Annotated in this window: 62 protein-coding genes and 1 pseudogene (2 of these 63 cut by a window edge); 19 read left to right on the top strand and 44 right to left on the bottom strand. The window is 61.4% G+C overall.

Features of this window, described 5'->3' with window-relative positions; genetic code table 11:
* A protein-coding gene (locus J2J98_RS05525; RefSeq protein WP_207602560.1) for a LysR family transcriptional regulator crosses the window boundary here: on the bottom strand, positions 1 to 391 show its start. 530 nt of this gene lie to the left of the window's left edge; only the first 391 of its 921 coding nucleotides appear in the window; the start codon lies at positions 389 to 391; the stop codon falls past the left edge of the window.
* 96 nt (positions 392 to 487) lie between these two features.
* On the bottom strand, positions 488 to 1,483 hold the full coding sequence (locus J2J98_RS05520; RefSeq protein WP_064706502.1) for a LacI family DNA-binding transcriptional regulator: 996 nt from the start codon (positions 1,481 to 1,483) through the stop codon (positions 488 to 490).
* Between the two features lie 553 nt (positions 1,484 to 2,036).
* Between J2J98_RS05520 and J2J98_RS05515 the strand changes: the two genes are divergently transcribed.
* The 4 genes from J2J98_RS05515 (at position 2,037) to J2J98_RS05500 (ending at position 6,108) form a co-directional block, all read left to right on the top strand.
* Positions 2,037 to 3,539 (top strand): DegQ family serine endoprotease, encoded by a 1,503-nt coding sequence (locus J2J98_RS05515; protein WP_207602559.1) that lies wholly within the window; start codon positions 2,037 to 2,039, stop codon positions 3,537 to 3,539.
* Positions 3,540 to 3,713: 174 nt separating this feature from the next.
* The gene (locus J2J98_RS05510; RefSeq protein ID WP_207602558.1) at positions 3,714 to 4,457 is read left to right on the top strand and encodes an SDR family NAD(P)-dependent oxidoreductase; all 744 of its coding nucleotides are present in this window, start codon (positions 3,714 to 3,716) and stop codon (positions 4,455 to 4,457) included.
* On the top strand, positions 4,454 to 5,362 hold the full coding sequence (locus J2J98_RS05505) for an RNA polymerase sigma factor (protein WP_207602557.1): 909 nt from the start codon (positions 4,454 to 4,456) through the stop codon (positions 5,360 to 5,362). The genes J2J98_RS05510 and J2J98_RS05505 overlap by 4 nt, the downstream gene beginning before the upstream one ends.
* A gap of 545 nt (positions 5,363 to 5,907) precedes the next feature.
* Positions 5,908 to 6,108 carry a hypothetical protein gene (locus J2J98_RS05500; protein ID WP_064706498.1) on the top strand — a complete coding sequence of 67 codons (201 nt, stop codon included), beginning with the start codon at positions 5,908 to 5,910 and terminating at the stop codon, positions 6,106 to 6,108.
* Positions 6,109 to 6,265: 157 nt separating this feature from the next.
* Here J2J98_RS05500 and J2J98_RS05495 read toward each other — a convergent pair whose 3' ends face one another.
* From J2J98_RS05495 to J2J98_RS05445, 11 genes are all read right to left on the bottom strand, one after another.
* Positions 6,266 to 6,451, bottom strand: a complete 186-nt coding sequence (locus tag J2J98_RS05495) for a hypothetical protein (protein WP_020920687.1) — start codon at positions 6,449 to 6,451, stop codon at positions 6,266 to 6,268.
* A gap of 185 nt (positions 6,452 to 6,636) precedes the next feature.
* Complete coding sequence (locus tag J2J98_RS05490; RefSeq protein WP_064706497.1) at positions 6,637 to 7,065, bottom strand: hypothetical protein; 429 nt, start codon at positions 7,063 to 7,065, stop codon at positions 6,637 to 6,639.
* Positions 7,066 to 7,069: 4 nt separating this feature from the next.
* Entirely contained in the window at positions 7,070 to 8,752 is a 1,683-nt protein-coding gene (locus tag J2J98_RS05485) for a right-handed parallel beta-helix repeat-containing protein (RefSeq protein ID WP_207602556.1), read from the bottom strand.
* Positions 8,749 to 8,976 carry a hypothetical protein gene (locus tag J2J98_RS05480; RefSeq protein ID WP_207603089.1) on the bottom strand — a complete coding sequence of 76 codons (228 nt, stop codon included), beginning with the start codon at positions 8,974 to 8,976 and terminating at the stop codon, positions 8,749 to 8,751. The genes J2J98_RS05485 and J2J98_RS05480 overlap by 4 nt, the downstream gene beginning before the upstream one ends.
* Positions 8,977 to 8,980: 4 nt before the next feature.
* Positions 8,981 to 9,343, bottom strand: a complete 363-nt coding sequence (locus J2J98_RS05475; protein WP_207603088.1) for a hypothetical protein — start codon at positions 9,341 to 9,343, stop codon at positions 8,981 to 8,983.
* Entirely contained in the window at positions 9,343 to 9,807 is a 465-nt protein-coding gene (locus J2J98_RS05470) for a lysozyme (RefSeq protein ID WP_064706493.1), read from the bottom strand. Before J2J98_RS05470 ends, J2J98_RS05475 begins: the two co-directional genes overlap by 1 nt.
* Positions 9,782 to 10,036, bottom strand: a complete 255-nt coding sequence (locus J2J98_RS05465) for a DUF7940 domain-containing protein (RefSeq protein WP_207602555.1) — start codon at positions 10,034 to 10,036, stop codon at positions 9,782 to 9,784. The genes J2J98_RS05470 and J2J98_RS05465 overlap by 26 nt, the downstream gene beginning before the upstream one ends.
* Positions 10,037 to 10,133: 97 nt before the next feature.
* A complete protein-coding gene (locus J2J98_RS05460; protein WP_207602554.1) occupies positions 10,134 to 11,270 on the bottom strand; it encodes an acyltransferase family protein in 1,137 nt (378 codons plus the stop codon).
* A gap of 677 nt (positions 11,271 to 11,947) precedes the next feature.
* Entirely contained in the window at positions 11,948 to 12,505 is a 558-nt protein-coding gene (locus tag J2J98_RS05455; RefSeq protein WP_207602553.1) for an acyltransferase, read from the bottom strand.
* A gap of 97 nt (positions 12,506 to 12,602) precedes the next feature.
* Positions 12,603 to 13,958, bottom strand: coding sequence for a hypothetical protein (locus J2J98_RS05450; RefSeq protein WP_207602552.1), 1,356 nt, complete (start codon positions 13,956 to 13,958; stop codon positions 12,603 to 12,605).
* Between the two features lie 271 nt (positions 13,959 to 14,229).
* Positions 14,230 to 15,309 (bottom strand): class I SAM-dependent methyltransferase, encoded by a 1,080-nt coding sequence (locus J2J98_RS05445; RefSeq protein WP_246569396.1) that lies wholly within the window; start codon positions 15,307 to 15,309, stop codon positions 14,230 to 14,232.
* A 186-nt stretch (positions 15,310 to 15,495) separates the two neighbouring features.
* On the opposite strand from J2J98_RS05445, the gene J2J98_RS05440 reads away from it, so the two are divergent.
* Positions 15,496 to 15,657 (top strand): hypothetical protein, encoded by a 162-nt coding sequence (locus tag J2J98_RS05440; protein WP_207603173.1) that lies wholly within the window; start codon positions 15,496 to 15,498, stop codon positions 15,655 to 15,657.
* Between the two features lies 1 nt (position 15,658).
* Here the strand turns inward: J2J98_RS05440 and J2J98_RS05435 are convergent, their stop codons facing one another.
* The 6 genes from J2J98_RS05435 to J2J98_RS05410 form a co-directional block, all read right to left on the bottom strand.
* Complete coding sequence (locus J2J98_RS05435) at positions 15,659 to 16,291, bottom strand: hypothetical protein (RefSeq protein WP_207602551.1); 633 nt, start codon at positions 16,289 to 16,291, stop codon at positions 15,659 to 15,661.
* Between the two features lie 194 nt (positions 16,292 to 16,485).
* Complete coding sequence (locus tag J2J98_RS05430) at positions 16,486 to 16,791, bottom strand: hypothetical protein (RefSeq protein ID WP_207602550.1); 306 nt, start codon at positions 16,789 to 16,791, stop codon at positions 16,486 to 16,488.
* Complete coding sequence (locus tag J2J98_RS05425) at positions 16,791 to 17,795, bottom strand: tail fiber domain-containing protein (RefSeq protein ID WP_207602549.1); 1,005 nt, start codon at positions 17,793 to 17,795, stop codon at positions 16,791 to 16,793. The genes J2J98_RS05430 and J2J98_RS05425 overlap by 1 nt, the downstream gene beginning before the upstream one ends.
* A complete protein-coding gene (locus tag J2J98_RS05420) occupies positions 17,761 to 18,177 on the bottom strand; it encodes a GNAT family N-acetyltransferase (RefSeq protein WP_207602548.1) in 417 nt (138 codons plus the stop codon). The genes J2J98_RS05425 and J2J98_RS05420 overlap by 35 nt, the downstream gene beginning before the upstream one ends.
* Positions 18,174 to 19,997 carry a hypothetical protein gene (locus J2J98_RS05415; protein ID WP_207602547.1) on the bottom strand — a complete coding sequence of 608 codons (1,824 nt, stop codon included), beginning with the start codon at positions 19,995 to 19,997 and terminating at the stop codon, positions 18,174 to 18,176. The genes J2J98_RS05420 and J2J98_RS05415 overlap by 4 nt, the downstream gene beginning before the upstream one ends.
* Entirely contained in the window at positions 19,994 to 20,698 is a 705-nt protein-coding gene (locus J2J98_RS05410) for a phage adaptor protein (RefSeq protein WP_207602546.1), read from the bottom strand. The genes J2J98_RS05415 and J2J98_RS05410 overlap by 4 nt, the downstream gene beginning before the upstream one ends.
* Before the next feature lie 266 nt (positions 20,699 to 20,964).
* Between J2J98_RS05410 and J2J98_RS05405 the strand changes: the two genes are divergently transcribed.
* The gene (locus J2J98_RS05405; protein ID WP_207602545.1) at positions 20,965 to 21,777 is read left to right on the top strand and encodes a nucleotidyltransferase domain-containing protein; all 813 of its coding nucleotides are present in this window, start codon (positions 20,965 to 20,967) and stop codon (positions 21,775 to 21,777) included.
* Positions 21,774 to 22,214: a VOC family protein gene (locus J2J98_RS05400; RefSeq protein ID WP_207602544.1), complete on the top strand. Its 441-nt coding sequence runs from the start codon at positions 21,774 to 21,776 to the stop codon at positions 22,212 to 22,214. The genes J2J98_RS05405 and J2J98_RS05400 overlap by 4 nt, the downstream gene beginning before the upstream one ends.
* Before the next feature lie 197 nt (positions 22,215 to 22,411).
* On the opposite strand, the gene J2J98_RS05395 is transcribed toward J2J98_RS05400, so the two are convergent.
* The 10 genes from J2J98_RS05395 to J2J98_RS05350 all read right to left on the bottom strand — a co-directional run bounded on the left by J2J98_RS05395 (position 22,412) and on the right by J2J98_RS05350 (position 32,053).
* Positions 22,412 to 22,975, bottom strand: a complete 564-nt coding sequence (locus J2J98_RS05395; protein WP_207602543.1) for a hypothetical protein — start codon at positions 22,973 to 22,975, stop codon at positions 22,412 to 22,414.
* 272 nt (positions 22,976 to 23,247) lie between these two features.
* A complete protein-coding gene (locus tag J2J98_RS05390; RefSeq protein WP_207602542.1) occupies positions 23,248 to 24,033 on the bottom strand; it encodes a hypothetical protein in 786 nt (261 codons plus the stop codon).
* A 21-nt stretch (positions 24,034 to 24,054) separates the two neighbouring features.
* Positions 24,055 to 25,029: a phage major capsid protein gene (locus J2J98_RS05385; RefSeq protein ID WP_011424439.1), complete on the bottom strand. Its 975-nt coding sequence runs from the start codon at positions 25,027 to 25,029 to the stop codon at positions 24,055 to 24,057.
* A gap of 15 nt (positions 25,030 to 25,044) precedes the next feature.
* Entirely contained in the window at positions 25,045 to 26,094 is a 1,050-nt protein-coding gene (locus J2J98_RS05380; protein ID WP_207602541.1) for a hypothetical protein, read from the bottom strand.
* Positions 26,095 to 26,130: 36 nt separating this feature from the next.
* A complete protein-coding gene (locus J2J98_RS05375) occupies positions 26,131 to 26,442 on the bottom strand; it encodes a hypothetical protein (protein WP_207602540.1) in 312 nt (103 codons plus the stop codon).
* 15 nt (positions 26,443 to 26,457) lie between these two features.
* Complete coding sequence (locus J2J98_RS05370; RefSeq protein ID WP_207602539.1) at positions 26,458 to 28,539, bottom strand: hypothetical protein; 2,082 nt, start codon at positions 28,537 to 28,539, stop codon at positions 26,458 to 26,460.
* A complete protein-coding gene (locus tag J2J98_RS05365; RefSeq protein WP_207602538.1) occupies positions 28,539 to 30,110 on the bottom strand; it encodes a terminase large subunit in 1,572 nt (523 codons plus the stop codon). The genes J2J98_RS05370 and J2J98_RS05365 overlap by 1 nt, the downstream gene beginning before the upstream one ends.
* Positions 30,076 to 30,546, bottom strand: coding sequence for a terminase small subunit-like protein (locus J2J98_RS05360; RefSeq protein WP_207602537.1), 471 nt, complete (start codon positions 30,544 to 30,546; stop codon positions 30,076 to 30,078). Before J2J98_RS05360 ends, J2J98_RS05365 begins: the two co-directional genes overlap by 35 nt.
* Positions 30,547 to 30,563: 17 nt before the next feature.
* Positions 30,564 to 30,800, bottom strand: coding sequence for a spike base protein, RCAP_Rcc01079 family (locus J2J98_RS05355; RefSeq protein WP_138393684.1), 237 nt, complete (start codon positions 30,798 to 30,800; stop codon positions 30,564 to 30,566).
* A gap of 977 nt (positions 30,801 to 31,777) precedes the next feature.
* A complete protein-coding gene (locus tag J2J98_RS05350) occupies positions 31,778 to 32,053 on the bottom strand; it encodes a hypothetical protein (RefSeq protein ID WP_207602536.1) in 276 nt (91 codons plus the stop codon).
* 191 nt (positions 32,054 to 32,244) lie between these two features.
* Between J2J98_RS05350 and J2J98_RS05345 the strand changes: the two genes are divergently transcribed.
* Positions 32,245 to 33,099: a dienelactone hydrolase family protein gene (locus tag J2J98_RS05345; protein ID WP_207602535.1), complete on the top strand. Its 855-nt coding sequence runs from the start codon at positions 32,245 to 32,247 to the stop codon at positions 33,097 to 33,099.
* Between the two features lie 220 nt (positions 33,100 to 33,319).
* Here J2J98_RS05345 and J2J98_RS05340 read toward each other — a convergent pair whose 3' ends face one another.
* The 4 genes from J2J98_RS05340 to J2J98_RS05325 all read right to left on the bottom strand — a co-directional run bounded on the left by J2J98_RS05340 (position 33,320) and on the right by J2J98_RS05325 (position 36,318).
* Positions 33,320 to 33,865 carry a YidB family protein gene (locus J2J98_RS05340; protein WP_064706471.1) on the bottom strand — a complete coding sequence of 182 codons (546 nt, stop codon included), beginning with the start codon at positions 33,863 to 33,865 and terminating at the stop codon, positions 33,320 to 33,322.
* 174 nt (positions 33,866 to 34,039) lie between these two features.
* Complete coding sequence (locus tag J2J98_RS05335; RefSeq protein ID WP_207602534.1) at positions 34,040 to 34,381, bottom strand: hypothetical protein; 342 nt, start codon at positions 34,379 to 34,381, stop codon at positions 34,040 to 34,042.
* A gap of 107 nt (positions 34,382 to 34,488) precedes the next feature.
* Positions 34,489 to 35,304, bottom strand: a complete 816-nt coding sequence (aac(3), locus tag J2J98_RS05330) for an aminoglycoside 3-N-acetyltransferase (protein WP_207602533.1) — start codon at positions 35,302 to 35,304, stop codon at positions 34,489 to 34,491.
* A gap of 117 nt (positions 35,305 to 35,421) precedes the next feature.
* Positions 35,422 to 36,318, bottom strand: a complete 897-nt coding sequence (locus J2J98_RS05325; RefSeq protein ID WP_138393688.1) for an alpha/beta fold hydrolase — start codon at positions 36,316 to 36,318, stop codon at positions 35,422 to 35,424.
* Positions 36,319 to 36,739: 421 nt separating this feature from the next.
* Here J2J98_RS05325 and J2J98_RS05320 point away from each other — a divergent pair, with 421 nt between their 5' ends.
* Complete coding sequence (locus J2J98_RS05320) at positions 36,740 to 36,928, top strand: hypothetical protein (RefSeq protein WP_064706467.1); 189 nt, start codon at positions 36,740 to 36,742, stop codon at positions 36,926 to 36,928.
* 79 nt (positions 36,929 to 37,007) lie between these two features.
* Here J2J98_RS05320 and J2J98_RS05315 read toward each other — a convergent pair whose 3' ends face one another.
* The 5 genes from J2J98_RS05315 to J2J98_RS05295 form a co-directional block, all read right to left on the bottom strand.
* Complete coding sequence (locus J2J98_RS05315) at positions 37,008 to 38,018, bottom strand: DUF3618 domain-containing protein (protein ID WP_207602532.1); 1,011 nt, start codon at positions 38,016 to 38,018, stop codon at positions 37,008 to 37,010.
* Positions 38,018 to 38,434 (bottom strand): phage holin family protein, encoded by a 417-nt coding sequence (locus J2J98_RS05310; RefSeq protein WP_064706465.1) that lies wholly within the window; start codon positions 38,432 to 38,434, stop codon positions 38,018 to 38,020. Before J2J98_RS05310 ends, J2J98_RS05315 begins: the two co-directional genes overlap by 1 nt.
* A complete protein-coding gene (locus J2J98_RS05305; protein ID WP_064706464.1) occupies positions 38,427 to 38,993 on the bottom strand; it encodes a hypothetical protein in 567 nt (188 codons plus the stop codon). Before J2J98_RS05305 ends, J2J98_RS05310 begins: the two co-directional genes overlap by 8 nt.
* A gap of 101 nt (positions 38,994 to 39,094) precedes the next feature.
* Positions 39,095 to 40,234: a sialidase family protein gene (locus tag J2J98_RS05300; RefSeq protein WP_207602531.1), complete on the bottom strand. Its 1,140-nt coding sequence runs from the start codon at positions 40,232 to 40,234 to the stop codon at positions 39,095 to 39,097.
* A gap of 16 nt (positions 40,235 to 40,250) precedes the next feature.
* Complete coding sequence (locus tag J2J98_RS05295) at positions 40,251 to 40,553, bottom strand: hypothetical protein (protein WP_207602530.1); 303 nt, start codon at positions 40,551 to 40,553, stop codon at positions 40,251 to 40,253.
* A gap of 197 nt (positions 40,554 to 40,750) precedes the next feature.
* On the opposite strand from J2J98_RS05295, the gene J2J98_RS05290 reads away from it, so the two are divergent.
* From J2J98_RS05290 to J2J98_RS05260, 7 genes are all read left to right on the top strand, one after another.
* Entirely contained in the window at positions 40,751 to 41,080 is a 330-nt protein-coding gene (locus J2J98_RS05290; RefSeq protein ID WP_207602529.1) for an ArsR/SmtB family transcription factor, read from the top strand.
* Entirely contained in the window at positions 41,077 to 41,541 is a 465-nt protein-coding gene (locus J2J98_RS05285; RefSeq protein ID WP_207602528.1) for an SRPBCC family protein, read from the top strand. The genes J2J98_RS05290 and J2J98_RS05285 overlap by 4 nt, the downstream gene beginning before the upstream one ends.
* Positions 41,542 to 41,584: 43 nt before the next feature.
* Positions 41,585 to 42,001, top strand: a complete 417-nt coding sequence (locus tag J2J98_RS05280) for a GFA family protein (RefSeq protein ID WP_138393694.1) — start codon at positions 41,585 to 41,587, stop codon at positions 41,999 to 42,001.
* Between the two features lie 207 nt (positions 42,002 to 42,208).
* Complete coding sequence (locus J2J98_RS05275) at positions 42,209 to 42,541, top strand: ArsR/SmtB family transcription factor (RefSeq protein WP_064706458.1); 333 nt, start codon at positions 42,209 to 42,211, stop codon at positions 42,539 to 42,541.
* Positions 42,534 to 43,019, top strand: a complete 486-nt coding sequence (locus J2J98_RS05270) for an SRPBCC family protein (protein WP_138393695.1) — start codon at positions 42,534 to 42,536, stop codon at positions 43,017 to 43,019. The genes J2J98_RS05275 and J2J98_RS05270 overlap by 8 nt, the downstream gene beginning before the upstream one ends.
* Positions 43,012 to 43,632, top strand: coding sequence for a glutathione S-transferase family protein (locus tag J2J98_RS05265; protein WP_207602527.1), 621 nt, complete (start codon positions 43,012 to 43,014; stop codon positions 43,630 to 43,632). Before J2J98_RS05270 ends, J2J98_RS05265 begins: the two co-directional genes overlap by 8 nt.
* Positions 43,633 to 43,768: 136 nt before the next feature.
* A complete protein-coding gene (locus J2J98_RS05260) occupies positions 43,769 to 44,581 on the top strand; it encodes an alpha/beta hydrolase (RefSeq protein ID WP_207602526.1) in 813 nt (270 codons plus the stop codon).
* A gap of 196 nt (positions 44,582 to 44,777) precedes the next feature.
* Here the strand turns inward: J2J98_RS05260 and J2J98_RS05255 are convergent, their stop codons facing one another.
* Entirely contained in the window at positions 44,778 to 45,128 is a 351-nt protein-coding gene (locus tag J2J98_RS05255) for an AraC family ligand binding domain-containing protein (RefSeq protein ID WP_064706455.1), read from the bottom strand.
* 376 nt (positions 45,129 to 45,504) lie between these two features.
* Positions 45,505 to 45,765, bottom strand: a pseudogene (locus J2J98_RS30255) (transposase domain-containing protein); the annotation flags it as partial.
* A 155-nt stretch (positions 45,766 to 45,920) separates the two neighbouring features.
* On the opposite strand from J2J98_RS30255, the gene J2J98_RS05245 reads away from it, so the two are divergent.
* Positions 45,921 to 46,112 (top strand): DUF6494 family protein, encoded by a 192-nt coding sequence (locus tag J2J98_RS05245; RefSeq protein WP_207602525.1) that lies wholly within the window; start codon positions 45,921 to 45,923, stop codon positions 46,110 to 46,112.
* Positions 46,113 to 46,287: 175 nt separating this feature from the next.
* Here J2J98_RS05245 and J2J98_RS05240 read toward each other — a convergent pair whose 3' ends face one another.
* The 3 genes from J2J98_RS05240 to J2J98_RS05230 form a co-directional block, all read right to left on the bottom strand.
* Positions 46,288 to 47,112 (bottom strand): DUF2182 domain-containing protein, encoded by an 825-nt coding sequence (locus tag J2J98_RS05240; protein ID WP_092752245.1) that lies wholly within the window; start codon positions 47,110 to 47,112, stop codon positions 46,288 to 46,290.
* Between the two features lie 7 nt (positions 47,113 to 47,119).
* The gene (locus J2J98_RS05235; protein ID WP_207602524.1) at positions 47,120 to 47,761 is read right to left on the bottom strand and encodes a DUF1326 domain-containing protein; all 642 of its coding nucleotides are present in this window, start codon (positions 47,759 to 47,761) and stop codon (positions 47,120 to 47,122) included.
* 264 nt (positions 47,762 to 48,025) lie between these two features.
* Positions 48,026 to 49,807, bottom strand: coding sequence for an adenylate/guanylate cyclase domain-containing protein (locus tag J2J98_RS05230; protein WP_207602523.1), 1,782 nt, complete (start codon positions 49,805 to 49,807; stop codon positions 48,026 to 48,028).
* Positions 49,808 to 50,253: 446 nt separating this feature from the next.
* On the opposite strand from J2J98_RS05230, the gene J2J98_RS05225 reads away from it, so the two are divergent.
* Positions 50,254 to 51,591, top strand: a complete 1,338-nt coding sequence (locus tag J2J98_RS05225; protein ID WP_281403614.1) for a TrkH family potassium uptake protein — start codon at positions 50,254 to 50,256, stop codon at positions 51,589 to 51,591.
* A complete protein-coding gene (locus J2J98_RS05220; RefSeq protein ID WP_205910740.1) occupies positions 51,584 to 52,255 on the top strand; it encodes a potassium channel family protein in 672 nt (223 codons plus the stop codon). The genes J2J98_RS05225 and J2J98_RS05220 overlap by 8 nt, the downstream gene beginning before the upstream one ends.
* 422 nt (positions 52,256 to 52,677) lie before the next feature.
* Here the strand turns inward: J2J98_RS05220 and J2J98_RS05210 are convergent, their stop codons facing one another.
* Positions 52,678 to 54,144, bottom strand: partial view of an elongation factor G gene (locus J2J98_RS05210; RefSeq protein ID WP_207602522.1) — the 3' portion only. 495 nt of this gene lie beyond the right edge of the window; the window shows 1,467 of its 1,962 coding nt (coding positions 496-1,962); its start codon lies off the right edge, out of view — the gene reads right to left on this strand; its stop codon occupies positions 52,678 to 52,680.

The raw sequence follows: 54,144 nt of genomic DNA, 5'->3' as shown, positions 1-54,144 counted from the left end.
GGTTGAGGTCGACGCGGATGTCAGGATGCTTGTCCTGGAAGTCGAAGATCATCCGCGTGATATGCATCACGCCAAGCGCTGCCGTGCAGGAGAGCCGAACAGCGCCGGCTGGGGCGTCACGGGCGTCTCTGGCTTCTTCAGCAGCCTGTTCGACCAGGCGCAATATCTGAAGGCAGTTGGTATAATAGCGACTACCTTCGTCCGTGAGGGTGACGCGACGCGTCGTGCGGCTGAGAAGCGGCACGCCGACAGCCTCCTCAAGTTCGTTGAGGTGCCGCGTCACGCTGGATTGGCCGACGCCCAGCTCCTTTGCGACCATCGACAGGTTGCCGCGCTCGGCGACGCGGACAAAGGTGCGCATCCTGTCAAGAGATAGTCCCGCCTTATCCATTTTTCAGCACAGTGGTTGCCATCCGGTTCCAATACGGAACAATCCTACCGTGCCCGGTCGGGGCTCAGCAAGACTCAGCTCCACTTCGATGCCCGACTACCGCGTCGAGCCGCGCGGGACGATCGAGAAGCCGCAGTCGACCCTGTCTTCCTCGAGCGGCTCGTCGTGGATGGCGTGCAGCAGCATGTCGGCGACGCGGTGGCCGATGTCCTGGCGCGCTATGTGCACCGTCGTTAGCGACGGCTCGAGGAAGGGCGAAAATTCCAGGTCGTTGAAGCCGCAGATGCCGACATCCTCCGGCACGCGGATGCCGCGCGCCTTGCATTCGATGAGGACGCCGAAGGCCAGTTCGTCGCTCTGGGCAAAGACGGCATCGACATCGGGCACGCGCTCGAGCAGGCGGGAGAACAACTCCCTGCCGAGGCCGATGCGGCTCGGCGCATCCCCGCCGATGATGAGATCCTCCAGGAAAAGGCCGGCTTCCCGCATCACAGCCTCATAACCCTCGATGCGCCGGCGCGAGCGGACGTCGGCGCCGCGGCCGATGAAGGCGATCCTGTTATAGCCCCTCGACAACAGGAAGCGGGTGGGCTCGGCGCCGGCCGTATAATGATCGAGGCCGACGACCAGCCTTTGCGGCTCCTGGCTGAGATCGGTGATATGGGCGATGGGACAGGGGGCGCTCGCCATCAGCGGCAGAAGGTCGCGATAGGATTCGGCGCCGGCGATGATGACGCCGGCCGGCTTCTGGGTCAGGATGGATTTCAGCAGGCCGGCTTCGCCCTCGGCATGGTGCAGCGTGCTGGAATATTGCACGGTGAACTCCGTGCCGCGGAAGCGATCCTCGATACCGATCATTAGGCCGGCGAAGCCATATTGGTGCAAGGCGGGGGTGATGACGCCGACGATGCCGTTATGGCGGCCGGCCAGCGCCCGGGCGGCAAGATTGGGGATATAACCCATCTCCTCGACCGTGCGCAGGATTTCTTCCCGCAGATCCTCCGAGACGATTTCGGGATTGCGCAACGCACGCGAAATGGTGATCGGGCTGACGCCCACCTTCCTCGCCACATCGCTCAGCTTCACCTGCATTCCGCGCTCGGCTTTCCTCCCCGCTGCACCGAATTCTTCGCCGACGAGATTCACCTGCAGCCGATTCCCCAGTTATTACTTCCTGAAGAAGAAGTAACTTAGAGTCTACTAACTTCTATATTCGCAACAGGTTCCTCAGATACGCTTCCACCGATGCAGCGGAATCACCTGCTTTGCGATACGAGCTCAAGCGGCCTTGGGATCGGCGTAGTGCCCTGAAAAAGCGCATCAATCCTGAGACGGCCTCTACCCGGCGAAAGGCCCAGGCGATCGCCGGGAGCAGCGGCCCGCGCGAAGCCTTGGAAGGAAAGATTAAATACATGTAATTTCTTAAACATCGGCAACATAAACATGATCAATGTTTAATTTGTAAAGCCGTTTGGCCTGGTCATATTAATGCCAGCGCGAATTCTTCTTCCTCTCCCCGCTCGTCGGATCCCCGACGACCCGCGCCAGGCGAATGGGGGAATTGTGCCCCCCTCTCCCGACGCCAGGTCCGAGACACGGAACCACGACGCCATCAAAGCCAACGCTCTCGCAAGGGACCATCGCCATGTCACGCATCCACCGCAAACATTACGCCGCAGCGCTCGTCGGGGCCGCCGCCATCGCCGGCGCCGCCAGCCTCCCCTTCGCCGTGAATTCCTCCAACGCCTTTGCCGCACCTTCGGATACAGGCGGAATTCTCGCCGCGAGCGGCTCCTTCGCCTCGATCGTCGACGCCGACAAACCCGCCGTCGTCACCATCACCACGACGATGAAAGCAAGCGATGCCAGCGCCGGCCAGGAATCGCCGATGGACGAACAGTTCCGCCAGTTCTTCGAGGATCAGGGCATCCCGTTGCCGCGCCCGGCGCCGCAGCACCATGGTTCGGAGCATGCGATGGCGCTCGGCTCCGGCTTCATCATCAGTCCGGACGGCGTGATCGTCACCAACAACCATGTTATCGACAACGCTTTCGACATCAAGGCGACGCTCGACGACGGCACCGAACTGCCGGCCAAGTTGATCGGCACCGACGCCAAATCCGACGTCGCCGTCCTGAAGATCGAGGCTGGCAAGCCGCTGCAGACCATCGCCTGGGGCGATTCAGACAGGCTGAAGCTCGGCGACCAGATCCTTGCGATCGGCAACCCCTTCGGCATCGGCACCACGGTGACGGCAGGCATCGTTTCGGCGCGCGGCCGCGACCTGCATAGCGGCCCCTATGACGATTTCATCCAGATCGACGCGCCGATCAACCACGGCAACTCGGGCGGTCCGTTGGTCGATCGCGAAGGCAAGGTCGTCGGCATCAACACCGCCATCTATTCGCCGAACGGCGGCAGCGTCGGCGTCGGCTTCGCCATTCCCTCCGACGAGGCCAAGGCGATCGTCGCCAAGCTCGAGAAGAACGGCTCGATCGATCACGGCTATCTCGGCGTGCAGATCCAGCCGGTCACGAAGGATGTGGCCGATGCCGTCGGTCTCGACAAGACAGGCGGCGCCCTGGTGGCCGCCGTTTCCGCCAATACCCCTGCGGCCAATGCCGGCCTGAAGCCCGGCGATATCGTCACATCGGTCGGCGGCGAGACCGTCAAGACGCCGAAGGACCTGTCGCGCCTCGTTGCCGATCTCTCCCCTGGAACGAACGAAGCCCTGGGTGTCTGGCGCGACGGCAGGACGATCGATCTCAACGTCACCGTAGGCGCCAATGCGGACGGCCAGAAGCAAGCCGAGGCCGAAAGCCCGCAAGCGCATGGCCAGGCCTTCGGCCAGCCGAGCCTCGGCATCGGCCTTGCCGACCTGACGCCCGACGTGCGCCAGCAGCTGAACCTGCCGCGCTCCGTCAGCGGCGCGGTGGTCGCCAGCGTCAATCCGGACAAATCGGCCGCTGCCGCCGGCATCCAGTCGGGCGACGTCATCGTCTCGGTCAATGACCGGCCGGTGCGCAATGCCCGAGACGTCAAGGCGGCGATCGCCGAAGCCGGCAAGGCCGGCCGCAAATCGGTGTTGCTGCTCGTCGAACGTGACGGGAGTAAAACCTTCATCGCTGTGCCATTTGCCGCGGCCTGAGGCATCCGGTGTGGCGAAAGCTGCGATGAAAACGAAAAGCTCGTGAAGACCCAGCCGGCTTTTGACGCCGGCTGCCACAAATCGCAGATGGCGATGACTCTTTTCACCTCCTTGAAACGTCGTTGTCGCGACCGTCGTCGAGCGGTCGAAACCGACCCGAATGAGGACTGATAAATGGATCTGGAAGGAAAGCGAATTGTGGTCGTCGGCGGGAGCCGGGGCTTGGGGAGTGGGCTCGCCGAGGCATTCGTTGCTCGCGCGGCCGAAGTCACCGTGGTCGCCCGAAACACGACGGCTGTGCAGGGACCGGCTGAGCAACCGCCCATCACCGCCATATCAGCTGATGCAACTGATGCCGACGCGGCGTGGCGGATCATGGAGCAGACGCGACCTGATGTCGTCATCATGAATGCCGGTGCGCAACCGCCCATGGAGCGGATCGACCGGATTGGCTGGGAGGCATTCGCGACCAACTGGAATGTAGACGTCAAGGCCGCGCTGTATTGGGTACAGGCTGCCTTGACCGTGCCGATGGCGCCGGGCGGGCTCGTCGTCCTGGTCTCCAGCGGAGCCGCCGTGCAGGGGTCGCCGCTGTCGGGAGGTTATGCCGGCGCCAAGCGCGCGCAGTGGTTCATTGCAAAATATGCCGATGGCTTGTCGGCGGAACTCGGCCTGGGTTTGCGGTTCCGGGTCATCGTTCCCCGGCAGATGTTCGTTGGAACCGGTGTAGGTGACACCGGCATCGGGGCCTATGCTGCGAAGGCGGGTCGGACATTTGCCGAACAGGCCGCTACCTGGCCGGACATGACGCCGCGGGCTTTCGGTGATACGGTCACCGAACTGATCGGCAAATCCGGCCTCGCCGAGGCCATGGTCTATGCCGTGCGTGGGGATACGGGTGTGACGGTCATCGAATGACGGAAGACCCAGCTCGCGGGGCCGCAGAGAGGAAAACTCTGCTCGCAGACCTGGCCAGGGAAGCGGACGCGCTTCGCCCCCAACTGCATCGCTATGCTGCTCGTCTGGTGGGTTCGGTGATCGACGGCGAGGACGTGATTCAGGACGCGTTTGCCAGGGTATTTGCGACGGCTGGCTCGATCCCGCCGGGCACGCCGCTGCGACCGTGGCTATTTCGCATCGTCCACAATCGAGCCATAGATGCCCTGCGCCAGCGCAGTACGCGCCGGTCGGAGCCGCTTGAGATGGCCTTTGATCTCGCCGATACCAGCGCCGTCGGCCCGGAGGACGCGCTCATCCGGCGGGATACGGTGCGGGTCGCCCTGGGTCATTTTGCAGATTTGCCGGTGCCGCAACGCAGCGCGGTGATCCTCAAGGATGTGTTGGGAGAGTCGCTTGCGGATATAGCAGCGCTGCTGGAACTGAGTGTCGATGCCGTCAAGGCTCATCTGTCGCGCGGTCGGGCGAGATTGCGCGCGATCTCAGACGTGCGGTCCGAGGTTGCGCCGTCGCCAAGTCCCGAGGCCCTGAACTTTGCGGCGCTCTTCAACGCCCAAGATTGGGACGCGCTGCGTCGCTTGCTGGCCGACGACGTTCGGCTTCGTCAGGCGCGACGGCCGGAAATCTCGGGTGCCGCCGACGTCGGTCGATTTTTCACCTATTATGCCGAATATCCGCTGGTCAGGGTCGAACCGGCCTGGCTGGAAGGCCGGGAAATATTGCTGGTATCGGCCGAACCGTCGGGCGGTCCTTCCTATTTCATGCTGCTCGAATGGCGCGGGAAAAAAATAAGCCTGATCCGCGACCATCGTTATGCGACCTATGTCATGGATGGTGCTGATGTCATGCCGGCCGCATCGCGGTGACCGATACTGGTCGATACGAGCTTTCTCGCGGTCCGCTATGCGCCGCCAACCGCGGACATTTCGTAAAACATGACTAGTTCCGCCAAGGCCTGTCAGCGGTCATGGCTCAGAATGTGGAACCGCACGATTTTAGCGATTCCACATCTGCGTTGGCGACTGGTCGCGAAGACGGACTTTTTTTCGTGGCTGTCCGGCTCCGGCACAGAGCTGCGCCCGGCCCTCGCAGCACATGGTAAATGGCGGCATTTTCCACGAAAAACCGCACGGACCGCCGGTTTTTCGTACCGGAAAGCGACACCAAAACAAGAACTTGCTCCATTGCCTGACGGCGGCTCCGGCGGGCGATAAACTGCCGCTGGACGAATTAACCCTACTGGCTTACCTTAATATCAGCATCAACTTGAATACACCCCACCCTGTGACATCGTGTTTTCATGACAGCTAGTTTGTTCCGGGACAGCTCACCGGAACCACGGCCCGCCTTTCCCTGGAGAGACCGGCTTCATGCATCAAGGGGCGCAGAAACATCAAATGGAGGGTATGCCATGAGCAATGTCCTGGAATTTCGTGCCAAATGCCCGGATGACAAAAGTCTGACCGACTGCCGCGAGGCGCTTGAACCGCAGGTGATGAAGATTGTCGCCGAGGCCGTCGGCAGGGGTTATCCGGCTGCAGAAGCAGCCATGGTCGTCGCCGACATCGCCGACGACTATATCCTGATGCTGTCGCGCGAGCTGCGGCATTGATGGCGGCGTGCGCGGATCCGCACGCCGACAAGCTGGAAACAAGGGGATTAGTGGACCGCGCAGCGCCTGCCGGGGTAGCAGGGGTACAGGAGACGAGACCGGCCGCGCGGCCCGGCGATCAAAACGCCGGATAGGGCCGGAAGTTCCGGCTCCGGCGCTATCGCCATTTCGGCAGGCGCGGCGGCGCGTTCGCCTGAATCTCGTGCAGCGGCGCATGAGACCCGAGCAGCTTCTTCAGCTTCTTCTCCTCCGCCGGGCCAATCCCAAACTTGCGGCAATGCTCGGCAACATCATGTTCCCGGGGTCCGGGAATACGAACTTGGCGATTGCTCATGCTCTTCATGTTCGTTTCCTCCTTGCAAAGGATAACAAACAGGCGCCAATTTTGTTCGTTAGCAAAGTCTAATTTTAACAAGGCGGGGAAGACGGCAATATATCCGCCTGCTCACGCCGTTTTTGCTACCTTCGACTTGCCGGCATTCGACGTTGATCGCCAGGCGCAAGAGAGCGCAAAGCTTGGCGCACCGCTCAGCTGATCTTCAGCCAATGCCTGAGCGCCGCCACCGCGCCATCGCTGGCATAGGCAATAATCCCGCCGGTCGTCAGCCCGGCGAAGGCGATCAACCCTGAAATGCCGTAGCCGATCGATTTCATCCGTTTCCATTCTTCCAGGGCCGGGCCGACCGTCTCCTGGTTCCTTTCGACGGTTTCCTTGAGCGTCCTCATCTCGGCGCGGATCTGCTCATCCGCTCCGCCGCTGATCGCCACCCTCGTGTCGAGATGGGCGATCTGCCTCGCCTGTTCGTCGAGCCGCTTGTGGATCACCGCACGGCCGTCATGCGCGTTGGCCTTTTCGTCGGCCATCTCCTGGCGCAGCAGCGCGACGTTTTCCTCGATGCCGGTCAGCCTTCCCTCCACGCGCCCGAGGGCGCGCAGGATATCGTCATTGGATGTCATGGCATCACGCACTTTCAAAACAGCCGATATCGTTGCCCCCCTGCGGCACTGCGTTTCCGAACAGATCTCTGGGTCCGGGGTCAATGCCATAGAGGCTATTGATGTTCTGACCGCCATTGCGGCAGACGGATGCGCCCTGGGTCTTGTAAGATCCAAGGGCGAGAGGATCGAAACCGCCGATATTTCCAACTGGGAGAGGTCCGACCAGCGATGGATTGGCGGCCTTGAAGCTTGCCGATCCGGCAACGGTTTCCTGAGTGGGGTATGCCGTCCGCCAGTTGGAGAACGTCGTATAGGTGGCCGAGCCCCACTTGAGAGAGGTCGAGGGCGAGGAATAGCAATTGCCGATACAAAGGTAGGCCGGCGTCAGGCTGGTCGAGGAGTTGATGACCTTCGAGCCGGTGCCCGTCATATAGACGATATTGTTCGCAAAATAGCTGACGGAGAATTGATTGGGGTTGCTGAAGAGATAGAACCCGTTTGCGGAGGCCAGGCCATTGTAGATCGTGTTGTTGTGGATGTTGTTGTTCGGCGCGGCGCGGCTGCTTTCGGCAGTGCCGACAAGGACGCCGCCTTTCGATGCCGGCGCCTGGGTGCCGTCGTTCTCACTGATGTTGAAACGGATGGTGTTGCCGCTGAGGTCTTTGATGGTGGCATCGGAAAACTGGTAAATCTGATAGCCGGAGCCATAATTGTCGTGGCTGTAGCAATACTGGACGGTGCAGCCCTGGCAGCCGCCATCGATGTCGAATCCACCGCCATCTGAGGTTCCAACGCCAGTCTTGTTGTGGTGGCTTTCACAGAACTGGATGGTCGAATTCAGGCATTCATAGAACCAGATGCCAACCGGTCCTGAGGCGTAAGTGTTGTTCGCCCCGTTGTTGTAAGCTTCGCAATATTCCACCAACGCTCCCGAGCACTGCCCGAGGAGGATACCGCTGCCGGAATGGGAGACGGTGATGCCGGCCGTGCCTGTGTTGTTGTAGACCTTGCAGTTGCGAATGACTGGGCTGGTGTGGCTGACCGGATTGGCGGCCAGACCGTAAAGGCCCTGGATGGTGATGCCATTGCCGGTGTAATCCGTGGCGTTGCCGGTGCAGTCGTGGACGAGGCAACCGTCGATCAGCAGGCCGTCGAAGCCTGATGCCGAGGTCGCCGCATAGGCATTGTCGCCGGTGTAGACAGCGATGCCGTCAACGCCATAGCCGGAGATGTCCAGACGCAGCAGCGAAACGCCGCTGAGCTTGGCATTCCCGAGTAGGTCGTTGACGAGGTGGCAGCCTGTCGCCGTGCTCACCGTCTGTCCGGTACCGACGAAGATGAGGTCTCGGACGGTGACATGGTGCGGGTTGAGAGCGTCGAGTCCCCTGTTCGAGTTGAGGCTGGCCTGGATGGTGGCGTTGCCGGTGCCATAGGAGCCGAATATGGTCGTCTGTCCCGGCGCACCGAAATGCTGGCCTTCCCGCAACATCAGGCTGCCGCTGAAGGTCACGCCACCCTTGAAGAGGACCTGCGAGCCGGCAGGGATGGTGGCGGCGTTGACCTTGCCCAGGGTCTGCCAGGCCGTCGTCGGACTAAGCCCGTCGCTGGAGTCGGAACCTGCCGGGTCTACATAATAGATAGGCGCCGGCGCCAGCGCGGCGCTTCTCATCGGAATGCCGATGCCGCAATCCAAACCTATTCTCATGGGCGCGCTCCAAACTTTGTCTTGAGGTCGTCGTAGAATTTCACGCTGCGCTCCTGGCGGGCGTTGGCGCGGTCGAGCGCCTGACGCTCGCGGGCAAGGATCGCAATCAGCGGCTCGCCTTCGCGCACGGGCGCATGCCCTTCCTGTTTTCTGAGATCCTCCGGTAGCGGCGGCAGCACGATGCCGGCCGCGGCCTGTCCTCTGGCGACTGCCGCACTGCTCAGGCGCTCAGTGGCGGAGCAGCCAGTCACGATCAGCAGCAGTGACAGCGCAGGCACGGTTCTTTTGCGAAAGCTCGAGTTCATAGGATCGGATCTCGTTTTCCAGTGTGTTTCTGGCGGCCTGCTGGGCGTCCTCGGCGGCGGCGAGGCGCCTGCGGTGCTCTTCGCCGGCGGCAGCCGCCGCGTTGCGCTGGCGCTCCATCTCGGCCGCCTCGGCTTCGGCCGCAGTTTTTTCGGAAAGGAGGACGTAGCCCGCGCGCGCCTGGCGCGCCGCCGAGGGGTAGCCGATCGAGACGGCATAGAGGTGGTAAATGACGAGGCCGGCGGCGATGCCGGCGCCCATTTTGAGCGTGTCGAGAAGGCCGAGCATCATGCGCCCTCCAGGCAGAAGGCGCGTTCCTTCTGCCGCCGGCGCGTCAGGCCGGGAAAGGTGATGCCGGCGGCGCGGTTCCATTTGAGGAGTGCCTCGCAGCCCTCGGCCGCCCTGCCCTGATTGATGAGACGAACGACGCTCGATTTGCACGCAGCACCGACGCCGACATTGTAGGCGAACGAGGTCAGCGCCACGAAGCGCGAATCCGGAAGCGGCACCGTCACGCACTGCTCTATGCCGCTGGCATACCGCTGCAACTCGAGCGAAAGCAGCGCCTTGCACTGCTCGATCGTCTTGTAATCGCCGGGCTTCACACCATTGGTGCTGCCGTAGCAGATCGTCCAAGGCTGGCCTTGAGTGGCCGGATCGGGATAGGCGTGCTGCCGAAGCCCTTCGAACGAGCCGACTAACGCGACGGCCATGGCGGCTGCGGCGCTACCTTTCTGCAGGCGGTTTGCCATTCGATTCTCCTGAAATGTTCTGCTGGACGAAAACGCGCGCGACGATCGCCGCCGCAGCGAAGAGCCCCGATGCGGTGGACATGGCGAGCTGGATGTAGAGATTGCCGGGGACCCAGGTCGCGGCGACGAAATTGATGACGGGCTCGAGGACGATGAAGAGCAGAGCGAGCACCATGAGGCGAACGCTCCAGGCGCGCCTCAGCACGGCGCGCCAGTTATGGACGAGCATGGGTCGGCTCCGGTTTTTGGGCGTGGCAAAACACCCGGCTCGAAGGAGGCGGGCGATCAGTTCCAATTTTTCAGTAAGACGCTTTCAGTGAACGCGATCAGCTGGTCGGATAGATCCGATCACGGAGTCTGAATATCGGCTGCTCGATGTACTTATATGATAAAGCGGCGAGCAACAGCGTGACGGCACCAAAGACGCACAACTCTACCACGCCACGAAACTCGGACTTCACGCCGAAAACAGGCTCGAGCAAAAGCGGCGTCACGACGAAATAAAACGTGTAGCTTACCACCTGGTGATAGACGTATGCACCGTAGCTACGCTTGCCTATGAACACCAGAACGCGGTTTTCCATCAGCTTCGCTGCGGTTGTTGCCTTGCCAATAGCCCAAAAAAATATGAGCGACGAGGCAATCATGTAAACCGGCACGTCGGCAAGTACTTTGCCAACGAAGCTACTCCGATACGCGGGTACTCCCTCGCTAATCTCTGTCAACCAAAGCAGGCAGACTGACGCGACGCCAACTACCATTATAGTTGCGAAACAGCGCGACAATTGGGGCGTGATCCGGCTCGTCGATGTGATGACGGCGATTGTTGCACCCGCAGCCAGCGAGTCCAGGTTTCCGAATGTAACGAGGACACTCGCCTGGCCGAGATCGGCATACCAGGCGAAAGCGCGCCAGCCGATTGCAACCACAAAGGCGCCACATAGCGAAAGCTTCCAGGCTTTCGGCCGGAGAAAGATGACAATCGGAGCCCAGAATACATAGAACTGCTCTTCAACCGCGAGGGACCACCAGGGGGCGGCCGGCCCATAACTTCCGATGTCGTTTCGAAGCAGCGCATTTCCAAGATTCTGCACGAAGAAGACGTGATAAATTACGTCTTCCCTCACAGCGCCATTCAATCCTATGCAGATGATAAAAACGAGCGCCAAATAGTAGATTGGCTGAATACGGAAGAAACGGCGGCCATAGAAGCCCTTAAGCAGTTGCAACCCGCCGACCTCACGCTTTCGTCCGGCTAAGTCGATGAGTATTCTCGTTATCAGAAATCCGCTGATGACGAAGAATATGAGAAGACCGCTTCTTCCCCATTCCAAGACCAGAAATGCAAGCGGCGCCCAGTGAGCCAGCAAAACCAAAAGCAGTGAGATTGCCCTGAGCCCGTCCAGGCCGCGTATGCGACCGCGCACGCTTAGCCCGAACTCTCGATTTGCAAGAGTGTCCAATGTTAAATCCCTCAGCCTCTCGGAGCGAATAGCGCAATCCTGCCGAGATTGAAAGCGGGTCCAAACGTTATCCGCGTCTTGTTCTATCGCGCGGCTCGCATTCCGATGTTCACCCCGCTAGCTTCCCTGCCCGTACATCAGCCGCGGCCTTGATCGCCTTCTTTGTCCCCAGGATCTGCGAACCAATTTGCTGCTAGGCGGCGAAGCTCGCTCTGATACATTGGCGACGTCGGCCACGAGCACGCCAGGAATGCCGATTTCGGGCGTAAGCAGTGGATGATCCTCGTCGAAAGGCACTTCCGCTTCCAAATAGGCGCGAGCCTGATCAGCCGTCTTAACATTGCCGAGCGCCTGACCAGCGTCGGCCGTGATCTATTGTAGCGCGTCGGTTTCGGCCGCCGGGTCGGATCATGGCTTTCAGCGAGGATTTCCGCCGGCAGGTCAATCACTCGAGTTCGCAGACGAACGAACCATTGACGTTTTTCATGGATCGGGCCGCACAGAAGAGACTTGCGGGAAATAGTGCAAACAATGGATATTGTGCCTCGTCGGCGAAGACGGACGCTAAATGCCGTTGTCCGGATTCTAAACTGGTGCAGCTGTACCGACAGGATTCAAGAAGAAGCTGCACCGGATGCACGACCTCGTCACCAAAAGCCGCATACAATCCGTCTGACTTACGTTCGGTATTTGACTACCTTCGCCGGCGCGCCAACGGCGATTGCGTATTCGGGGATATCACCAGTGACGACAGAATTCGCTCCGATCACAGCGCCGGACCCTATCGTGACGTTCATCAATATTTTGGCGCCCGCGCCAATCCAAACATCATCACCGATTTCGACGAAGCCGATCTCAGCCTTCTGTAGCCGAATTGGTATGTCTCGCCGCACGCCATGTCCGTGATCGATGATCTGGACATCTGAACCGATCAACACGTCATTTCCGATGGATATGCGGTTCTTGGCAGTGATGATGTTTCGGCGGCCGATGACGGTATTATTTCCAATGAAAACCTTCGGCTCAGGCATCGTGAGTTGAAAGAAGGAATAGTCTTGAATCGTGACATCGCTGCCCACCTCGAGAACTGCGTGCTTCACCATACGGAACTCGGCGCTACGCTTGACAACCAGGTTCGAGCCAGCGCGATTGAAATAGCGAATGCGCTTATAGGCGGTAACGAGGCGCTGAAGAATTCCTCCGCGATTCCGGTACGAAGCTTTGTCGGCTGCCATGATTTCCTCCGAGTCGTGGAGGTCATTAGCTCACGATCTCGCTTATTGCCAGACATCGAGCGTGCGTTTCCCCAGCAGAAGCTCCCGCCGGCGTCCATCATCCATTCCTCCCGCACGGAAAATAAAACCCGTCTGTCCAGATCCAGATATTCCCGGCAGCGCCAGCGACTTGGCGGATCTGCCGGCTCGTATTCGTCCACATATCGCTACAGCCGATTGCAAGCCCGCCGGCGACTTGGATGGATCCCATGTTGCCGCCATCGCCAGGAATGCCCGCGACAAGAATCCCCTGCGCCGGATCGTGGAGCAGTGCAGCATTAGTCGTCGCGCTCGATGTGAATTCAAACCGGAGCTTCGCCTTGACCTTCACCCCATTAGGCACCGTCAGCAAGATCAGCGCAGACGTCGTCGAGATCGAGGCATTGGCAGCATCTTTAACAGGCGTGACGAACGTATATTCGTCACGTGGATACAGAACAAACGGCCGAATGTTCGAACCTCCATCGGTCAGCACCACGCCAATGCATTTGACGATGGCATAGCCAGTGAGCAGCGTCGTGCTGATGCCGCCGATCGTTGGCGAAGTCGAGAAAACCACGTCGAAAGACAGGTCGGCCTCCTTGCGCAAGGCATATGCGAAGTATGTCGCATTTGCTGCGACGGCGCCGGCATCGAGGCCGCCCGCGCCCGTTCCGGCAGCGAATGTTCCCGTCACCCTCTTGGTGAATGACACCGCGCTGGAAACGAAACTTGAGCCTGATCTGGCCGAGCCGGAGGTAAAGTCGATATGGGTGTTCGGACTTGCTCCGTTGTTGGAAAGGACGAGGCCAACGACGAAATCGCCCACGGCCGAACTGTCGGCCTTACTCTGGATCCTGGCGGCGAGCTTGTTGGTGAAGAAGGCAGCACCGGAACAGGTGATGTTGACGCTATAGCCGTTCTTGAGGATGAGCGTGGTCGAGCCATCAACCGTCTCCGAGCCGGCGGGATCAATCGTCACGTCCCCGCCATCGGCGATGACGCAATAGCGCCAGTTTGCGCCGAGCGTTGCTGCTGCGCTGAGGGTGAGCGTCGCTGCCTGGGTGAAGCGATGAACGGCATTGTCGTCGGAGGCAAGTGCCGTGTAATCGCCTGATTTCGCGGCATAGATCGACGCTTTATCGAACGCGACGTCGACGCCGTTCTGGGTAAATCCCAGCAGCCCGCCGCCCTTCAGATAAAGGCCGGTCTGGGGATTGGTGGCGAAACCGATGCCGGGCGCCGAAACCGTGCCGCTTGCCGCTTTGAGTGGCGCGGTCATCGGTGCCGAGCCGTCGCGTGGCAGCGAATTGGTGATTTCGTTGCCGAGGTCGGTTGTCAGCGCGTTCCATGGCGCCGGGTCGATGACCTGGCCGACGGAGGGCGTTGTTCCGGCCGGTTTCGAATAGACGCCGGTTGACGGGTTCCTGGGCATTCATCGTCTCCAAAGAAAAAGACCCCGCGCGCTGCGAGGCCATTGTGGTTTTGGGGAAGGCGGTTGGGACGGGCGGCCGCATCTTGCACGGGTTTGACACGGAGGTCGGCAGCCTTGATCGGCCACCTCAAGATGGCGGACATGGCAACGCAGCCGTTTCTGCTGAGGCGGGCACTTGAATTTGTCCGTCGTTGAGGTCGGGCAAAGGCAAGAGGCGGCTCCGAAAGAGAAGTCCCTGTCTTTCCGCTTAGATTTCTAAACTACGTCCCGACTATCGTCTCTTGAACAAGAGATCGGCTCCATAGACATCCGCGCGGGTGCCAGTCACCCCACTGTTGCGGCCCTCGAACCGAGCGGCCAGATCAAATCCCATTTCGTCGGCTATTCCCGTTAACGACGCTTCTGAAATGGTCTGGTGGGGATAACGTATCTCAACGTTGTCGAATCCATCAGGAACCGGGCCAGCACCATTGTCGAAGAGCCGGGACGACTGGACGGTGAAGAGCTTCCTGTTCGAGAAGGAATTTCTTGCCAGATAGGCGTAACGAGTTGTCCTGCTCAGAGCCTCGCGCCACAATGTCTCTGGATCGGAAAGATATTGAAGTGTCCCACTGCTGTAGAACACATCGAACTCTGGCGGCAGTTGGTCGGAGAAAGATATTTCCGGCCTCAACGCCTGCGCGGCGTCCGCCATGGATTTTGTCTCTACGACCGTGAATGACCAGGCTGGGTACTGCTCTCGCAGCACGGCGCACATTTCGCCAGCGGATCCGCCGAAGTCGACGAACCGGCCGGCAGGGATATCCATGGCGGGCAGGAGATCTGCCGGTGGTTGGACACAAGACTTCTCCTCGCCAATCAACCGCCGCGATCGTTCTATCCGGAACGCTGTAAGACGCATATCCCCATACGCGGGCGCCGCCGCCGCCGCTTTGCTCCATGATTTGTACAATCTCTCACGCGTCCGCCAGTTATTCACGGCTGCAACTGCGGAGCTAGGTAGAACCTGTTTGACGAGACGCTTGAGCATGGAGGACCTGCGTTGGATTGGTGGCAAGTGACAGTCGAGGATGAAGTGATCGTCTACAGCACCAAAGGGCGCTTCGCTACCAGTAGTTTTAGCACCGCGCCATCGCGGTACCAACAAGTCTCCTATTTGCGGGACGATCACAGGCTTGTTTGTTCCGGAGCGACCACAGGCGCCCGAATCATCACGCGGGAGCGAAACGGTGGTTTCATTGCCGAGGTCGGTGGTCAGCGCGTTCCAGGGCGCGGGGTCAATGACCTGGCCGACGGAAGGTGTCGTTCCGGCGGGTTTCGAATAGACGCCGGTGGATGGGTTTCTGGGCATTTACTTTCTCCGAATAGAAAAGGCCTCGCGAATTGCGAGACCTCGAAAAGTATAGTATCGGTTGCGGCGTGCGGATCGACACCAGCCAAACAAACCTTCACGCAAAACGATCACGATCGCCGCGATCCTCGCCGCGGCAGACCTCACGAACGCGAGCTTCGAAGAAAGAATTCAATGAGGAAACTCATGTCCATGACGCTGGGCGCGCTGATGGCGACGGGCGGAGCAGCTGTCGCCGGCTACATGTTCCTGTACGCCAGCCAACCCGTCAAATTGGTCATCTGGTCGATACCGATAACCGTCATGGCACTGGGGGTTGCTATCTTGTGGGACGATATACGGGGCTAGGTTACCAGCCGCCGCCGCCGCTTCGGCTGCGAGCTCTAAGAAGCGCGCGCTTCAGGGCCTTTGCGCCGGCGTTACGCCCACCTTCGGGACCGGCTTCCGACGGCATCAGACCGCGTCTTTTTAAGGAATTCATACCGAATTCTGTCAAAGCCTCTTCGGCAGCGCCATCAAATGCCTTTTGAAGCCGGTTGCTGAAACCGCCTTCCCCGGACCCGAACCCTTCAACAGCGCCCTCTGCCATGCTCATCGTCATACCTGACGGCAACTTAAAAGCTGCGTCAGAGGCTAGCTCTCCGGCCCCTTGCAATATCGTGGAGATATAGGGATGCTGGTCGTCAAAGGCCTTATCCATCCCGCGCTGAATAGCCAGTGCGTTTTCATACCGCTCCGCAAGCGTTCCGCCCGGCAGCGGCGGAAACAACCCATCAGGCAGCATTGGGTCAAAGACGGGTGCCAGTAGTGCAGCTGTCCCGGCATTCGCTTCGTCGAGATAGGCGCCGACGTGCGTGCCGCGGGCGATAGCGCGTATGGCATTGTTGAGCGACAGATCGCCCGACTGCCCCGCGTAAGGATCAGCTCTAAGCTCGGCATATCTTCTCGGCGGGGCAGCCGGAGTTTTGTTAGGATCTGGCATTACGATCTCCTGTGGATGGTGATTGTGATAGACAACGCTTCCGGCCCTCGCGCTTAGCTCGCGAGCCGCTCATCGGATTGTGGTTTGAAGGAGTGGCATTGCCCGCTCGGCGAAAAAGTCCAGAGGCGGAAGGATGGCCGCTAGACCGCGGCTGGATGCAGGCAACCTAAAAGGCGGCGAAGGGTCATGCGCACTTACGCAGCATTGCGCTTGCCGCCGAACAGTGAGGCCAGGAAGCCGGGAGACTTCACCGACTGAGCTAAGGGCGCGCCCGTCGGCACAGCGGGAGCTTCAGTTGTAGCCGCCTTCTGTTCGTGATCCGCTTGCCTGATCGCCAACCCGCCCATCAAAGCCTGCGCCAGCCGCGCCACGCCCTGCCAGGGCGATTGTACCGGGCTCGTGTCCATGCCCTGCTGCAGCATGGCATAGGCCAGCCGCTTGCGCTGGTCGCTGACGTCGCTCTGTGTCTTGCCGGTATCGCCGCCGAAAATATACGCCATCAGCCCACCGCCCTTCCGTAATCGACGCGGTCGAACCCGTCGGCATGTTCAAACACCGCGTCGGGATGGGTCTCGCGTACATCATCGGACATCAGGCCGATCTGCATCGGGCCGCCCTCCCTGTAGCGGAAGGCGTAGACCGGCAAGCCGTTGTCGAGCCTGCCGACGCGGCTGATGTCTTCCTTCAGCCGCCGGTCGGATTTCGCCCAGCCGCCGAGCAGCGAGCCGCCAAGGCCGAAGAGACCGCCCATGGCGGCGTTCGACTGCGCGAGCTGCTGGTTGTAGAGGCCCATCTTCTGATTGAAGTTCTCGTTGATCAGCCCCGCCTGATCGACGGTCGGAAGCTGCGTGGTCGGCGTGTTGACGTAGCTCGGTTGGTGCACCTGCGAGCCGGACATCAGCGCCGAGATCTCGTTCAGCGGCTGGTTGCGCTCGGTCAGGATCGAATTCTGCGCATTCGAATACATATCGCCGAGATATTGGTCGGAGGCGGCCTGTTTGCGGGTGGAGAAATCGCGCATGGCGTTGTCGTAAGCCGCCGAGCCCATCGAGATGCCCTTGTCGGCCAGGCTCTGCTCGAGGCTCGCCTGGTCGCGGTTCCACTGGTTGTCGAAGCCGGAGCGCCAGTGATCGTTGACATATTTGTCGACATTGCCGGCGCTGAGGTCGACATTGGTGCCGAGGATGCCGGAGACCTTGCGGGTCTGGTCGTTGGCGAGCCTCGCCAGGCCGAGCTGCGTCTGCTGCGTCTGGTCGTAGATCGCCTGGTTCTCGGGCGAATAGGTCTGATAGGCGGAATAGGTTGGCAATTGGTATGTTTTGCCGTTCTGGTCGGTCATCGTCTGATAGCCGGTGACCTTGTATTCCAGCGAGCCATCCGGCGTATACTGGTTGGTGTGGCTGAGGCCCGCATTGGCGATGGCGGTGTCGACGTTGGTGGCCGTCTGTGCCGCCGCGGTTTGGGTCGGATCAGGCGCCTTGGGGGCCTTTGGCGTGGAGACCATAGGGAAAATCCTCTTTCATGATGGCGTAAAGCAGCGCGTCGCAATCGCCGAAATAGCCGTGCTGGCGGCCTTCCTGCCGGGCGCCGCATCTTTCGAGCAGCGTCTGGGCCTTGCTGTTATCGGCGCGGGTGCGGCAGGTGGCGCGGCGGCAGCCGAGCTGGTTGACGACATAGTCGTACACTGCCCGCATCAGCGTCAGCGACAGCCGGTCGGCGGCGAGCGAGATCTCGATGTCGTGCTCAGTCCAGGCGTTGAAGATGAAGCCGGCGATGATCCGGCCGCGGTCGACATGGGCAAGCGTGGTGTAGGGTGGGTGGAACTCCACGCCGATCCTGGCGCCGACCCAGGCGGCGATCTCCTCGCGCGGTTCGGAGACGATCAAATCGGCGCGCCCCTCTCATAAAGCAGCGAACCGCCGACGACGGCGGCTTCCGAGACGGAGCCTGATGAGCCCGAGATCAGCGCGCGGATGGTCGGCGCCAAGGCCGAACCCGCGCCGCCGGCGGAGGCAAATTTGCGCACCAGCGAAATGCCGGGGAATTTCGACACACCCCAGACCGCCGTTCCCCATTTCGCCGCCGCATTGTTCTCGACGGACGACAGAAGCGCTGTCGGCACCTTCGTCTGGTAGTCGACCGAAATGCCGCCATACATCAGCGTGGAAACGCCGATCTCGGCCGTCACCCCGATCAGCTTCGATAGCTTGGTCGAGAGCCCGTCGCCGAAGCGGCTCCAGGCGCCGACCATCAGCGCGTCGATCGCCGCGCCATTGTCGTTTGCCCCAACCTCGGCCTCGTATAGCGTCCCATCGGCGGCCCCGAAAAACAGCCGGTCCTGCCAGGTCGCCCAGCAGGAGGCGGGCATGCCGACGAAGCGGCACCAGGCGCCGGTCTCGGTGTTCATGACATATTGGTAGGGGCCGAAGGAGGACGGCAGGTTGACGATCGCCATCTGGCGCGCCGGGAAACTCGATAGCTGCCACTCCTCGGAGGTCGTGCCGGTCGCGGCCACCGTTTCGCGCCATGTCGGGCCGATCCGGGCGGTGATGGCGCCGAGGCTGGTCGCGCCGCGATCGAGCTGCACCGCCTTGGTGATCGGCACGATGCCGTCGGTCGTCATGATCGCGAGATCGGCGCCGACCGAGAGCAGGCATCGATCGAGCCCAAGCGGCCGGCCGAGCTTGAAGGTGCCGATCAGACCCCAGTTCGCGGCACTCGACGGATCGGATCCCTGGAAGACGATCACCTCGCCTTCCGAGGAGATCAGCACCAGGCATTGCTGCAGGCCGGTGGCAACCGGGATGGTCCAGACGTTGATCGCCACCAGCGCGCCGCCATATTTCATGTTGCCGCCGACGGGCAGAACCGTCGCCGCGCCGCTGACGGCGTCGGTGGCGAGGTACCAGACATTGGTCGAATTCTTTTCGATGAACCACAGCCGCGAGCGATAGGCGGTGACGGCGCTGAGCAGCGAGGCGTCCGGAATCCCGGTGATCATCGTCGAGGGCACATAGGGCGTGGCGGCCGAGCCCTTTTCGAGCTGCGCATTGGTGACCGTTCCCGTCGCGGTGAGGGTGAGCGTGCCGGCCGCCGGGGTGAAGGTGAGCGACACCCGGTTGCCGACGCCCGTTCCGTTCAGCGTGCCGGCGAAAGCGCCGGAGAGCGTGACGGAACCGGTGCCGAAGAAGCTCAGGGTGTATGCGGTGTTGCGGACGGCGACATTCTGAGTGGCGAGCGTTGCCGTGCCCACCAGGAAATTGTTCGTCCAGGAGCTGCCGTTGAAGATCAGCGGCGTATCGAGGCCGTTGACGAGACGCAGGAATTCCTGGCCGGCCGGGTTGGTATACTGCTGCACCGACCAGTGGGCGCTGGCGAGGCCCGAGACGACAGGCGCGCCGGCCGCCCCGCCCACGGTCACGTCGAAGATCTTGTCGCCGGCGGCGGCAAACAGCCTGTTGGTCACGCCGGAATAGGGAATGACCGTCTGCACATCGGCGCCGAGGCCGGTGGCAAAGGCGAGGAAACCGTAGCGGGCGCGCACGCGGTTGGCCTCGGGAAAGAAGTTGTCGAGCTGGAAGGCGGCATCTTCGGGCATATCGGCCATTTCGACATCGGTACGCCAGCCGCCGATCGGCGCGATCCAGTCTTTGCCTGGCGAAACGCGGCGGGTGCGGCCGTTCGAGGGAACAGGTCTGCGGGTCATGGCGTCACCGTGATCGTGCCGGGCCAGTAATTCTCGGGCGTCTCTCCCCTCGCCGGCAGCGAAAGGTCGACAGGCCCAGCGGCGCGGTCGGCGCCGATGGCGGCTTCCTTGGATCGTTCGAAAGAGGCGAGCTCCTCGCCATAATCGAGGCCCTTGGCCCGCTTCCAGCGCCAGATCAGCGAGAGTTCGAGCAGCTCTTCGGGAAAAAGCGCCGTGTCGGTGTCGTTAGCCCAGTTGGCGGCAGTGGCCGCGCCGCCGTTCACCGCCACCCAGAAACCGGAGATATAGGCGTATTCGATCGTCTCACCGGCAATATTCGGGTAGATGTCGAGCCTGCCTGCCGCCATGCGCCAGATCTGCGGCACCGGATTGGCATTGAGGATGGTGTGGCGCTGCCAGGTCTGCGGTTCCACCGGGCCGTTCAGCGCCCACAGGCGCGAGACGTTCCATATCCGCGCATTGGCGGCGAAGCGGTCCCAGTCGGCAGGCGGTTCGGCCGGCTCGGGCGCAGCACCCGTCGCCTGGAATTGCCGCCGTACCATCAGCGCCGACCAGTCATGGGCCCGCACCAGGTCGCGGCCGGCGCGGGTGGAAAGGATGCGCAGCTGCATGATCTGCGGATCCGCCGAGGACATGACGGCCGCCGGCGGATCGAGGTCGATCTCCGCGCAGACGTTCTGAATGATTGTCAGGAGCGACATGCGGGGATCTCCGGTTCGGGGCAGTTGCGGTGGGTGAATTTGCGGAGTTCGGTAGCAAATGCCACCAAACCACATTGAGAGGCGGCAGGACGCCTGCCCCAACAGCAGAATAGCTGCACGGCTCGATATTGTGGTCTTTTCGATTCCGGTCGCGATCGCTCGCCATTTCGACGCGCACGACCAGAACAAGTCATGCCAGCCTGGAAAAACAAGTTGCGATAGGCAATCCGCCTATTCTATCCTGAGGTGCTGGCAAGGAGAATCACATGCCCAGCAATCTTCCCCAAGCTCATGCGAACTTCCTGGAACGCGTCCGCAATGCGGTAGCGTCCGACAATCGACTAAGGGCCCTTCTGATCGGGGGGTCGTACATTCATGGCGGACTGGACGAGCATTCCGACCTGGACTTCGTCATCGTAGTCAATGACGAAAGCTATGCGGACGTCATGGCGACGCGGCTCGCCTTCGCCAACGCCTTGCCAGATCTTGTCAACGCGTTCACCGGCGAGCATGTCGGGGAGCCGCGCCTTCTGATATGTCTTTATGGTCCGCCGCTTCTGCACATCGACCTGAAATTTGTTCTGGTATCCGATCTCGACCACCAAATCGAGCGGCGGGCAATCCTGTTTGCCCGGGAACCGGCGGAGATCGAGGCCCGTATTCAAGCCGGGGAGGTCGCATGGCCCAACCATCCCTCGGAGTGGTTCGAAACGCGGGCCTGGATCTGGCTGCACTATGCGGCCACCAAACTTGCTCGCGGCGAACTGTACGAGGCAATCGGTATGCTCGCCTTCTTCCGCGAGCAGGTTCTGGGGCCGCTATTTTATCGCCGCGCAGGCAAAAACCAGCGGGGCGTGAGACGCCTCGAAGCGCTCGGATTGGACGAGCACGGGCGACTTGCTGCAACCATGGCCGAGAACAACCCCTCGTCCGTCCAGAGGGCCATCGAGGCATCCATCGACATCTATATGGACCTGAGGTCCGATGATCCGCCGCCGCAGCCAACAAAAGCAATGCCTGAACTTCTTCGCGACTTCATCCAGAACGTAACTTCCCGAAGCCGTGTTGAACCCCGATGACACAAGACGTGACAACTGCGCGCCGGCGTTTGTCCCTCGTGTCGCTGCTGGTGCGCGATTACGATGAGGCGATCGCCTTCTATGTCAGCAAGCTCGGTTTCCAACTCATCGAGGACACGAGGCTATCGAACGAAAAACGTTGGGTCGTTGTAAGCCCAAATGGCGGCCAGGCGTCGCTGCTCCTTGCCAAGGCCATTGGGAAACAGACCGCCGCTATCGGGCAACAGGCGGGAGGCAGGGTGTTCCTCTTCCTGGAAACGGACAACTTTGCCCGTGACCATGCTCGCTTTTTGGCAGCAGGTGTCATTTTCCGCGAGCAGCCAAGAGTGGAGGCTTACGGGACGGTTGCTGTGTTCGAGGACTTGTACGGCAACCCGTGGGACCTGATCGAACCAGCCATGTCTAACGGCTTCAAATCCGAGGCGGAAGTGGGCTGACAGCTTGCTCGTAACCGCCTTCTGAATACCGGTCCCGAATGACCGAAATGCGCCGACTGTGGGAGAAGAGGGAACCGCGGCGTCGCGGCATGTCCCTTCGCCCCGCAAGCGGGGGTCCGAAGGATGGGTCGAGACCAGTGTCTCGACCCCGGTAGGTGCCGGCAGGCGGATGAGGGGCTGCTTGCATCAGCGCTTCGTCAGGCCACCTGCCGTGCGCGGCCCCTGCCCTCGCCTTCCCTTTCGAGCGCCTCGAAGCGCAAGGCCATCTCCTTCATCTGCTCCTGCAGGCGGCTGACCTCGGCCTTCAGCCGTTCGTTTTCGGCGGCGAAGGCAGAGGCAGCGCTGGAGTTCTCGGCGGTCGCGAGATAGGCGCGGGCAGCGGCGGTCAGCTCGTTGGCGCCCATGCCGACCTTCTGCTTGGCCGTGTCGGAAAGGGCCGCCAGCTGCTCGACCGTATAGATGTTGATCGCCTCCAGCTCCTTGATCTGGCTGGGCTTCAGATAGGGCCATTGCGCAAGCGGCGTGCCGGTCAGCTGCTCGCGGGCGGCAGCGCCGTCCTTGAAGCGCCTGTAGGCGTCGACAAAGCGCTGTTTGTCGTTCTCGGTCACCTCGCGGTAGACCTCGGTGTGCTTGTCGCCGGCAATGAAGATGCGGACGAATTCCTTGTCGGCAAAGATCGGCCGGCCCTCCTTCTCGGTCAGAAAGGTCTGCTCGACCGGCTCGAGGCTGAAGGAGGCATAAATTCCGGTGTTGTCGGGCATGGTGCTTGCTCGCTGTTGATGGCGGGGAGATGTGGGCGCAGATGCGCCTGCGAAGTCGTGCGGGATGGCTGCCCTAACCTTACCGGGGTCGAGCCACGGGTCTCGACCCGTCCTTCGGACCCCCGTAAGAACGGGGAGAGGGGACGTGCCCCGCGAGACGCTGCGAGGGACACAGAGGGTGCCGGATGTCCCCTTCTCCCCGTCAAAACGGGGAGAAGGTGCCGGCAGGCGGATGAGGGGCACACCACCCATAGAAAGGTCAGCGTCTTGGTTTAGTTCACCTTCGACAGAAACGGCCGCATCAGCGTCGCCTCCAGCACACCCGTCGCGGTGATGGTGATGCCGGTGCCGTTCGCCGTCGCATTGGCCGAGAGCGTGATGCTCTGGACGACGCCGTTCGGGGAGTAGCTGACGGCCGCGATCGTCGTGCCGCCCGGAATGCCGGTGCCGGCGACGGCCGCGCCGATGAACGGACCGGAACCGGCATTGAGGCCGGAAAGGTTCGTCAGCAGGTTCGAGCCGTTGACGGTGGTTGCCATAAACGTCTGGTTGGCGGCGGCGAAGTTGACATTCGCGATCGCCTTGGTGGCGACGGTCGCCGAGGCAGGCGCACTCGCCTGCCCCGCCGTGGTGGTGGTTTCGGCAACGACGAGAGCCGCCGCTGCGGTCGCCACCTGGGCCGGCGCCTGGCCGTTGCGCTGCAGCCAGATGTAGTAGGTTCCGGGTGCGAGCGTGATAGCGCCGACCGGGCCGCCGGTCAGCGTCGGCGGCTGGGCGGCGCCGGAAAAGACGCCGCAGCGCTGGCCGACGACGGCGGCGGCCGTGGTCAGCAGCGAAGCGACATAATCCTTGGTCCACTGGAACCACTGGCCGGGCTGCAGGGTCGTCTGCGAGGCGAGCACCAGCTGGCAATAGACCCATTCGGATTCGCGGTCGCCGCCGGCAACCGCGCCGAGGGCGAAGTTCGGCCCCGGAATGCCGGAGCCGGCGACGATCGGGCCTTCGACGACGAACGGGTTCGCGCCAAGACGATCGGTCTGGGAAATTGCGATGGTCATGGAGTTGATCCTTTCGTTCGATCAGGCGAACAGCACGCCCTGCAGGAAGGCGTTGTTCATGGTGAGGTTGCCGGCGAAGCCCATCAGCTGCACGAAGGCGTCCTGGTTGGTGTTCATGCGCTCGTCGCCGATCGGCGCCATGTCGCGGTCGCGGTGCGGGCGGTAGAACAGGTATTTGGTGTTCAGGAAGAACATCTGGTTCGAAGGCGCGCCGCCGCCGAAGCCGCCGTCGAAGATCACGTCGGCGCCCATATATTGCAGCGATTGGAAGCCGGCCATGCCCTTGTCCGCCGAGGTGATGCGCTGGATCGCCTGCAGCGATTCCCAATAGAGGCGGAAGAAGTTGTTGTCGGCGACGACGAGGTCGGGCGCATCGGAGCCACGCACGCAGGACATGTAGAGCCGGTTCATGTAGCTCTGGATGTTGGCGTTGGTGGCGGCCGCGCCGCCATCGGCCGAGGCCGAGAATTTCTGGTTGCGCCAGAAACCCCAGGTGGCGCGCGAGATGCCGCCGACCGTGCCAGAGGTCGGTGAGGTCGAGATCAAGAGCTGCAGACCGCCGATCTGCCGCCCGCCATCGGCCGTGCCGTCGGAATAGCAGTCGAGCGCGATGTTGTTCTTCAGCGTCGTCTCGGCGTTCTCGATGCGCTGCTCGAGCAGATCGAGGATCGCATCCTCGCCGGAGTTCTGCAGCTGTTCGAGGCCGGACATGGAGACGGCGACCGCGGCCTGCTTCAGGTCGTATTCGGCAGCGGTAATGACGTCGGAGGGCTGGACGTTGAGGATGTCATAGCCGGAATAGCGCTTGAACGTGCTGTTTTCCTGGTACTGCAGTTCCTGGACGATGGTGCGGCCGCCGGAGACGGGCTTCTTGCGGCCGCGGCTGTTGAGACGGGTGAGAAGACCGTTGTTCTTCGTCACGTCGTCGGCGACCGTGCCGCTGCGGTTGCGCAGCGTCGTGGTCACGATTTCAGAGAGATTGGGCGAAATGGGCATTGATCATTCCTTTGATCAGACTTGACCGCGCGAAAAGCGCATGGCGTCGCGCAGCGAGTCTCGGATGGAGGTGGGCTGGCCTCTTGCCGTGTCTCGGGTCGGGCCCGGAGCGGAAGATCCAGAGATGGATCGCGAGGCGCGGCGGGCTTGATTTGCCGCTGCGGCCCTCTGGGCTTGCTGCTGGTGGACGGGAGCCGGCGCAGTCTGGCTGATCAACTGCTGGCGAATGTCCGGGCGCATCCAGCATGCGGCGTCGTAGGCGTCCTGAAGCGTCGATGCCCGCCCTGCATTGATAAGGGCGACCATGTCGTCGAGAACGTCTTCGGCATGCGCATTGGCCGGATCGGAAAGAAAGGCATCGACCTGAGTTTCGGTGTCCCTCTTCCTCAGAACATGTTCGACCGTGGCCTCGACATTGATCGGCCCGGTTTGGAGTTGGGGCTGCGGCCCTGCCTGCGCGCCGCGCTGCAGTGTCTCTCCCGCCTGACCCTTGACCAGGGCGTGCAGATTGACGCCTGCCACCTTGGCGACGTGAAGCACGGTGTTGACGGGATCGCGGATCAGCGCGTTTTCCCATTCGATCGCCCGTCGCATGACATCGGCATGGGTCATGCCGGCCTGGCGGACGATCGGGGTGAATTCCTCGAGCCCCTTGTAATCCTGCAGCACGCGGAAGCCGCGATCGACCTCCTGCTCGCGCTTGACGATCGCCGCCTGCACCTCGTTCGGCAGGCTTGAAAATCGCGCCTTAGCCTCCGCCGACCAGCCGGGCGGCACCCGGTTACCGGTGACGGCGGGCTGCTGGCGGCTGTCGATCTCGCCGGTCTGCTGCGCCGCCTGAGCCCCGAAGGGCGCCTGCCCTGTCCTGGCGGCAGCGGTCTGCTCCTGCCCCTTGGCCAGGAAGCGGCCGCTTTCGCCGTCACGCGGCTGGCCCGGCAGATCGCCCGGCCCGCCTTCGACGGTGTCGATCGCCGCCTTCAGGCTGTCGCGGATGCTGACAGGCTGCTCGGCCCCGCCAAAATCTTCGCTGCCGTTGCCGGCCTCGTTGAGGTCTTCCATATCCATCTTGGGGATTTCCTATGTCGGGGATTGATGCCCGTTTCAGGCGTTGTATTCGGCGTAGACCCGCCGCAATTCGTTGCGGATCGCCTTTCGATCCGCCTTCGGCTTCTCGATCGGCCGCGGCGCCTCATTGCCGATCTCGACCACGCCGGCCGCCCGGTAGGCGGAGCGCAGCTTGGCTTTGGAGGTGTAGTGCCGGCCGTCATGCATCGACTGGATCTCGATCGTGTCGCTGACGAAATGCGGCGCCGGCAGGTCCGACTGGGCGAGGTTTTTCACCGGCATGCAGTTGTGCGGCCATGCGTCGAGCGGGTGCCAGCCGCCGCAGACGCGGCAATAACGTTCTCTCATCTCTTCCCCTCGAACCTATTGATAGGCCGGCTGCGCCTGGAACTGCTGCAGCGCCTGCGCCGCCGCCTCGCCGCGCGCCTGCTCCAGCGTGGCGCGATGTTCGATCTCGGCTTGCGCGACGCCGAGTTCGGCCTTGCGCTGTTCGGCGCCCGCCTTCACTTCAGCCGTCTTCAGCTTGAGCATCTCGGCGGGCGAAGGCTGTCGCTCCGGTTTCGGCGCGCGGGCTGCCTCGGAGAGCTGCGCCCCCACCTGCTCCAGCATGCTTTCGAGCTGACGGCCGGCGCGGAAGCCGCGGGCGGCAAAGAGCAGCGTTTCGACCATGACCGGCACCAACAGCGGGTTCTGCTGCGCCATGGCGCCGGCCTGCTGCATGAAGCCGCCGACCATCTGGACGAATTCCATGCGGCGCTGCTTTTCGCCGTCCTCATCAGGTTCGATCGTCGAATCCGTTTCGATGTCGATCTGGAAGCCGCGAATGCTGTCGTTGCGGAGCAACTGCACCACCTCGTCGATGCTGGGCTGCGCCATCATCTGCTGCAGCTGCGGCGGCAATTCGGGGGGCGCCTGGGCGGGCTGGCCCATCTGCTGCGCCCGCATCGCCGCCTGCTGGGCCGCCATCTGCATCTGCTGCATCTGCATCTCGACCTGCTGCTTCTCGGCCATCGTCGGAAGTCTGATGCCGCTCACCAGCATCAGCGTTTCCGGCTGGAATTGATCGCAGATAATTTCGCCGGCGAGGCGGATGATGTCGCGGGCGAAACGGGCAAGCTCCGCCTGGCGGTCGCGGATGCGGATCGAGCCCCACTGGCTCTTGATGCGCTGCGCGGTCGCCGTCTCCGAGGCCTGGGTATCGCCGCGCACGATGTCCGATATTCCGGTGATCTGGTAGACGTCCTCGATCAGTTGCTTGCGCGCCGCCATGCAGGCGACGATCACATTCTGCACCTCGTCGATCGGCAGCGTCACAACAGCCTTCGAGCCGCCCTTGTCGGTGAAAGCCGCCCATTCCGGGATCGGCACCATCACCATGTCGTTTTCAGGCCGCATCGCCTTCTCGATCGCCGGCGAGATCGCGCCGTCGCCGGAGGGGTAGAAGACCTTCAGCCGCAGCTGGTCGGTCAGCTTGTTGATGCGCCTGGTCAGAAGGTCGATCTCGTCGCATTGCTGCTGGTAATAGACATAATCGGGAACCGGGACCAGCGAGCTCGTCGACATGGTGCCGTAGGCCGGGCGCGGGCAAGGCCAGAAATGCGTCAGCTCCAGCGGCGGCTCGGAGACCTCAAGCGCCACGGGCGAACCGTCGGCGATCCAGACGGTATAGTTCTCGCTCTTGCACCAGATCTCCCAGACATGGGTCTTGCCTTCGTTCTCGGCGCGCTCGGCCTGGCTTTCGCCCTTGCCGCTGCCGGCAGCCTGCGCCGCCCCCGACACCATGGCCTCACGGCCAAAACGCTTTTCCATTTCCTCGTCGGTCATCGGCACGCGCCGCGCCACCCAGGTCACATCCTTCCAGCGGCGTGCCGGCGAATGCAGGAAATCCGACCAGTGGACATAATCGATGCAGACGCGCTCGTCGGCGATCGTTTCGAGGGTGGTGCCGGCCATCTCTCCGGAGAAGCCAGCGGCCGGCGGGTCCGACGGCGCGACATCCATGTCGAGCGGTTCGAAATCGGCCTCGTAGCGCAGCCACACCGTGCCGCGGGCGCAGAGCAGGAAATCGTCGCGCACCGCCCGCAGGATCGAATCGAGATCCGCCTCGTCGCCTGTGTAAGCGAGATTGCGTTCGACGATTTCGGAAGCGATGCGCGCCATGGGCTGGGCGTCCTTGAAGCGACGCTCGACGACCGGCTGCGGCACGCGGGCATAGACGGCCGGCTGCAGCACCGCGGTATTGGCCCAGAGCATGGGAAAGTGGCGCTTGGCCGCGCTCGTCTGGTCCGACTGCTGGTCGAGATAGATCTTCTCGATCTTGACGCAGCGGTCGTGCCAGGACTTGAAGTAGCGCTGGGCGCGTTCGAGCTCCTGCTGCCAATGGGCGCCGACCTTTGCCGGATCCCAACGCTGCCCGCCTTCCAAAGCCGTTGTCTCGTCTTCCATCAAACACGCTCGCTACGTCTAGGGGTGGAGTCGGCAAATTCGTTGAATGTCATCGTCTGGAATGTCGGCGGCGGCTTACGCTCGGGCTTCAGCGGTTCCGGCGCCAATCCGGTGAAGATGATCGCCAGCCCGCCGAAAGCATCGGCGCCGTGCGAGGCCCAGTTGTGCAGCGGCTCGTCGCGGAAGACGCCGAGATCCTCGTCCCAGTCCTTGCGATAGTTGCGCAGGCATTTGATGCCGTCGGCGCAGCCGGCCTGGTCGAACTCGACCTTTGCCAGGATGCGCCGCGTGCCGTTGATGCGGTCGTGGACATAGGCGCGCTCGACCTTGCGGACCGTGCCGAGACCGCGGGCCTTGACCTCTCTCAGCATGATTTCGATGCGGGTCATGCCGCCGCGCGTCCATTCCCTGACCTTGATGTCGTGCGGCATGTTATGGACGCCGTAGACATAACCATGTTCGCCCGCCCGCCGGTCCAACTCGTCGAGCATGCCGTCCATGCCGGTGCCGGTATGCTCGAAATAGCCGATCATCCTCACGCGGCCGGGCAGCACCTGGAACAGCCAGACGCTGTTGGTATCATCCATGCCGATGTCGGAGATGGTGTGGACCGGGTAGCCTTCGACATGCGGGAAGACACCGATACGCTCCTCGGCGTCGGCCACCGCCATCTGGTCGGCATAATAGGCGCCTTCGACGCTTGCCTCGAAAGCTTCATCAGGCGTCGAGGGATATTCGCGCTTCATGTCTCCGAGCTGGGTTTCGGCCTTTTTGACATACCAGGCCTTCTGGCCGGCCGTCAGCTCAATCCCCTGTTCTGCGAGCTGGCCGAAATATTTCACGAAGGCGTCGCTGATGATGACGCCCTCGGGCGCGATCGAATATTGCGGCTCCTTCCACCAGGGAAAGAAGTGGAATTTGAAGTCGAGCTCGGTCAGGACAAGCGCCTGGCGCTGCTTGATCTGGGCATCCTCGCAGAGCGAATAGAAATGCCCCTCCTGGCCTTCCGCCGTGCTTTCGACGAAGACCAGCTGGCCGGCCTGCACCGTATTCAACGCGCCGGTCCGGACTTCCCGCGCCTTGTCGGGATATTTGGCGCAGAGCTTTCCATATTCGGAGATGTGCAGATATTGCAGCGTGCCCGAGCGCAGCGACGTACCGACGCGGATGCTCGAATTATTGGCAAGCAGCAATTCGCTCTGGTTGGTCCTGACAACAGGCACGGCGTTGCGGATGCCTTCCGGCAGGTTGTCATAGGGATATTTGATCTTGTCTCGGAAGATCGTCTGCACGTCGCCGAGCGTATGGGCGATGGTGCCGGCTCTTATATCCCGGTTGAAGACGCAGGCATCGAGCATGAAGATCTGGATGAAGGTGGTCAGCCCCAGCTGGCGGGCCTTCAGCAGCACGTTGAGATAATGCATGTCCTCGAAGAAGGTCATCTGCGTCCAGTTCATTTCGAACCTGACGCGTTTGCCCGCCTTGTCGGTGATCCAGTAGAGATTGTTCAGCCGCCAGCGCCAGTCGGAAAACCGGTCAATCGCCGTTTGGAAGTCCGCGGGTTTTGCCATTGACCGCCTCCAGCAATTGCGAGACTTCGCCGGTCGCGCCCTGTTCGGCCTCGACCTTGGCGCCGTATTTCTTCGGCCGCAGCTTCTCGGCGACCCATTGGCGGGTGGCGATGCGCAGCTGCGAGCGCCGGATTGCCTCGCCGTTCTCCTGCCAGCCGGTGGTCTCGCCGCTGGCATTCTTCTTTTCGATCCAGTCGTCGCTGCTGTTGTCGGCGATCTCGACCATCTCGTCCACGAAGCTGTCGGCCATGATCTCGCGTGCCAGCGCATATCGCGCCCGAAACGCCGCCTTGTCCTCGTCCGCCAACCAGGAAAGCACCGTCGATTTCGCCGGCATATCCTCGTCCCGGCAGATCGAGCGCAGGCTTTCCCTGTCGGCGATGCGCGCGCAGATCTTCTCGGCCAGCGCCTGGCTGAACTTGGTCGGACTGCCCATCGGTCCGCGTCTGAGGCTCAGAACAAGGCAATGATGTTGGCGGCCGTGGTCCCGGTCAGCGCCACGATCGCGGCATGAACCGGCAGGATCGTCCCGGCCGGCACGCTCTTGAAAATCACCGGATCCACATCCCGCCGCGAAGCAATCGCCACATCGCCGGCCGTGCCGATATAGAGCGCACGCGCCCCGACAATGGCGGTATCGTTCGGCGTCACCACAGCGGCCCGCGAGGCCGGAGCAATCGAAGGGTCCATTGCAATTCTCCTTGTGAGGGATGGATGTCCTGCCGACGCGGCGCGTCGGGGGCTGCTTAGCTAAATTTGGCCAAGCGCGCTCCCCACCCTCCGTCATCCCAGGTCTTGACCCTGGGATCCATCCCCGCTGCCGCTGGTGGAAGCCGAAGTGGATCCTCGGGTCAAGCCCGATCCTCGGGTCAAGCCCGAGGAGGACGGAGCAAGGGGTGAGCGCCGTGGCAAATCTGTGGGCGCTGACGCGCTGGCTGCTTCGCAAGGCGCCGCGAACAGCGCACAAGCTCGAAGAGCCGCGCCGACTTGACCGCCGACATCAGCTCCGGATTCAAATTTCGCAGCTTGGATTTACAGTAGTGATAACTGATGCGCCGGGGGGTGATCAAGAACTGATTACGCCTCTCCGCCGGTTCGAAATCGAGCCTTCTTGTGCCAGATTCCTCCACCCCGCGCCGATGCCGGATTTGGCAAAACGCGCTCCCCCACCCTCCGTCATCCGGGCCTCGAGCCTGGGGTCCATGGCCGCTGCTGGTGGTGGAAGCCGAAGTGGATCCTCGGGTCAAGCCCTGGGATGACGGAGCAAGGGGTAGGCTCCTCGGCAAATGAGCGGGGGCTGACGCGCTGATTGGTTCGCAAGGCGTTGCGAACAGCGCACAAGTTCGAAGGGCCGCGCGACGTGACCGCCCAGCTCCAGATTTCAGATTTCGCAGCTTGGATTTACAGTAGTGATAACTGATGCGCCGGGGGTGATCAAGAACTGATTACGCCTCTCCGCCGGTTCGAAATCGAGCCTTCTTGTGCCAGATTCCTCCACCCCGCGCCAACGCCGGATTTGGCAATCCGCGCCCCCCACCCTCCGTCATCCCAGGCCTCGAGCCTGGGATCCATGGCCGCTGCTGGTGGTGGAAGCCGAAGTGGATCCTCGGGTCAAGCCCTGGGATGACGGAGCAAGGGGGTAGGTTCCTTGGCAAATGAGCGGGCGCTCAGACGCTGATTGCTTCGCGAGGCGCTGAGAACGGCGCACAAGTTCGAAGGGCGGCGCCGGCCTTCACCGTCGACATCACCTCTGAATTCAAATTTCGCAGCTTGGATTTACGGCAGTGATAGGTGATGTGCCGGGAGGTGATCAAGAACTGATTATGGCTCTCCCACCAGATCAAAATCGGCCATGCCAAATTCCTCCACCCCTCTTCGACGCTGGATTTGCAAAATCGCCCGCCCCACCCTCCGTCATCCCAGGCCTTGAGCCTGGGATCCATGCCCGCTCCCTTGGTCGAGGCCGACGTGGATCCTCGGGTCAAGCCCGAGGATGACGGAGCAAGGGGTGAGCGCTGTGCCACCTGCAGGCCTCTTTTGAAATGAGGCCTCCTCCATCCAATCGTGGCAGCAAGCCCAACCGCTTTGCCAAGCTTCAGCTTCGGGGTACAAATAACATGCCGTCGGTCAAACGATGGAGGCGTCGGTGAAAACTGCAGGACTTCTTCTTTGCCTCGTGGCTTTTCTTGGCCTGCCCATGTCCGGGAACCCGGCCGGTGCCGAGGAATTGGTGCGGTTCGAAAGCGCGCCCGTGAAGCTCAGCGCTTTTCGAATCCGCAAGGCTCTCGAACAGGGAGAAATTCTTTCCCAACCACCGGGCATGCCGTTGCTCGGATATCTGTCCCGCCCTCCGGGTGATGGCCCCTTCCCGGCGGTCGTCATCATGCATGGATGCGATCACATGCGTCTGAGCCTCAAGGACCTCTGGCCGAAACGGCTGGTCAGATGGGGCCACGTCGTGCTTGTTGTCGACAGCTTCACCACCCGCAACCTCAAGGACACGTGCCGAAGCCATCTTCCCGAGCGCGTCTTCGACGCCTACGGCGCCTTGGACTTTTTGTCGAAATCAAGCTTCGTCGATATCAGGCGCGTCGCGCTGATGGGCTTTTCGGCGGGCGGCACCGCGACGCTGGACGCAACAAAAATCGGCGGGAACGAGCAGCTTATGGAGCGCAAGTTCAAGGCGGCGGTCGCCTACTATCCCGCCTGCGACGTTAATCGCGGCAATCCGGGAGTACCGACCTTGATCTTGATTGGCGAACGAGACAATTGGAGCCGGGCAGAACGATGCCAGAGGAGCCTTTCCCGTCTCCGCGACGATGCCCCGCCCGTCGAACTCGACGTTTACAAGGGCATCTATCACAATTTCGATGCTCCGGAGTTCACGGCGGGAAGGAGAGTGCTGGGCCATATCGAAAAATACGACCCCGACGCCGCGGCAAAGTCCATCCGCAGCGTTTATGCCTTTCTTCGCAAATACCTTCGGTGAAGGTCGACCGGCGGTCTGGCTCTGCTCATCCGCCAACCGCGAGTTTGGCACCTAGGCACCCCCACCCTCCGTCATTCCAGGCATCGAGCCTGGAATCCAGTTCCGCGGCCGGTGGAAGTCCGCGCGATGGATCCTCGGGTCAAGCCCGAGGAGACAGTTTGTGAGGCGATCTCCGCGGCAAATCCATCCAGGGCGATAATTGCGCTCCGAACTCGAACGCCTAAACGCCGCTCGGCCGCCCCGTGGTTGTCGCCTGGCTCGCCGAAGACATGAACGCCTCCTCCTCGCTCGGCACCTTCCCCTCCGGGGTCAGATCGTCGACCGCTTTGGGAAGGTCGCGGCTCAGCCGGCCGAGGATCTCCTGATGCGAAAGGCCTGTATTGCGGGCGATCTCTTCGAGGACATCAGGGCCGAGGGCTGTGGCCAGTTCGCCGTCATTGATGTCGGCATTCTGCCCCCGGCGCACCCAGGATTCCATCTTGTCTCCCTGGCCGTTCTGCTGGAACGTCTTCAGGAGATCGCCGAGGCCGCCGCTGACGATGCTGCCGGAGCTTAGTCCGCCGAGAAGGCCGCCCAAGCCGCCTAACCCACCGCCGGAGCCGGCCAGCCCGCCGAGGATGCCGCCGAGACCGCCCGTCTGCTGGCCTCCCGCCCCGGCTTGTTGCGGGTTCTGGAGGCCTCGCAGGAGCTCCTTGATCTTGTCCCTGTTCTGGTAACCGGCAACGGCAAGAACGGCGAGAAGCGCCTTCATTTGACCGCTCATCATGATGATATCCTCCAATGGTGTCCGGGTTGGCTCGGCTTTTGATGGAAGCGCGAAACCGCTGATCTTCTGTGTCTGGCAATCGCTTTCACGACGGCAGCCTCGCTGACGCCTCGGCAGCATGTTCGCAGCCGATGACCCGTCCGCCCGGCCGCATTCGTTCAGAACGGCGGTCGGTCAGAGTTCCGGGCAACCGCGGCGGTTGGCAAAGACCATCCGTTCCGGCCCGCGGCGCGTCAATCCCTCGACGACGATCCTGCGCGGCGACATGCGGACGATGTGCGCCCGGCGAAGTCCTTCGCTGCGGGCGATGTCGAGCGCATCATCGGGGTCGCAGCGGCGCGGCCCGCGGCGGTCGTAGCCGTCATAGCGGTCAAAATCACGATTGCGATCGTAAACGCCGACCCCACCGGGGCCGATGCGCAATTCCATGTCCTGCGTGGCGGCGATGGTTGGCGCGATCGTCAAGCCGCTCATCGCGGCGAGGCCGACCAAGACGAACTGAAGCGTTTTCTGCATGAATTCCTCCCATGGAGTTCTGCTTATCGCCATATCAACATTGCCATCGGGATTTTGTTCCGTGAGGCAGGAGAAGCTGGTCGCGCGGGAGTCAAGGCGCAGCCGCTTTAACTCTCATGCCGAACATGAAGCTCCAACCAGGCGACGGCGAAGCTGCAGATGGAAGCCGCATCCACCAGGACCGACGGCGCTTCTCCGATCAGGCCCTGCGCTCCCGCGCCGCTTGCCAGAAATGCGCGGACGATCTCGCCGAAATAGTCGCTTGCGAGGTCAGGGACGACCGGATCGCCGGTGTCGAACTCCTCGATCATGCGCCACACCACGCCGGCCGACGTGGCGAAGGGCGCCTCATATCGGCGCAGGCGCTTGTTCGGGATATCAGCCAGGTGCTCGGCATGGTGGAGAAGGGTCATCGTGTCGAGCGGCGCACCCGCCATCAGCACCTTAGCGCCGGCCTCCACGAGTTTGGCGAGCGGAGAGCCCTCGCCATAGCCATAGTCGAGCGGATGATCGGCCGTCAGCCAGTCGGCCCTTGCCCCTATTGCCGCGACCGAGGCGCCCGGATTACCGCTGCGTCGCGCCCCTGGCCTCGTTCGAAGGAATTCAGGGAATATGCCATTGTCGCGGATGGCCCTGGAGGTCGCGGGATCGAAGGGTGCGATGTGGTCGCGCCATTCGCCAGGAACGCGTCCGTCCTCGCCGAGCAACTCGTCATAGGCGCCGTTCCAGTCCGTATAGGCGACGATGGTCCCCGACAGCCCCACGGCATCGCCCAGCGCATCGATGAACATGTCGGGACCGTTGAGCAGCCGCCCCAGCCTGCTCATGGCGGCATGCACCATGACAATGTCGCCGGCGCGAAGGCCGAGCTTCTCCAAGTCCTTGCTGAGCGAGAGGCGGGTGTGAAAGTGCGGAGCGGTCATGGCCCGACGATCATCGGGTCGTGGGCGGGAGTCAAGGTTCCCCGTTCGGACTTTCGGGACACCATTGATCGCGATGCGCCTGCGGCCGCAGTGCAGCTGCGGTAAACCTCGCGGGGCTCATGCTACATCCGTCAACAGTCCAGGCTTGACGGCCGGTACGGAGGAGCGCTCCTCGATGATCGCGTTCAGCATCCGCAATGCCACGGCCGGGGCGACGTGATGCGGCATATGGCCGACGCCCTCCAGGCGTTTCACGAGAAGGCGGGGATGCCTCTGGCGGAGCCAGTCGATGTGCAAATTCGGATCGACGATGAGGTCTTGCGACCCGAAGAGCACATGGATGGGAACCTGTTCAGGCAGGCCAGGCAGCAGAGCCATGTCTCGGTTGAAAGCGCGCAGCTCGTCAGCCATGGTTTCGATCGCGCTGGGCCGGATCATATGGCCGGCAGGCAGCATGTTCAGGTGGGACGGCAGTGGATTGGGGAATGATGATGACCGAATTCCGTGCCGGAGAAAGAGAGCGGCCCAGCGAGACATGATGTGTCGGCGGATCAGCGGCCCTATGACAGGCGCAACGGCCGTGCGCAGCAGGATCAAAGGCTTCGAGGGAACAGGACTGCAGCAGGGCGAGATCAACAGGAGCGCCTTTACGAGCTCAGCTCTGCGGGCAGCCAGATGAAGGGCCGAGGCACTGCCGATCGAATGGGCGACGATCGTGACAGGCCCAAGCCCTGAGGTATCGAGAAAGCGCTCAAGCCAGAAAGATTGACCGAGTGGACCCCGTTCCTGCGGCGGAAGCGAGGAACTCCAACCGTAGCCGGGACGATCGATGGCGATCAGTCGGTGCTGGCTGTTTTCGAAAGGAAGCAGCGCCTCTTCCGCCAGACTGCCGCAGCCATGCAGAACAACAACCGGGCTTCCGTTTAGTGAGCCGCTTTCAAGGACATGAACCTGAAGGTCATCAATGACGCTGATCGTCCCCAGTCTGGGCAGGATGGGCTGCTTCTTCAACATGGTCAGCAAACCCGGCAGCCCAGCAAAAGTTCCGGTGCCCATGGCGCAAGCAACTGATAACACGTGACTAAAAACAACGTCGACAGACCTTTTAGCGGGCACGGCAAACGTTCGGCCGGCCTCCAATTCGCGTGCCGCAGCCACTCACATCTTATTCTGGTGTCCTCGCGCCCCTACAGCCGCGGAACGTGTGTCACGCCGATTTCACGCGATTTCGATGGCGGCTCTCGTTAGATTCTGCCGAGATTTCGCCAGCAGGATTCTGCCTGAACAGGATGTCTGTCGGAAAAATGCGTTTCGGATAGCACCGCCGGCCGCCGCAATGGTGAGGAATTCTCGGGCCGATCAAGCATTGCCCGCCAGGGTGGGCGGCGGTCGGCTGTTTTGATCTTGGTCATGCTGCAGCAGGAGGCAGCTGAAGATGCAATTCCCGGTCCATTCAAAGACGATCGCCGAACTCGATTACGACAGCCAAACCCGCCTCTTGCGGGTGCTCTACAAAGACGGACGAGTAAGCTCTGTTCCCGATGTCGCTCCCACGCTCGTGATGAAAATCGTCGCGCGGGTTCCCGTCGAAAAATCTTCATACCTCATGCAGACGGCCATCTGAGGCTTCCGCGAAAGCGGATCAGTCAGACGGCGCCTCTTTCCGCGTGGAACCTTTCCTGAAGCCGACCGGTATGGATCCTCTACCGCCGATCGGTTCCGCCTTGGCCATCCCTGCGATCTATGAAAGCTTCGGCCTCATCCACCACGCGTTCCTTGATGTCATCATGAGCATCGGAGGCAACTTCCACGGCCTTGTGATAGACTTCCGACGCTACCTCTTTACCCTGCGCGACGACGTCCTGGGCCTGATGGCTGAGGCTATCTCTTGCGCTATCTGCGGCTTCGCCGACCAACTCATCCTCGGTGTCGGTGTGGGGCAACGCCGCGCCGATCGCTGCACCGACCGCGAAAGCCAGAGCACCGCCGACCAGCGGCTGGTCACGGAACTGGGTGAGGATCGCCTCGTTGAGTCTGCTCGTTTGCTCCTGAAGACTGGTCGCCGCCGAAGAGGATCGGCTCGATAGCGAGCTCGCCGCGCCAGACGCACGGGCGCCGAGGTCGCTTGCGGCGCTTTTCGCCTGCTCCCATTTCTCCGCCGCCCAGCCTGTTGCCGCGTCGAGCATTGCACCAGTCTCGTCGGTGATCTGGCTGATCTGCTTTCCGCTCGCGTCGGCGAAGCCACGATAGGTCTTGCCCGCCTCGTCCATGAAATGGCCGGCACGACCTCCTGTTTCGTCCGTCAACGCTTTCAACCTCTTGCCGGATTCATCGGCAAAATGGCTGTAACGCGCTCCGTTTTCCATTGCCGGCGGACCAATCCTGCGGACCCGGCCAGTCGCGGGATAAAGCGGGTATTCAGGGTCCTCCCTCCAGGTCGTCGTGTCGGCTGATGACGGGCTGCCTTTTGCCATGAGCCAGGCCAGGCTCACGCCCATCAGCGCGACCGGCAGAGGGTTCGCCTTGAGGGCGTGGCCAAGATTGCTGACATACTCTCCGCCGCCGCTTTCCTTGGCGTATGCGATGACCTCATCGATGAGCTGGCCCGGCGACATCCGTTCCTGGATAGCGTCAATCCGGTCGCCGATGCGGCGGCGGTCCTGGTCGATCTCCCGCTGAAGCTCGGCCGATGTTTTCTCCATTGAGTTTTCCATCAGATTTTGTCCTTCACAACATCAACGTCGCGGCGAAGCGAGGTCGCAGTACGATCCAGTCTCATGTTATTGGCGCGAAGCGCGGCGAGGCCGCGGGAGACCAATGCCCAAGCGATGCCGGCAATGATGATGCCGACGATCAGAGAGGCGAGCGCACTGGCGGTGGTTTCGGTAAAACCCTGTGTCACGAGGAAGGCCGCGAGACCGCCGACAAGAGCACCCAGCAGGACGCCGACCGCCCCGATCGCCAGGACCAATCCGAACAGGAGAATCTCCACGCCGCTGAGCGCCTGCGAAAGTTTTTCCGAAGCCTCCGTCTTGGCAAGATCGATTTCCTTGCGGAGCAGGCTCGTGACATCACCAACGAGGCCACTGACGAGCTCGGAGAGGGGTGTGTTCTCTGAAGACTTAGCCATTTTTCTCGCCTCCGGTCGTTGCGGTGCCGGGGCGGCGGCCAATCGATGGTTCACGCGGCGCGGCAGCTGTTTGCCTTTTCGCGGAGGCTGTCAGGAAGCGGCTTGCTGCCAGGCCTGCAAGTGCGGCGATCCCGAGAAAGGCGAGCGGTTGCTTGCGCCCGAAATCCTCGGTCATGGTGGCAATTTCGCCGATGTCCTTGCCTTCCATCCGCCGAGCGACAGTCTGCACGCTCCGCCCGATTTGCCTGGCGTATCGCCCGACCTCAGCCTGACCGGAGCTTTCCATTTCGGCGCCAGCTTTCTCAAGTGCCGTTGCAACGCCGCGGACCTGGCGAGCAGCGAAGCTGGTGCGTTCGGAAATGACTTCCTTGGCTTTCTCGACGGCGGTGTCGGCGCCTTCCTTGATCGTTTCCTTGGCGGCGGAAACATCTTCGCTCACCTTCGCTTCCAGATCGGAAATGGATGTGCGTGTCCCCGGCGAAGAACCGGAACCTGGGGATGAGGACGGTGTCTGCGCCGATGCGCTTCTTCCTGCCGGATCCGTGAAATCGTTCTGCATGTCTAACCTCCCATGTCGTGCCGGCGATTGCCGCAGCCCCGAACCACGGGTGCCCCGCTTTGTTCCCCGAATGCGCTTCGAACGTTCCTCTTCAGCATGGCTCAGACCTGCGACTGCAATGAAGCAGCGCCGTCCTCGGCTCCTTCCTGATCTTTGGCAGGCGTGATAATGGACGCAGCGACGTAACGCTCCTGCCTGTCGCCATCGTTGAAGTAGTAGACGGCGAGCAGGGATCCCTCACCGCGTTTTACGATTCTGGGATAACCGAGATCAGCCGTGCCGCCGTCGCTCCGGATGACCTTCTCGGCGCCCCATGTCTGGCCGTCATCGGAACTCATGCGCATCCTGATGCCAAATGGCGGATCGCGGTAGCCGTAGACGAGCAGTAGCATGCCTCCGATCCGTCCGAGCGCTGGCGGATTGCCATTGCTGCCGGTGTCGTCGACGATGCAGCCTTTCCGCGTCCAGGTCTTCCCTTCGTCGTCGGAGGTGAAGGCTTCTATCCAGCCCTTGCCACCGCCCCTCCCCATGCAGCGCGTCAAGGTCAGCATGGCGCCACCGGAAAGTGCCGTCGATGCCGGCATGATCGAATAGCCCTCAGGTTCCGGGCCGACAAAGCCTTGAAGGACGAAGCTGCGCCCGCCGTCCGCGGTGCGCGCGCAGAACACTCTGCCTTCCGCACCGTCCGCTTTGGAGGTGCTGAGCATGAAAAGCGCACGGTCCCTGCCAAGAGGAACGATATCGGTGCGCGCCGCGATCGGAAGATGCAAACCGGTGAAACGATATGGACCCTGCCATGTCAGGCATCGATCCCGGCTGACATAGAACCAGCTGACAGCATCGCCCTCTACATCGGTTCTGGCGCACATGACGATCGTCTCGGGATCGAGAAAGTCTATGGGTTCATCCAGAACGCGGAGGTCATCACGGGTCGACAGATGGGGACGAGTCTTGAGATTGGCGTTCAGGTGCTCGTCGGCCGAAAGCGAGAGCCCACCCGGCACTTGGCCGCAGAACGGCTCGCCCATCCATGTCAGTCCGCCGTCCAGGCTGCGTGCCTGCCAGGGTACGAATGGATAATGACGGTCCAGTTCGTGCAGCTCCCCCTTCGCTCCGAGTTTGCCGCGCGCGAAGACGACGACGATTTCGTCACCCCAGGACCAGAGACCATAATTTGCCGGCCAGGCTGCAAACTCACCCTGCCTGCTGTAGATTTCAAGATGGCGCAATTGCGTGTCCATGGAGGCTTCCAGGCGGTCAGAGCGTTTCGACTGGAAGTGCCCGCACGAGCAGTTCATCCTGGCCGAGCAGCTGTTCGAGGTCGCGACGGTATTGGCGCCACCACACCCGATCGAGACTGCCCACCATGACTTCGATCACGATGACGGTATCTTCTTCAGTGCCCTCATCATTGGACCAAAGCCCCTTTGCGGGGGAATTGAGATATGCCGTCACACCGCCATGGCGCTCCGTCATCTCGCGCTGAATTGTCGCGATAATGTCTTCGATGTCGATCGCCGCTTGCGGCGCTGCCGGAATAAACAACTGTATCAAGTGCACGTGGAATTCTCCTCGTTCGGCGAACTTCGCAGGTCTGACGAGGTTCCGGCCCGGCTCGAAATCTGGCGCGATGTCATGGTGTCGGCTCCGCCGCCGAATTCGCGGATATCCGTCGGAAAGCGGCAACAGTCGGTGGTCGCAGTCATGAGACACCAATTAGTGTTGACTCATCAATTAGTCCACGCTATTGTTTCCTGATGATCCAGACCGCTTCCATCGACGTCGTCATGCGCGCCCTTGCCGATCCCACCCGGCGGGCCGTGTTCGAGCAGATCGTCAACTCCGATGAGATCACCGTCGTCGAACTGACGCGGGCGAGCCACGTGACGCAGGGCGCCGTTTCCCAGCACCTCAAGGCGCTGAAGCAGGCGGGCCTTGTCACTGAGCGCCCCGAGGGGCGCAAGGTCTATTACCGCGCCGAGCCGGAGGGCCTTGCGCCGCTGGTCGACTGGATGAGCCATTACGGCCTCTTCTGGCGCGACCGCTTTACCAATCTCAGAACATTGCTGAAGGAAATCGATCCATGAATGACGCAGCATTGAAGTCCGACACGCATAATATCGTTGTCGACGAGGTCTTCCCGCATCAGCCCGAGACGATCTGGAAAACGCTGACCACGGCCGAGTTGATGGGCCGCTGGCTGATGGTGCCTGAAGGCTTCGAGCCGGTGGAGGGCAAGCGCTTCACCTACCAGACCACGCCGGCCGGCGCCTGGGACGGCACCATCCACTGCGAGGTGCTGGAGGTGAAGCCGAACAAGCGTCTCTCCTATGCATGGAAGGGCGGCCATGCCGGGAATGTCGGATACGGATCGCGGCTCGATACCGTCGTAACCTTCATTCTCTCCGAGGCCGAAAACGGCACGCGGCTGCGGCTCGTCCATTCCGGTTTCGTCCTGCCGGAGAATGACACGGCCTTCCGGAAGATGGGCGAAGGCTGGAAGAAGGTCGTGAAGAACATCGGCAGCCTTGCCGACGAACAGGATTGAAGCGGCTCGAAAGACCGCATCCCAACAACATCAGGAGAAATAGATGAGCAAGCCCTATACCGGCGGGTGCGCTTGTGGCGCGATCCATTATGAGATCACGGCCGAGCCGATCGCGATGAACGACTGCCAATGCCGCGACTGCCAGAGGACGAGCGGCACCGGCCACGGATCCTATCTGACCTTCCCGAGCCGGCAGGCGGTGAAACTCGAAGGTGAGGCAAGCCATTGGGAGATGGTCGCCGACAACGGCAACGTCAAGACGCGCGGTTTCTGCCCCGCCTGCGGTGCGCCTGTTTACCTGACCTTCTCCTATATGCCGGATTTCTTCACCATCCACGCCGCAAGCCTCGACGAGCCCGAGCGATATCGGCCACAGGCGGTGACCTACACCGTGCGCGGCCATGCCTGGGACCTGGTCGACCATGATGTCCCCAACTTCGAAAAGATGCCGCCGATGTGAGGCTGGGCAGCGCCTGGAAAAATGGTGCATCGGGGGTCGACGTCGCGAGCGGTACGGGCCGGCGCGGCTTCCCGGCCGGGGATCAGCAGACGCAGGACCTTCCGCTTCATCGCCGAGGGTCCTCGCCGTCATTGCCAAGCGCAAATTGCCTTTGACATTCCCCTCCATCCAATATATCCATTTGGCTATATAGCTAAATGGTGATGCATGGACGACAGGCTTGATGCGATTTTCTCCGCGCTCTCCGATCCCACACGGAGAGCAATTCTGGCGCGGCTTGCCAACGGCAAGGCGACCGTGGCCGAACTCGCCGATCCCTTCGAGTTGTCTCAGCCCGCCATCTCAAAACATCTCAAGGTCCTGGAGCAGGCTGGGTTGATCCGCTCTGGCCGGGAAGCGAATGCGCGTCCCCGCATCCTCGAGCCGGCAGCCTTGAAGACAATTGCTGATTGGATCGCCGATTACAGACGCTTCTGGGATCAAAGCTTCGATCGTCTCGATGACTATCTCACCAAGGTACAAGGATACGAAAATGACTAATCCGGAGACCGCCACCGACAACAGCCGCGACCTGGTTCTTGTGCGAAGGTTCGACGCCCCATGCGATCTCGTTTTCAGAGCATGGACCGACCCGAAAGCCTTCGTGCAGTGGTGTGGTCCTCACGGTTTCAAGGCGGTGGGCGACAGACTTGAAGCCTGGCCCGGCGGCAGACACCGCGCCTGTCTGATCGCACCGGATGGAGAAGAACATTGGGTCGGCGGAAAATATCTGGAGGTCGAGCCGCCGCACAGGCTTGTCTTCACACATGCCTGGGAGACGGGAAGCGGCGAAACCAGCCCCGAAACGGTCGTCGCCATCACTTTCAGGGAAAGCGACGGCGGCACGGAAATGACTTTCAGGCAGAGTGGATTTGCAAGCGCATCTTCACTTGAGGGTCATGAATCCGGTTGGTCGCAAAGTTTCGAGCGATTGGGCTTCTTTCTCGAGACTGAATCCGAAGGGCCGAAGCATGCGTAAGGCGGCGATGAAGCTCTACTATTGCGAGACGCTCAATCCCCGGAAGGCCTGCGCCGCCGCCCGTTTTCTTCAGGCCGACGTAGAGTTCGTCAGGGTTGACCTGGCAAGCGGAGAACAGCGGAGCGCGGACTTCCTGGCGCTGAACCCGAACGGCAAAGTCCCGGTGCTGCAGGAAGATGCCGGAACCTTGTGGGAAGCGAACGCCATCATGTGCAGGCTGTCTGACGCAGTCGCATCGGATTTCTGGCCGCATGACCACCGGCAGATCGACGTGCTGCGCTGGTTGAGCTGGGATGCCAACCATTTCACCCGGCACGGGGCAACGCTGTGGTTTGAAATGTTGATCAAGCCGTTGTTCGGCGGAGAGCCTGACGTCGCCGTGATCGAAGACGCGAAGACGAGCTTTCGGCTCCACGGCCGGGTGCTCGACGATCATCTCGCCGCCAATAGCGTCGCCGTCGGGAAGACACTGACCGTTGCAGATTTCGCTCTGGCCGCTGCGCTTCCTTATGCCGCCGCCGCCGAGATACCACTCGCGGAGTTTCGGCATATCCAAGCCTGGTACGGACGGCTTGAAGAACTGGATGCGTGGCGAACCCCTTTCCCAGCGTGAGAGGCACGCTCTCGCCCCTTCTCCACAGGAACGCTTTGTGCATATATTGCCGCTATGCAGAGCACCCCACGCCGTGACGGGCCGCGGTTGCTGCAGAGCGTTCTGGCCATAGCCAAACCGGCGGGTAGATTCTGTCGTGAGCACCACAAGGTACTTGCTGATCTTGCCGCTGATGGCGGTCATCGCCTACTTGGCGATCGTGGCTCTGGTCTATTTTTCTCAGCGAGCCCTGCTTTATCCCGGCGCGGGCGCGACCCCTGCTGCGGAGCACGCGCCTTGGGGCGAGTCGGTCCGCGTCAAGACGCCCGACGGGCAGATGCTACTGGGACTATACAGCCAGGCTGACAGCGACAAGCCCTGCGTGCTCCTCTTTTTCGGAAACGGTGACCGCGTCGACAATTACGCGTTTCTCGCACAGGCGCTGGCCGCGCGCGGGATTGGATTGCTGGCCATTTCCTATCGCGGCTATCCCGGATCGACCGGCTCACCCAGTGAGCAGGGGCTGCTGACAGACGGAATGGCCGCATTCGATTGGCTTTCGGCACATGCCGGAAGCGAGATCGTCGTGCTGGGCCGGTCACTTGGCACCGGCGTTGCCGTGAATACGGCCGCGGAGAGGCCGGCCGCGGGCGTCATTCTTGTCTCTCCGTACCTGTCGGTTCTGTCGGTTGCGCAGAGGCACTATCCATACCTCCCTGCTCAGCTGCTTCTCAAGGATCCCTTCCGGTCGGACCTCCGCATAGGCAATGTGAGACAACCAAAGTTGTTCCTCCATGGAAGGCTTGATGACAGCATCCCGCTTTCGTCAGGGCAGGCGTTGTACGAGATCGCACCCGAGCCCAAGCAGATGTTGATCTATGACGACGCAGGTCACAACGATATCTTCAGCGACAGCATGGTCGGTGACCTGATCCGTTTTGTGGAAGCGCTGGCAGAAAACCGGCCTTGAAGCCCGTTACGGAGGCAAGGTCGCGACAGAGATGCAAAACCCTCGTTGCCGACAGACAGAGATCTTTGCATCCATCCGAGTGCGGTCAATCCGCAACCCCAATACCGGCACAGGCTACATCAGCCCTCGCCGCCGTAACCCCAAGCTGCGGAGATCCAACGAGGCGGCCGAGGAAAAGCATCTCGCTACCTTGCGGCTATGCATGCGCCGGGCGCCAGTGGGGATAGGTGACATAGGCGGTGACTGCGCCCTCCTCATGCGAGCGGATCGTCACGGTCTCGCCCTTCGGCATGTAGACGATCTCGCCCGGCCCGGCGCTGACGGTTCCCGCCTCTGTCGAAACCGAAAGCCGCCCTTCGAGAACGATCATGACATCGTCGACCGCCATGGTTTCAGTCAGGCTCTGGCCGGGCGCGTAGCGTCCGTAACCGATGGTGACCGGCCCGCCATGCCGCTCGTCGACGAGATTGCCGACGGAAATGTCGGCCTCCTGCCCCGGTGAACGCTCCAGCGAAGCGTCGGCGATCGTGAATTTCTGCATTTTCATCGTCATCCTCCATGCCGCCGGCATAGGTAACGCGGAAATCTCCTGCGCCAAGTCCGCAGCGTTTGGCGCGACAAGGTCAGAGTCTCTTACGGTGAGAGAACCGTGAAGGACGTCACCGTCAACATCAATGTGATCAAGAACTAAGGCGCGCTTGGGTGCAGAGGCGCCGGAGTTCGGCCGAGACGCACCCCCACCCTCCGTCATTCCAGGCCTTGAGCCTGGAATCCATGGCCGCAGCCGATCGAGCGTGTGAAGTGCGGGACCGTCCTAGGCCGATGATCATCACGCTTCTTATGACAATTGGTTCTTCGAACCTTCGACCCGAGCATCGATACCGATGTGGTTTCATTTGGTGCTTTGAAGGCAAGCACCTACGTCAGGAGCTATCCCCACGATGATGCCTACTTCGTGCTTGTAGCCAGAGATGCGTGACCGCAATGGGCCAACAGCAGCCGTTTGTCCGCCCTGGATAGTTCCACGGCATCAGTCCCTTGATTTGGCTCTGCTTGTGGCCATTGACGATAGAGGTGAGCGTGGCGGCCAAATACGCAAACGGATCGACGGAATTGAGCTTGCAGGTCTCGATCAGCGACGCGACGGTCGCCCAGTTCTCCGCTCCAGCATCGTGTCCGGCAAATGACCGCGCAGATCCGCCTCTATCCGATAAAGCTCGCCGATATTGCCGTCATCGCCCAAAACGTCAGAGCTCCCTGATGTACTTCACCAACTCGATAGCTTCCCCGACCACTTTCCTTCCGTTACAATCTCTTTCGGATGTAGAGGAGTTCCGCCATGAGCGAAGACGCCTTCAATATGTCGATCCGCAAGTTCCTAAAGGAAGTCGGCGTGACCTCGCAGCGTAAGATCGAGGAGACGGTGCGTAACGGGCAAATCGACGGCAAGAAGCTGAAAGTTCGCATGACGCTGACGGCCGAAGGCAGCGGCCTCAACCACGTGGTGGAGGGTGAGATAGAACTTCCATAGGCCGGGGAATTGATTAAGTGACGTCGACCGGCCGTCGGCGCCCTCGATTTGATGCTCGCTCGCGGCTGCTTTGCTAGAGTTGGAAGAACTAGAGCCGAGCAACAGGATTTTTGAATCCACTCTACGCGACAACTTGAACTAAGGCCCGATGCTGATGACGAGATTCCAGCCGTCGCTAGGTCCACATCAGATCAGCGAAAGATGTCGTGAGAAGAGCCATCCCGGCTATGACCAGCACCGCCGCCATGATGCGGGAGACGTTCTTTCCGGCAGGAGCGAGCTTCTCCACGGCTACATAGACTGCGATGGCGGCGATCCACCAGATGTTCATGATCCCGCCCACGAACAAAAGCATCATCAATGCCCAGCAGCAACCGATGCAAAATCGACCGTGGACCAGGCCCATGCGGAATGCAGCGGCCCTGCCCGTGCGGCGATGGCGGATGAGCGCCTCGACTGGACCTCGGCAGTGATCGAGGCATGCGGCTTTGACGGGCGAAAGTTGATACAGCCCGGCGCCGATGAGGACTGCCGCGGCCAAATAGCTGGTCGCAAGGTTCATATACATGGCGGACATCAAGCCGCTTGCGGCAAGAACACCTTGAACCGAGGTCGCCACAAGGCTGAACGCGGCCCACATTGCCAGGTAGCCGGCAAGAAATTCGAGCGCCCCCCGCGCGCCACGGTCTCGATGAAGCGCTCCATAGAGCAGGATGGTCGGCGCCGCGCTCGGCACCATCATGGCGACCATCATCAGCCACCACATGGCGAAAACGATCACACCATAGCGCACCGACCACGCTTGGGGGCTGATCATGTCGTCGGTGCCCGCAAGCAGCGCCCCGCCGGGTCCGGTCTCGACGGACATCTCCACGGGAGACATGCCCGTCCGCGCTCCGTCGAGGATGTACCAGGCGGACAGGGCAACGCAGAGCGCTAGCGACACAACCACGATGGCCCGGTCGCGTCCGAGGATACGTTCGACTGTTGGCTGCGCCATGGGTTTCTCAGGCGGCGTGTTCGATGACGCCCTGGCCGTTCATGTAGACCCGGCAGATATGGGCGTGGCTATCCTTGTTGTTTTCGAGCGACATCATGCCGAATGTCCTGGTCGTGCCGCTGGCAATCTCCGCCACCCGGTATTCGAAGCCATGCGGCAAGTTGATGCGGGCGCGGTGTTCGGCTCCGGTGACGGGATTACGGATAGGCTGGATGTCCATTTCGAAGACATCGAGGACCCGGACATGGCCCGTCCGCTTCTCGACGTCGACCTCCAGATCGATCGGCTTGGTCAAAACGTCGAGCTTGTTCGGAGACATCTTGCTGAACACCCAGAACATGGTAGCCATATCCTCGGTGTCGCCGCCGGAGACGATGGTCGCGACGGCGTCGCGTTGTGCCGGAGTGGCACTTGAATCCACGATCAGTTGGACCGTCCCGTTCCCGAAATGGATCGGACCAGGCCATTTGGCGGTGAACGCCATCTTCACGCCGTCCAGCCTGACGTCGCCGTAGAAACCCGACTTGATGGCCAATCCCACCGCAGCCTCGCAGTTACCGTTCGTCGGCAGCGAGTTGAACTGACAGGGGCATCCGGAGCTGCAATTGCAATTGGTGACCGCAAGCGCATCGATCTCCCAAGGCGTCATGACAAAGCCTCCCCCGCTGATCCGAATGACCGCTAATAAAGATATCACTAATTTAATGTTCGCGGTAGGGTATGACGATCACCGGCGCGCAGGAAGAGATGTGTGCGCTGCCGTCGGAAGTTGGCTCTTCTCCAGACCTGGTACGAGTTCACGAGGCGCAGGCGGTCGCCCGCCGCCGATACCCATTGCCATTGAACGCGCGGGACATGACGCTCCCGAAGGGGGCCGTCAAGGCCAATCTTCCAGGTGGACGCTGCGCTTGTCCTAGCTGCTTCTTGCGGCTCCAGTCTTCGAAAGAGCGCGGTCTGTCGCACCCGCCCTGACGAGCCCTTCCCGCATGTGCTGCACATTGGAATCCTGCGCGTAATGCAGGGTGGAAAGAAAAGTCTCAACGTCGAAATCCGACGCGAGTGCTCGCACCTTCTTCAAATGGGAGAGCGCGCTGTCGGAGTCGCCACGCCAGCCGTGGCAGGCCGCGGCAAAGGCATGCTGTTCATGATCCATCGTCGACAAGCGCTTGAACGCCTCGAGCGCCTCGTCGTACTGTCGAGCTGCGAAATGGGCCTTTGCCAGGTGGCTCCAAAAGCGTTCGGGATGATGAGGGTTGAGCCGCATCGCCTTGCGGATCCAGTCCATGCCCTCTTCCGGCCGCCCGAGCCAGGTAAGAAGTTCACCTTGCTGCACGACGACCAAGTCGTAATTCGGATTGAGGGAAAGAGCCCTTTCCTGATGATATTGCGCCTCCGAAAGCTGGTTGCTGCTGACGCGGACTGCGGCGAGAATGCGGTGCACGTCGGCATCGTTGTCGTCGAGAGCCAGTGCCTTGTCGAGTTCGCTAGTCACCTGCTCCCAGGTGGCGTCCTTGTCTTCGCACCAGCCGTGCACCCACGCCTGGCCAAGGATGCACGCTCGCCACGCATGGGCGTGGGCGTATCCAGGGTCGAGTGCGATTGCTTTGTCGATGAAGGCCTGGGCCTTCAAATTGTCCTCGGCTGTGCTTCGGTGATGTAAGACCTTCGCGGCAAGGGCACATTCATAGGCGACCATGTTCGACGGCTTCATCCTGGACAGGTGGTCGCGCTGGGCCGCCTCGACGCGTCCGGGAAGTGTGGCCGCGATTGAGGCCGTCACCTCATCCTGAATGGCAAAGACGTCGTCGAGCTTACGATCATACTTGTTGGCCCAGATATGTGTGTCGTTGACCGCATCGATCAACTGAACGGTGACGCGCAGCCGGTCTCCGATCTTTCGCACGCTGCCTTCTACAAGGTACTGGACTCCGAGCTTCTCGGCGACTTCACGGACATTGGTCGATTTATCCTTGTAAACGAAGCTGGAATTTCGGGAAATCACGAAGAGCTCGTGGTGGCGAGAGAGTTCCGTGATGATGTCCTCAGTCAGGCCGTCGGCGAAGAACTCCTGATCGGGATCACCGCTCATGTTGTCGAACGGCAGCACCACGATTGATGGCTTGGTGTTCGTACGTCGCCTCTGAGACGTTTCTTTCACCGCCGGGTGAGCAGCAATTTCCTCATCGATGCCGATGCGATAGAGCCGCACCGGGCGGCTGATGTTCTTGAGCACCTTTTCGCCCAAGTCTTCGATCGATACTTCGAGCCGATCGGCGATCTGCGCCGCAACCGCCGCTGTGATGCAAATGCCGCCGACGTCGGCGAGCTGTTCGACCCGAGAGGCGATATTCACTCCATCGCCAAAGATATCGCCGTCGTCGAATATGATGTCACCAACATTTATGCCAATCCTGAACTCGATCCGCCGGTCCGTGGCGACATCGGAGTTGCGCCGCTTCATGCGCTGCTGTATTTCGACGGCACAACGCACCGCGTCACTCACGCTTTGAAACTCGACCAGCATACCGTCGCCCGTCGTCTTGATGATACGACCATCGTTCTTGGCGACCGCTGGATCAATCAATTCAATTCGATGGGTCCGCAGGCGGGCAAGCGTGCCTGCCTCGTCGGCTTCCATGAGTCGGCTGTAACCCGCCATATCGAGCGCCAGAACTGCAGCGAGCTTCTGTCTCATGGAAGCACCAAGGGTAACGCATCGGCCAGACCGCAACATTTTAGCGGAATATGATGCGATCTCCTATCGAAATTGGCGTTCCTTCATGTTCGAGGCGACATCGACGCCGTCAGCGCCTGGCAGGAAGCGAAAGCTTGCGCCGGTCCTCCTGACCGACGGAAACAATGCCCAGAGTGCTGTTTTTCGTCTGCTCCGTCACTTCGAGTTGGACAGGGCGCTTTGCCTTCTTCTGAATGAAGAATGCGCGAACTCTGATCGGCTATCCAACCACAGTTCCTCGACTGTTGGCGTGACGAGGTCCCATATACGGTGCTTGCTATCGATGGAAGTAGGAGCGCCAGCCCAATCATTTGTGCAATCGCCTCTTTTGCCCGCGCCCAGCTCGCTGTAGGAGTGTCCTGCCGCGAACGGCCATATTGGGGTGAAGACCCTTCGGACAAACAGAGGTGAATGTGCCGCAATCGATTCGACATCCCGCTCGAATGGTACCGATTGCTTTCCTGGCCGCCATCGCGATAGGCACACTGCTTCTGATGCTGCCGATCTCTCGCAGCGGACCGGCCGGCGCGCCATTCCTCTCCGCCCTGTTCACGGCGACCTCGGCCGTTTGCGTGACAGGCCTCATCGTCCACGACACGCCCAATTATTGGTCCGGCTTCGGACAGGGTGTCATTCTCGCGCTGATCCAGGTCGGCGGTTTCGGCATCATGACTGGGGCAACTCTCCTTGGGCTGCTGGTCACAAAGAGACTCCGGCTGTCAAATCTCTTGGTGGCGCAAGCCGAAACCCGGAGTTCAGGGCTTGGCGATGTCAAGAGCGTGCTGCGGCTGATCTTGACCGTTACTCTCGCTGTGGAGGCGGTTACCGCACTGGTCCTCATCCTCCGCTTCCATTTCGGCTACGGGCTCCCTTGGCTGGAAAGCCTCTGGCACGGCCTCTTCCAATCGATCTCCGCTTTCAATAATGCGGGCTTTTCCACCTTTTCGGACAACTTGATGGGTTTTACGGGGGATGTGGCAATCCTTGGTCCCATTATGCTCGCAGTGGTCATTGGCGGCCTGGGTTTCCCCATTCTCTTCGAACTGCCGCAGGGTGTGCGCGATCCCTCGCGATTTTCCGTTCACGCCAAGATCACGCTTGTCGGCACCGCTATCCTGCTCATAGTCGGATTTGTTGCGGTTGCCGCCTATGAGTGGGCCAATCCGGCAACTCTGGGCCCGATGAGCTTGCCCGACAAATTGCTCAACGCCATGACCCATTCGGTGATGACACGCACCGCCGGCTTCAACTCGGTCGACGTGGGCAAGATGACCACCGAGACGCTGACGCTGAGCAACGCACTGATGCTGATTGGCGGCGGAAGCGCCGGCACGGCGGGCGGGATCAAGGTCACGACCTTCATGCTTCTCGGTGTCGTCGTCTGGGCTGAAATCCGCGGAGATGCGGACTCGAACATATTCCGGCGCAGGATCGGCCGGCATGTGCAGCGGCAGGCGCTTACCGTGGTTCTCCTGGCGCTCGGTGCCATTGGAGCCGGCGTGCTTTTCGTCCTGAGCGTCACGCATTTTTCCCTTGAAGCCGTCCTGTTCGAGGTCATCTCGGCCTTCGCTACCGTCGGCCTCTCCACCGGCATCACCGCCGATCTTCCGCCATCGGCGCAATTGGTGATCGTCGCCTTGATGTTCGTCGGAAGGGTTGGCACCATAACGGTGGCGAGCGCCCTGGCGCTCAAGGAAAGATATGTCCCCTACCGCTATCCAGAGGAGCGCCCAATCGTTGGCTAAAAATACGGCTTTCACGGGTGACGGCGTCGTTGTCATCGGCCTTGGCCGTTTCGGAACTGCCGTCGCGCAGTCCCTCGTCCACCTTGGGCACGACGTCCTCGCCATGGACGAAAGCGCCCAGCTGGTGCAAGACTGGTCCCATCGGCTGACCCACGTCGTCGAGGCAGACAGCACGAATGCCGACACGTTGAGAAAGCTCGGCTTACAGGATTTCGCCCATGCGGTAGTCGCGATCGGGACCGACATCGAAGCGAGTGTGCTGACGGTCCTGGCGCTCTCCGAGCTTGGCGTGCCTGATATATGGGCGAAGGCGTTAAGCCCGAACCACGGACGAATTCTCGAGCGAACCGGAGCACACCACGTCGTCTATCCGGAAGCGGCCATGGGCGAGCGTGTTGCCCATCTGGTGACGGGAAAGATGATCGATTTCATTGAGTTTGATGACGGCTTCGCAATTGTGAAGACCACCGCGCCTGCCGAAGCAACGGGAAAGACGCTGAGCGAGTCGGGGGTGCGCACGAAGCACGGGGTGACCGTGGTGGGGGTGAAGAGGCCTCATCAGGACTTCACCTATGCGACGCAAGACACGATGGTCGAGCGGGGCGACCTGCTGATCGTCTCTGGACCAACTGCCATGGTCGAGAAGTTCGCAGCATTGAAATGACCGAATGCTTGTTCAGGATGAGAACCGAACGGTGCGGGGCCTGACGAGCTGTCAAGGGATAGCGTCGATCTGAGTTGCGTGTCTCCCTGACAGCCGCTTCTGGCGCAAAGCGGTCATATTGCTGCTCTTGAGCGGACTCGAACCAGCGATCCTGAAGAAACGAGTCCCTGCTCCCCCGAAATCAATGAGTTAAGGCGACATCGACGCCGTCAGCAACGCCATCGAGCTGGCCCGGAGCAACGGACAGCCCGAAGGCCGGATCAACCGCCTCAAGACCCTCAAGCGCGCAATGTATGGTCGGGCAGCTCCCGAACTGCCGAGGGCACGAATGCTGCCACCGCTCCACCCAAAGAGAGGAAGAACCCGGTTAACTCAACGACATGAGCCCATTCCACGAACGAGCATGAAGTGGCGCGAATGTTTCAGTGTGCGACGCCTTGTTCCTCGTGTGCCCTCACGATGGCGTCCGCTTCCTTGCCGTATAGCTCCTCGAAGTGATCGAAGGTCTTGGAAAAGTAACCGATGCCCTGCGTCGCCGAGCGCAGAGCCCGCGCCAGATCGTCAAGTGCGCCGCCGGGAATAAGTGCCCGGAAGATGTCCCATCCCTTGGCGGTTTCATCCCGGTCGAAGCCGAGAACCTGACCCTTGAGAGCGGAGACGATCTGGACGAGGCTGCCGGAATAGATCGACGGAATGTGAATTTCGCTGCGGAAGACCGGCTGCATTAAAACGGCCGACCCTTCGGAAAGCGCCTGCCGCACTCCCATTCTCGACGCAGTCCTGAAGGCGTGTTCCGAACTGTCGACAGCATGGTGCTGTCCATCGAACAGCGTTACGCCGACATCAATGACCTGGAAGCCGAGCGGCCCTTTCTCCATCGCTTCGCGCGCGCCTGCTTCGACGGCAGGGATGTAGTTGCGCGGAACGACGCCACCCTTGACGGTTTCGCTGAAGGTGAAGCCCCGGCCGCGCTCGTTGGGACGAATGCTCAGCTTCACATCCGCGAATTGCCCGGCACCGCCGGTCTGTTTGCGATGCCGGTAGTGAACCTCGGACGGCTTCGCGATTGTCTCGCGGTAGATCGGCCTGGGCGTTCGATCGGTTACCTCGATGTGGAAGACGTCGGACAGGGTTCGGCAGAGATCGCGCAGATGTATCGGGCCCTGGGCGCGGACGAGCTGGGCGCCCGTGCCTTCCTCCTGCAAAACGACAAGACCGCGATCCGTCTCGGAAAGTTTTGCCAGCGTTTCGGAGAGCTTGTTTTCATCGCGTTCGCTGCCCGGGACCAGGATCCTTTCAAGCATCGGCGTGGGTGGCTCGGTCCATTCGGGCGGGGCGACCGTCGCGTTTGATGTCAACAGCGACGGGACGGTCAAGTGGTCGGACTTGACCGTTGCGAAGACATCCCCCGGTGCAGGCGTGATCGCCGAGCTGGACCGTCCGTTTGCGGGATCCTGCACGGCGCCGAGGCTGGAGCCGCCCAGTGACGCGCCTTGCCGCAGTCCCTCACCAAACGCACGCACCAGCACCGTCTTGCCGATATTCTGACGATGATAGGCATGGAAGCTCACGGCGGTCAGCTTGTTTTCATCGACATTGCCCGCACGAGCCAGTCGCTGCCGAAGAGCCGTGACCTGCGGCGCCTCGTGGCGCAACGCCTTCATCAACCTCATCATGCCGTTGCCATGGCTTGCGGCACCGATCAGGACTGGAATGATCCGGTTTTCCCTGAGAACCCGTGACGAAATGGCATAGAGCGCGTCGCTGGGTGGCTCGCGATCTTCGATCAGCTCCTCAAGAAGCCAATCGTCGAATTCGGACAGGTGTTCCAAAAGCTCGGTGCGCGCCTCATGCTCGCGTTCAGCGGCGCTTTCCGGGATTGCGATCAG

The organism is Rhizobium bangladeshense (assembly GCF_017357245.1).
GTDB classification, from domain to species: Bacteria; Pseudomonadota; Alphaproteobacteria; order Rhizobiales; family Rhizobiaceae; genus Rhizobium; species Rhizobium bangladeshense.
The sequence above is the reverse complement of the archived record's forward strand: the minus strand, read 5'-3'. Positions and strand labels throughout refer to the sequence as shown.

Bases quoted from the DNA above. Each gene is read 5' to 3' on its own strand.
- J2J98_RS05520 (WP_064706502.1), bottom strand. From the start codon at position 1,483: ATGCAGGTGAAGCTGAGCGATGTGGCGAGGAAGGTGGGCGTCAGCCCG.
- J2J98_RS05515 (WP_207602559.1), top strand. From the start codon at position 2,037: ATGTCACGCATCCACCGCAAACATTACGCCGCAGCGCTCGTCGGGGCC.
- J2J98_RS05510 (WP_207602558.1), top strand. From the start codon at position 3,714: ATGGATCTGGAAGGAAAGCGAATTGTGGTCGTCGGCGGGAGCCGGGGC.
- J2J98_RS05505 (WP_207602557.1), top strand. From the start codon at position 4,454: ATGACGGAAGACCCAGCTCGCGGGGCCGCAGAGAGGAAAACTCTGCTC.
- J2J98_RS05500 (WP_064706498.1), top strand. From the start codon at position 5,908: ATGAGCAATGTCCTGGAATTTCGTGCCAAATGCCCGGATGACAAAAGT.
- J2J98_RS05495 (WP_020920687.1), bottom strand. From the start codon at position 6,451: ATGAAGAGCATGAGCAATCGCCAAGTTCGTATTCCCGGACCCCGGGAA.
- J2J98_RS05490 (WP_064706497.1), bottom strand. From the start codon at position 7,065: ATGACATCCAATGACGATATCCTGCGCGCCCTCGGGCGCGTGGAGGGA.
- J2J98_RS05485 (WP_207602556.1), bottom strand. From the start codon at position 8,752: ATGAGAATAGGTTTGGATTGCGGCATCGGCATTCCGATGAGAAGCGCC.
- J2J98_RS05475 (WP_207603088.1), bottom strand. From the start codon at position 9,343: ATGCTCGGCCTTCTCGACACGCTCAAAATGGGCGCCGGCATCGCCGCC.
- J2J98_RS05470 (WP_064706493.1), bottom strand. From the start codon at position 9,807: ATGGCAAACCGCCTGCAGAAAGGTAGCGCCGCAGCCGCCATGGCCGTC.
- J2J98_RS05465 (WP_207602555.1), bottom strand. From the start codon at position 10,036: ATGCTCGTCCATAACTGGCGCGCCGTGCTGAGGCGCGCCTGGAGCGTT.
- J2J98_RS05455 (WP_207602553.1), bottom strand. From the start codon at position 12,505: ATGGCAGCCGACAAAGCTTCGTACCGGAATCGCGGAGGAATTCTTCAG.
- J2J98_RS05450 (WP_207602552.1), bottom strand. From the start codon at position 13,958: ATGCCCAGGAACCCGTCAACCGGCGTCTATTCGAAACCGGCCGGAACA.
- J2J98_RS05445 (WP_246569396.1), bottom strand. From the start codon at position 15,309: ATGCCCAGAAACCCATCCACCGGCGTCTATTCGAAACCCGCCGGAACG.
- J2J98_RS05440 (WP_207603173.1), top strand. From the start codon at position 15,496: ATGTCCATGACGCTGGGCGCGCTGATGGCGACGGGCGGAGCAGCTGTC.
- J2J98_RS05435 (WP_207602551.1), bottom strand. From the start codon at position 16,291: ATGCCAGATCCTAACAAAACTCCGGCTGCCCCGCCGAGAAGATATGCC.
- J2J98_RS05430 (WP_207602550.1), bottom strand. From the start codon at position 16,791: ATGGCGTATATTTTCGGCGGCGATACCGGCAAGACACAGAGCGACGTC.
- J2J98_RS05425 (WP_207602549.1), bottom strand. From the start codon at position 17,795: ATGGTCTCCACGCCAAAGGCCCCCAAGGCGCCTGATCCGACCCAAACC.
- J2J98_RS05415 (WP_207602547.1), bottom strand. From the start codon at position 19,997: ATGACCCGCAGACCTGTTCCCTCGAACGGCCGCACCCGCCGCGTTTCG.
- J2J98_RS05410 (WP_207602546.1), bottom strand. From the start codon at position 20,698: ATGTCGCTCCTGACAATCATTCAGAACGTCTGCGCGGAGATCGACCTC.
- J2J98_RS05405 (WP_207602545.1), top strand. From the start codon at position 20,965: ATGCCCAGCAATCTTCCCCAAGCTCATGCGAACTTCCTGGAACGCGTC.
- J2J98_RS05400 (WP_207602544.1), top strand. From the start codon at position 21,774: ATGACACAAGACGTGACAACTGCGCGCCGGCGTTTGTCCCTCGTGTCG.
- J2J98_RS05395 (WP_207602543.1), bottom strand. From the start codon at position 22,975: ATGCCCGACAACACCGGAATTTATGCCTCCTTCAGCCTCGAGCCGGTC.
- J2J98_RS05390 (WP_207602542.1), bottom strand. From the start codon at position 24,033: ATGACCATCGCAATTTCCCAGACCGATCGTCTTGGCGCGAACCCGTTC.
- J2J98_RS05385 (WP_011424439.1), bottom strand. From the start codon at position 25,029: ATGCCCATTTCGCCCAATCTCTCTGAAATCGTGACCACGACGCTGCGC.
- J2J98_RS05380 (WP_207602541.1), bottom strand. From the start codon at position 26,094: ATGGATATGGAAGACCTCAACGAGGCCGGCAACGGCAGCGAAGATTTT.
- J2J98_RS05375 (WP_207602540.1), bottom strand. From the start codon at position 26,442: ATGAGAGAACGTTATTGCCGCGTCTGCGGCGGCTGGCACCCGCTCGAC.
- J2J98_RS05370 (WP_207602539.1), bottom strand. From the start codon at position 28,539: ATGGAAGACGAGACAACGGCTTTGGAAGGCGGGCAGCGTTGGGATCCG.
- J2J98_RS05365 (WP_207602538.1), bottom strand. From the start codon at position 30,110: ATGGCAAAACCCGCGGACTTCCAAACGGCGATTGACCGGTTTTCCGAC.
- J2J98_RS05360 (WP_207602537.1), bottom strand. From the start codon at position 30,546: ATGGGCAGTCCGACCAAGTTCAGCCAGGCGCTGGCCGAGAAGATCTGC.
- J2J98_RS05355 (WP_138393684.1), bottom strand. From the start codon at position 30,800: ATGGACCCTTCGATTGCTCCGGCCTCGCGGGCCGCTGTGGTGACGCCG.
- J2J98_RS05350 (WP_207602536.1), bottom strand. From the start codon at position 32,053: ATGGATCCCAGGCTCAAGGCCTGGGATGACGGAGGGTGGGGCGGGCGA.
- J2J98_RS05345 (WP_207602535.1), top strand. From the start codon at position 32,245: ATGGAGGCGTCGGTGAAAACTGCAGGACTTCTTCTTTGCCTCGTGGCT.
- J2J98_RS05340 (WP_064706471.1), bottom strand. From the start codon at position 33,865: ATGATGAGCGGTCAAATGAAGGCGCTTCTCGCCGTTCTTGCCGTTGCC.
- J2J98_RS05335 (WP_207602534.1), bottom strand. From the start codon at position 34,381: ATGCAGAAAACGCTTCAGTTCGTCTTGGTCGGCCTCGCCGCGATGAGC.
- J2J98_RS05325 (WP_138393688.1), bottom strand. From the start codon at position 36,318: ATGTTGAAGAAGCAGCCCATCCTGCCCAGACTGGGGACGATCAGCGTC.
- J2J98_RS05320 (WP_064706467.1), top strand. From the start codon at position 36,740: ATGCAATTCCCGGTCCATTCAAAGACGATCGCCGAACTCGATTACGAC.
- J2J98_RS05315 (WP_207602532.1), bottom strand. From the start codon at position 38,018: ATGGAAAACTCAATGGAGAAAACATCGGCCGAGCTTCAGCGGGAGATC.
- J2J98_RS05310 (WP_064706465.1), bottom strand. From the start codon at position 38,434: ATGGCTAAGTCTTCAGAGAACACACCCCTCTCCGAGCTCGTCAGTGGC.
- J2J98_RS05305 (WP_064706464.1), bottom strand. From the start codon at position 38,993: ATGCAGAACGATTTCACGGATCCGGCAGGAAGAAGCGCATCGGCGCAG.
- J2J98_RS05300 (WP_207602531.1), bottom strand. From the start codon at position 40,234: ATGGACACGCAATTGCGCCATCTTGAAATCTACAGCAGGCAGGGTGAG.
- J2J98_RS05290 (WP_207602529.1), top strand. From the start codon at position 40,751: ATGATCCAGACCGCTTCCATCGACGTCGTCATGCGCGCCCTTGCCGAT.
- J2J98_RS05285 (WP_207602528.1), top strand. From the start codon at position 41,077: ATGAATGACGCAGCATTGAAGTCCGACACGCATAATATCGTTGTCGAC.
- J2J98_RS05280 (WP_138393694.1), top strand. From the start codon at position 41,585: ATGAGCAAGCCCTATACCGGCGGGTGCGCTTGTGGCGCGATCCATTAT.
- J2J98_RS05275 (WP_064706458.1), top strand. From the start codon at position 42,209: ATGGACGACAGGCTTGATGCGATTTTCTCCGCGCTCTCCGATCCCACA.
- J2J98_RS05270 (WP_138393695.1), top strand. From the start codon at position 42,534: ATGACTAATCCGGAGACCGCCACCGACAACAGCCGCGACCTGGTTCTT.
- J2J98_RS05265 (WP_207602527.1), top strand. From the start codon at position 43,012: ATGCGTAAGGCGGCGATGAAGCTCTACTATTGCGAGACGCTCAATCCC.
- J2J98_RS05255 (WP_064706455.1), bottom strand. From the start codon at position 45,128: ATGAAAATGCAGAAATTCACGATCGCCGACGCTTCGCTGGAGCGTTCA.
- J2J98_RS05245 (WP_207602525.1), top strand. From the start codon at position 45,921: ATGAGCGAAGACGCCTTCAATATGTCGATCCGCAAGTTCCTAAAGGAA.
- J2J98_RS05240 (WP_092752245.1), bottom strand. From the start codon at position 47,112: ATGGCGCAGCCAACAGTCGAACGTATCCTCGGACGCGACCGGGCCATC.
- J2J98_RS05235 (WP_207602524.1), bottom strand. From the start codon at position 47,761: ATGACGCCTTGGGAGATCGATGCGCTTGCGGTCACCAATTGCAATTGC.
- J2J98_RS05230 (WP_207602523.1), bottom strand. From the start codon at position 49,807: ATGAGACAGAAGCTCGCTGCAGTTCTGGCGCTCGATATGGCGGGTTAC.